The 47,513-nt window shown below is 45.9% G+C and carries 39 protein-coding genes; 25 read left to right on the top strand and 14 right to left on the bottom strand.

What is annotated here, in order from left to right; genetic code table 11:
• Nucleotides 1-174: 174 nt before the first annotated feature.
• Nucleotides 175-1,578, bottom strand: a complete 1,404-nt coding sequence (locus R7040_RS22435; RefSeq protein WP_042523712.1) for an SPFH domain-containing protein — start codon at nucleotides 1,576-1,578, stop codon at nucleotides 175-177.
• 267 nt (nucleotides 1,579-1,845) lie between these two features.
• On the bottom strand, nucleotides 1,846-2,412 hold the full coding sequence (gene efp / locus R7040_RS22440) for an elongation factor P (protein ID WP_005381500.1): 567 nt from the start codon (nucleotides 2,410-2,412) through the stop codon (nucleotides 1,846-1,848).
• Nucleotides 2,413-2,444: 32 nt separating this feature from the next.
• Here efp and epmB point away from each other — a divergent pair, with 32 nt between their 5' ends.
• Together epmB and R7040_RS22450 are read left to right on the top strand one after the other, a co-directional pair.
• Nucleotides 2,445-3,467 (top strand): EF-P beta-lysylation protein EpmB, encoded by a 1,023-nt coding sequence (epmB, locus tag R7040_RS22445; RefSeq protein WP_053307395.1) that lies wholly within the window; start codon nucleotides 2,445-2,447, stop codon nucleotides 3,465-3,467.
• A 95-nt stretch (nucleotides 3,468-3,562) separates the two neighbouring features.
• Nucleotides 3,563-4,060, top strand: a complete 498-nt coding sequence (locus tag R7040_RS22450) for an MgtC/SapB family protein (RefSeq protein ID WP_005381504.1) — start codon at nucleotides 3,563-3,565, stop codon at nucleotides 4,058-4,060.
• A gap of 100 nt (nucleotides 4,061-4,160) precedes the next feature.
• On the opposite strand, the gene R7040_RS22455 is transcribed toward R7040_RS22450, so the two are convergent.
• The 3 genes from R7040_RS22455 to R7040_RS22465 all read right to left on the bottom strand — a co-directional run bounded on the left by R7040_RS22455 (nucleotide 4,161) and on the right by R7040_RS22465 (nucleotide 7,045).
• Nucleotides 4,161-4,724, bottom strand: a complete 564-nt coding sequence (locus R7040_RS22455) for a VC2662 family protein (RefSeq protein WP_318097100.1) — start codon at nucleotides 4,722-4,724, stop codon at nucleotides 4,161-4,163.
• 315 nt (nucleotides 4,725-5,039) lie between these two features.
• Complete coding sequence (gene groL, locus R7040_RS22460) at nucleotides 5,040-6,677, bottom strand: chaperonin GroEL (protein WP_042523711.1); 1,638 nt, start codon at nucleotides 6,675-6,677, stop codon at nucleotides 5,040-5,042.
• 77 nt (nucleotides 6,678-6,754) lie between these two features.
• On the bottom strand, nucleotides 6,755-7,045 hold the full coding sequence (locus R7040_RS22465; protein WP_005381516.1) for a co-chaperone GroES: 291 nt from the start codon (nucleotides 7,043-7,045) through the stop codon (nucleotides 6,755-6,757).
• A 240-nt stretch (nucleotides 7,046-7,285) separates the two neighbouring features.
• On the opposite strand from R7040_RS22465, the gene R7040_RS22470 reads away from it, so the two are divergent.
• Nucleotides 7,286-8,668 (top strand): MATE family efflux transporter, encoded by a 1,383-nt coding sequence (locus R7040_RS22470; RefSeq protein WP_017821828.1) that lies wholly within the window; start codon nucleotides 7,286-7,288, stop codon nucleotides 8,666-8,668.
• A gap of 90 nt (nucleotides 8,669-8,758) precedes the next feature.
• Here the strand turns inward: R7040_RS22470 and pfkA are convergent, their stop codons facing one another.
• From pfkA to R7040_RS22485, 3 genes are all read right to left on the bottom strand, one after another.
• Nucleotides 8,759-9,721: a 6-phosphofructokinase gene (gene pfkA / locus R7040_RS22475; protein ID WP_005381521.1), complete on the bottom strand. Its 963-nt coding sequence runs from the start codon at nucleotides 9,719-9,721 to the stop codon at nucleotides 8,759-8,761.
• A gap of 283 nt (nucleotides 9,722-10,004) precedes the next feature.
• Complete coding sequence (gene fieF, locus R7040_RS22480; protein WP_025768809.1) at nucleotides 10,005-10,913, bottom strand: CDF family cation-efflux transporter FieF; 909 nt, start codon at nucleotides 10,911-10,913, stop codon at nucleotides 10,005-10,007.
• Between the two features lie 111 nt (nucleotides 10,914-11,024).
• A complete protein-coding gene (locus R7040_RS22485) occupies nucleotides 11,025-11,537 on the bottom strand; it encodes a CpxP family protein (RefSeq protein ID WP_047104268.1) in 513 nt (170 codons plus the stop codon).
• 190 nt (nucleotides 11,538-11,727) lie between these two features.
• On the opposite strand from R7040_RS22485, the gene R7040_RS22490 reads away from it, so the two are divergent.
• The 4 genes from R7040_RS22490 (at nucleotide 11,728) to trmL (ending at nucleotide 15,210) form a co-directional block, all read left to right on the top strand.
• The gene (locus tag R7040_RS22490; protein ID WP_005382384.1) at nucleotides 11,728-12,417 is read left to right on the top strand and encodes a response regulator; all 690 of its coding nucleotides are present in this window, start codon (nucleotides 11,728-11,730) and stop codon (nucleotides 12,415-12,417) included.
• On the top strand, nucleotides 12,417-13,811 hold the full coding sequence (gene cpxA / locus R7040_RS22495; protein ID WP_005382383.1) for an envelope stress sensor histidine kinase CpxA: 1,395 nt from the start codon (nucleotides 12,417-12,419) through the stop codon (nucleotides 13,809-13,811). Before R7040_RS22490 ends, cpxA begins: the two co-directional genes overlap by 1 nt.
• A gap of 174 nt (nucleotides 13,812-13,985) precedes the next feature.
• Entirely contained in the window at nucleotides 13,986-14,594 is a 609-nt protein-coding gene (locus tag R7040_RS22500; RefSeq protein ID WP_005382382.1) for a superoxide dismutase, read from the top strand.
• Between the two features lie 136 nt (nucleotides 14,595-14,730).
• Nucleotides 14,731-15,210: a tRNA (uridine(34)/cytosine(34)/5-carboxymethylaminomethyluridine(34)-2'-O)-methyltransferase TrmL gene (trmL, locus tag R7040_RS22505; RefSeq protein ID WP_170894116.1), complete on the top strand. Its 480-nt coding sequence runs from the start codon at nucleotides 14,731-14,733 to the stop codon at nucleotides 15,208-15,210.
• A gap of 70 nt (nucleotides 15,211-15,280) precedes the next feature.
• Here the strand turns inward: trmL and R7040_RS22510 are convergent, their stop codons facing one another.
• Nucleotides 15,281-15,799: an FxsA family protein gene (locus R7040_RS22510; RefSeq protein WP_033907286.1), complete on the bottom strand. Its 519-nt coding sequence runs from the start codon at nucleotides 15,797-15,799 to the stop codon at nucleotides 15,281-15,283.
• A gap of 431 nt (nucleotides 15,800-16,230) precedes the next feature.
• On the opposite strand from R7040_RS22510, the gene aspA reads away from it, so the two are divergent.
• From aspA to R7040_RS22530, 4 genes are all read left to right on the top strand, one after another.
• The gene (gene aspA / locus R7040_RS22515) at nucleotides 16,231-17,682 is read left to right on the top strand and encodes an aspartate ammonia-lyase (RefSeq protein WP_318081589.1); all 1,452 of its coding nucleotides are present in this window, start codon (nucleotides 16,231-16,233) and stop codon (nucleotides 17,680-17,682) included.
• 176 nt (nucleotides 17,683-17,858) lie between these two features.
• On the top strand, nucleotides 17,859-19,166 hold the full coding sequence (locus R7040_RS22520; protein ID WP_005382378.1) for an anaerobic C4-dicarboxylate transporter: 1,308 nt from the start codon (nucleotides 17,859-17,861) through the stop codon (nucleotides 19,164-19,166).
• Between the two features lie 161 nt (nucleotides 19,167-19,327).
• Nucleotides 19,328-21,160, top strand: coding sequence for a protein-disulfide reductase DsbD (locus R7040_RS22525; protein ID WP_258469694.1), 1,833 nt, complete (start codon nucleotides 19,328-19,330; stop codon nucleotides 21,158-21,160).
• A gap of 194 nt (nucleotides 21,161-21,354) precedes the next feature.
• Complete coding sequence (locus R7040_RS22530) at nucleotides 21,355-21,984, top strand: response regulator (RefSeq protein WP_005382375.1); 630 nt, start codon at nucleotides 21,355-21,357, stop codon at nucleotides 21,982-21,984.
• On the opposite strand, the gene R7040_RS22535 is transcribed toward R7040_RS22530, so the two are convergent.
• On the bottom strand, nucleotides 21,981-23,732 hold the full coding sequence (locus tag R7040_RS22535; RefSeq protein WP_005382374.1) for a potassium/proton antiporter: 1,752 nt from the start codon (nucleotides 23,730-23,732) through the stop codon (nucleotides 21,981-21,983). The two genes, R7040_RS22530 and R7040_RS22535, sit on opposite strands and share 4 nt — an antisense overlap.
• 520 nt (nucleotides 23,733-24,252) lie before the next feature.
• Between R7040_RS22535 and R7040_RS22540 the strand changes: the two genes are divergently transcribed.
• The 5 genes from R7040_RS22540 to R7040_RS22560 all read left to right on the top strand — a co-directional run bounded on the left by R7040_RS22540 (nucleotide 24,253) and on the right by R7040_RS22560 (nucleotide 28,827).
• The gene (locus tag R7040_RS22540) at nucleotides 24,253-24,516 is read left to right on the top strand and encodes a DUF4212 domain-containing protein (RefSeq protein WP_005382373.1); all 264 of its coding nucleotides are present in this window, start codon (nucleotides 24,253-24,255) and stop codon (nucleotides 24,514-24,516) included.
• 12 nt (nucleotides 24,517-24,528) lie between these two features.
• A complete protein-coding gene (locus R7040_RS22545; protein ID WP_005382372.1) occupies nucleotides 24,529-26,256 on the top strand; it encodes a sodium:solute symporter family protein in 1,728 nt (575 codons plus the stop codon).
• Between the two features lie 108 nt (nucleotides 26,257-26,364).
• Nucleotides 26,365-26,847 carry a hypothetical protein gene (locus tag R7040_RS22550; protein WP_005382371.1) on the top strand — a complete coding sequence of 161 codons (483 nt, stop codon included), beginning with the start codon at nucleotides 26,365-26,367 and terminating at the stop codon, nucleotides 26,845-26,847.
• A 199-nt stretch (nucleotides 26,848-27,046) separates the two neighbouring features.
• The gene (locus R7040_RS22555) at nucleotides 27,047-27,424 is read left to right on the top strand and encodes a hypothetical protein (protein WP_005382370.1); all 378 of its coding nucleotides are present in this window, start codon (nucleotides 27,047-27,049) and stop codon (nucleotides 27,422-27,424) included.
• Nucleotides 27,425-27,441: 17 nt separating this feature from the next.
• Nucleotides 27,442-28,827, top strand: coding sequence for a class II fumarate hydratase (locus R7040_RS22560; protein WP_258469696.1), 1,386 nt, complete (start codon nucleotides 27,442-27,444; stop codon nucleotides 28,825-28,827).
• Nucleotides 28,828-28,918: 91 nt separating this feature from the next.
• Here the strand turns inward: R7040_RS22560 and R7040_RS22565 are convergent, their stop codons facing one another.
• Together R7040_RS22565 and R7040_RS22570 are read right to left on the bottom strand one after the other, a co-directional pair.
• The gene (locus R7040_RS22565) at nucleotides 28,919-32,350 is read right to left on the bottom strand and encodes a PAS-domain containing protein (RefSeq protein WP_054575307.1); all 3,432 of its coding nucleotides are present in this window, start codon (nucleotides 32,348-32,350) and stop codon (nucleotides 28,919-28,921) included.
• Nucleotides 32,351-32,485: 135 nt separating this feature from the next.
• On the bottom strand, nucleotides 32,486-33,673 hold the full coding sequence (locus R7040_RS22570; protein ID WP_005382367.1) for a 3-phenylpropionate MFS transporter: 1,188 nt from the start codon (nucleotides 33,671-33,673) through the stop codon (nucleotides 32,486-32,488).
• Nucleotides 33,674-33,906: 233 nt separating this feature from the next.
• Between R7040_RS22570 and R7040_RS22575 the strand changes: the two genes are divergently transcribed.
• From R7040_RS22575 to fis, 9 genes are all read left to right on the top strand, one after another.
• A complete protein-coding gene (locus R7040_RS22575) occupies nucleotides 33,907-35,733 on the top strand; it encodes a DUF294 nucleotidyltransferase-like domain-containing protein (RefSeq protein WP_318081590.1) in 1,827 nt (608 codons plus the stop codon).
• A gap of 33 nt (nucleotides 35,734-35,766) precedes the next feature.
• Entirely contained in the window at nucleotides 35,767-36,396 is a 630-nt protein-coding gene (locus tag R7040_RS22580; protein WP_064354387.1) for a 3'-5' exonuclease, read from the top strand.
• Between the two features lie 237 nt (nucleotides 36,397-36,633).
• Nucleotides 36,634-38,586: an acetate--CoA ligase gene (gene acs / locus R7040_RS22585; protein ID WP_005386359.1), complete on the top strand. Its 1,953-nt coding sequence runs from the start codon at nucleotides 36,634-36,636 to the stop codon at nucleotides 38,584-38,586.
• A 303-nt stretch (nucleotides 38,587-38,889) separates the two neighbouring features.
• Nucleotides 38,890-39,339, top strand: a complete 450-nt coding sequence (gene aroQ / locus R7040_RS22590; RefSeq protein ID WP_005382360.1) for a type II 3-dehydroquinate dehydratase — start codon at nucleotides 38,890-38,892, stop codon at nucleotides 39,337-39,339.
• Between the two features lie 61 nt (nucleotides 39,340-39,400).
• Nucleotides 39,401-39,862, top strand: coding sequence for an acetyl-CoA carboxylase biotin carboxyl carrier protein (accB, locus tag R7040_RS22595; protein WP_064354388.1), 462 nt, complete (start codon nucleotides 39,401-39,403; stop codon nucleotides 39,860-39,862).
• 14 nt (nucleotides 39,863-39,876) lie between these two features.
• Nucleotides 39,877-41,220, top strand: coding sequence for an acetyl-CoA carboxylase biotin carboxylase subunit (gene accC / locus R7040_RS22600; RefSeq protein WP_005382509.1), 1,344 nt, complete (start codon nucleotides 39,877-39,879; stop codon nucleotides 41,218-41,220).
• Nucleotides 41,221-41,385: 165 nt separating this feature from the next.
• A complete protein-coding gene (gene prmA / locus R7040_RS22605; RefSeq protein ID WP_005382507.1) occupies nucleotides 41,386-42,273 on the top strand; it encodes a 50S ribosomal protein L11 methyltransferase in 888 nt (295 codons plus the stop codon).
• Nucleotides 42,274-42,412: 139 nt separating this feature from the next.
• Nucleotides 42,413-43,381, top strand: a complete 969-nt coding sequence (gene dusB, locus R7040_RS22610) for a tRNA dihydrouridine synthase DusB (protein ID WP_005382505.1) — start codon at nucleotides 42,413-42,415, stop codon at nucleotides 43,379-43,381.
• A 23-nt stretch (nucleotides 43,382-43,404) separates the two neighbouring features.
• Nucleotides 43,405-43,701 carry a DNA-binding transcriptional regulator Fis gene (gene fis / locus R7040_RS22615; RefSeq protein WP_000462885.1) on the top strand — a complete coding sequence of 99 codons (297 nt, stop codon included), beginning with the start codon at nucleotides 43,405-43,407 and terminating at the stop codon, nucleotides 43,699-43,701.
• A 74-nt stretch (nucleotides 43,702-43,775) separates the two neighbouring features.
• Here the strand turns inward: fis and R7040_RS22620 are convergent, their stop codons facing one another.
• A complete protein-coding gene (locus R7040_RS22620; RefSeq protein ID WP_213964563.1) occupies nucleotides 43,776-44,933 on the bottom strand; it encodes an MFS transporter in 1,158 nt (385 codons plus the stop codon).
• Complete coding sequence (locus R7040_RS22625; protein WP_213964564.1) at nucleotides 44,930-46,501, bottom strand: ABC-F family ATP-binding cassette domain-containing protein; 1,572 nt, start codon at nucleotides 46,499-46,501, stop codon at nucleotides 44,930-44,932. Before R7040_RS22625 ends, R7040_RS22620 begins: the two co-directional genes overlap by 4 nt.
• Nucleotides 46,502-47,513: the final 1,012 nt, after the last annotated feature.

Genomic DNA, 47,513 nt, shown 5'->3' on the forward strand with positions numbered 1-47,513 from the left:
TTCTTTTAGTTGTTGATTTCATAACACTCTCCAATTTTTTTGGGGGGAAAGTGTCAACCTTATTTAGGACGGCACACTGACCAAAAAAGAAAAAGCTGGCTAAATGCCAGCTTTTTTATTGCTTTGGGTTACCCATGATCTTTTTGCTTTTTAAGCTTTTGACCACCCATGATCTTATTGCTGTGCGACCTTCTTTGTCTGGTCCATAAGACCCAGAGCACCAAAGCCAGTAATCACATCTAGGTTTGTTTTCAAGCCCGTTTCGTCACTTCCACCAATGTAATTTTGTGGCATCTGAACTTGGAAGTTTTGCAAATTGTTGTACAGCGAGTTCGCTACGTCTCGATTCAATTCTGCCAAGTAAACTTCACGGTTTGCTCCTAACGCTGCATACTTACCTTTTAGGACTTCAGATTCTGCGCGACCTTTCGCTAATATCGCTTTCGCTTCAAACTCAGCAGAAAGTGCGTTCGCTTTTTGAATCGCTAAGTTAGCCTCTGCGATAGCTAGCTCTTTCTCCTTCTCGACTTCAGCAAGTCGTTTGGTTTTTTCCACTTCAACGATTTCACGCTCTGCAATCTGACGCGCCACTTCCACTTCTTTTTGTTGAGCAATAATTGCGAGTTCTTTACCACGCTGGGCGTCTTGCACCTCACGTGTTCGTTGAATCTCTTTGCGTAACTGCTCGGTCTCTGCCTGTGCTTTCGACGTTTCTTGTTCCTGAATCGCGCGAATACGATCCGCCACTAAACGCTTTTTATCTGCCAATAGCTGATCTAATTGCTTTTCTGGCTGCGGGTCACCAATGGTCACCTGCGTCACTTGAATACCGTATTGTTGTAACGGATTGTCTTGACGAATTGGTTGCCCGGTTTTGTCTACGACTGGCACAGTTTTCCATACCAGTTGATTGGTGCGCTGTAATTGGTTCGGATTAGCTTGATTCACCCCAACAGGCGCAAGATCCAACTCTTCCACTTCAACCTGACGTCGCTCTGTTAGATAAATCCCCTCTCGTAACTGATCGCCAAGTTTCGATTTGAACTGGTTCAAACCACCTTGGAAAAACTCTTCACCCGTGTATTGGGTTGCGGTAATCACCGTTACGTTACGTGCGTTCTTTACAAGCAGCGCATCGATCAAGTTACTGTTGTTGCGGAACTCTTTATGCATCTTCTTCACCGCTTCAGGGTCATTACTGAGCTTAAAGCGGAATGTTACGGGGATCTGACCAATATAGGTGTCGGCAAATCGAACCTGAATCGCATCAAGACGTTGATAAAAATCTTCGCCCTTGCTGTTACCGAATGACACGGTGATCACTTGGTCATACTTGGTGATTTTGGACAGAAATGGCATACGAAAATGAATGCCAGGTTCAGTAAACACATCCAACTCACCAGTAATATTATTCTGATGCACGTAGCTGTAACCCGCATCGGTCATCAGCACCGAGCTATTAATCGTTAAGCCTATTGCCAACAGCGGTACGCCAAATACGGCTGCTTTTAATCCTTTATGTAGTAACTGACGTCTTTCTTCCACCTTTAAACCCCTTCCTAAACCTCTGCTTTCCATTTTGTTCTCCTTTTTTGGATTGTTACTGAGTTAAATCGATAAAAATCAGATTGCTATGCAACTCAGCAACAAGTACTAATGTATCAAAATGTTACATTAAGGAATAATCGACAGATTCATGGAACAAATAAGATTTTTACGAATAATACAAAATCATCAAAAATTTGCGGAGGATATCGATGTTTTACGCAGAGGGATTAAAAGAGAAGAATCACAGGCAATAAAAAAGGCCGCCGAAGCGACCTTTCTAACAATCATATAAAGTGCTTACTTCACACGACCTACGTATTCAGCAGTACGAGTATCTACGCGAATCACTTCACCAATTGAGATGAACAGAGGAACACGAACAACAGCGCCAGTTGATAGCGTCGCTGGTTTACCGCCAGTACCTTGAGTATCACCTTTCAGGCCTGGATCTGTGTCTACAACTTCTAGCTCAACGAAGTTTGGTGGAGTAACAGTAATTGGGTTACCGTTCCAAAGAGTGATCATACAAGTGTTGTTTTCTACCAACCACTTAGCGTTTTCACCTACCGCTTTTGCATCCGCTGCGATCTGTTCAAACGTTTCACTGTTCATAAAGTGGTAGAATTCGCCGTCTGAATATAGATAATCTAGGTCGATATCCATTACGTCTGCCACTTCACAAGTGTCACCAGACTTGAATGTTTTCTCTAGCACTTTACCAGAAAGAAGTTTACGAATTTTAACACGGTTGAACGCTTGGCCTTTACCTGGTTTAACGTATTCGTTTTCCAGAATTACACAAGGCTCGTTATCAAGCATTAACTTAAGACCGCCTTTAAATTCATTGGTGCTAACTGTAGCCATTTTTTCCTCTTACATTCTTAGAGCTAAATTCAATGCCGCACATAATAACCCGAAAAGTCGAATCTGTTGAGCAAAACTGGCTCAAACAGTTGGCGAATGGGATCTCTGATCCTGCAAAATTGCTCGAAATACTGGAAATTGATCCTTCACCGTGGCAAGACGGGTTTGCCGCGCGCAAGCTGTTTGCACAGCGTGTACCGCAAAGTTTTGTCGATAGGATGGAGAAAGGCAACCCTAAAGACCCTCTTTTACGTCAGGTTTTACCACTGAGCGACGAATTTGAGGTGCATCCGGGTTACTCCAATGATCCATTGGAAGAGCAGGACAATGAAGTCCCTGGCCTGCTACACAAGTATCGCAACCGCGCCCTGATGATTGTCAAAGGTGGCTGCGCGGTAAATTGCCGTTACTGTTTTCGTCGTCACTTCCCTTATCAAGAGAACAAAAGCGGGAAACAAGCCTGGACCAAGTGCTTAGAGTACATGGCACAACAACCAGAGTTGAACGAAGTCATCTTCTCAGGTGGTGATCCATTAATGGCAAAAGACGATGAGATTCATTGGCTTTTAGAGCACATTGCTCACATTCCTCACATCAAACGTCTGCGTATTCATAGCCGTTTACCTGTGGTGATTCCAGCTCGAGTCACTGATGAACTATGCCAACTTCTGCAAGCATCAAGGTTACAAATCATCCTCGTCACTCACATCAACCATGCCAACGAAATCAATGACGAATTTGCTGAACAGATGTTCAAGCTCAAAAGAGCGGGCGTTACGCTTCTAAACCAAGGCGTTCTGCTGAAAGGCGTGAATGATTCGGTAGAAGCTCAAGTGGCGTTAAGTGAGGCCTTATTTGACGCGGGTATCTTGCCTTATTACCTCCACGTTCTTGATAAGGTGCAAGGCGCAGCGCACTACTTTATTTCGGACGAAGAAGCGAAAGCTATTATGCGCGGACTCATCACGCGTGTATCGGGTTATCTGGTACCAAAACTCACACGAGAAGTTGGTGGCAGGCCAAGTAAAACGCCGTTGGATTTGCATTTAGAATAAGCTCTGACACTCAATTAAATTTGTCGTCTAGATTGATTATTTTTGTTCGCTTTGCACGGTAAGTCTATGCATACTCCGCACTTTTGGAGGTCAAGATGCATACAGCATTCGAACAAATTTTCGATCTTGGCCCATTCAGTTGGCCTGCCCTACTATGCTGCGCCATTAATGGGCTCATGATCGGTATAGAGCGCCAAACTCGTGGTAAACCGGTTGGCATTCGCACAGCAATATTAATTATTTCAGGCACCTACCTGTTTATGTCGATGGCAGTGTCGTTATCGCCAAATACTCTTGATCAAGCACGAGTGCTTGGTCAGATCATTACTGGCGTCGGCTTCTTAGGCGCTGGCGTTATGATGACACTTGATGGAAAAATCCATGGCGTAACATCCGCGGCTGTAATATGGGTGCTAGCAGGTTTAGGTTTGATGATAGGTTTGGGTTATTTAACGCAGTCGGTGGTTATTACTCTCCTGACATTAACCGTGTTGTTAGGTGTGGATAAAGCAGAAAACCACATCAAAGCATTACGCCGCGGTGTTCATCAAAGAATTCAACAACGCAAAACTTCATCACGATTAATTAAATAGTTAACGATCCGAGAAACTCGCTTCATCCCATCTGTAATTAAAAAGCCCTCGACGAACATCGAGGGCTTTCTGTATATAAAGATTCTGACTTTCTCAGGGATTACTTAGAAAAGTTGATGAGTGGGAAACACTTGAAGAAACCGTTATCCGCACAGTTCAAAAGACCAATTTGCACGCCATCGATTTGATCGGTCATGTTGAAGAAACCAAACTGGAAATTAGACTTCTTAGAGATACTCGCTAAGCCCACATCCGCCATGGTGTAGCCTTCAGAATAGTTCACCGCGCTCCAGTTCAAGCCTTTTACGTTGTTCGTAATGTTAACAGCACCCAAGTTAACACCCGTCGTCTGACCTTGGTTCCAGTTAACTAAGCCTAAAGACGCGCCTTTCATTTCTTGATTTACTTTTGCTGCGCCAAAAAACAGACCGAAGTTCACACCTGTCGTACGATCCGTTTCTGACATACCAAGCAGTGAAAAGTCGACACCTTTAACCTCATTTACCTGCCCATGCAGCACAGCTAAACGAACGCCACCTACTGAAGAATTAGAGGGTGCGTTTGTGTTATCGATAGTAGAGAACATCACAGGTGTACTGTCGGCAAAAGCAACAGGTGATGCGATAGCGGCTGCAACCGCCAATGACGTCATAAGCTTTTTCATTTTCATCTCCATGATGGGAAGCAACAATTTACAACATAGTGTAATGTTCAGATTTTGCTCTGTCCCCGTTCAAAAAGTGTTAGCAATAGGTCAGATTTAACCATCTGACTCAAAAGAAAAAATATTTCTCTTCGATTTTTTGCTTCTGAAATGGCGCTTTTTACGCTCAAAAATCTCATGATAAGCCACTCCAGAACGTCATGTTTCTCAGGTGACACGCATAAAAAAAGTCGAGGCATCTGCCTCGACTTTTAAAGGTTTGGTCGGTTATCTTTCCGCTATAAGGGCTCCCTTAGAGCGATGAGATAAGCTGGCTTACATCATGCCGCCCATACCGCCCATGCCACCCATGTCAGGCATCGCTGGCGCGTCTTTTTGCGGTAGGTCAGTAACCATCGCTTCAGTAGTGATCATCAGACCTGCAACCGATGCTGCGAATTGTAGTGCAGAACGAGTAACTTTAGTTGGATCTAGGATACCCATTTCTAGCATGTCGCCGTATTCGCCTGTTGCCGCGTTGTAGCCGTAGCTACCTTCACCCGCTTTCACGTTGTTCGCAACAACTGAGTCTTCCTCACCTGCGTTCTTCGTGATTTGACGGATTGGCGCTTCCATTGCACGTAGTGCAACGCGGATACCAACGTTTTGTTCTTCGTTGTCACCCGTTAGGTGAGCAATCTTAGATGCCGCGCGGATAAGTGCAACACCACCACCAGCAACAACACCTTCTTCAACCGCTGCGCGAGTTGCGGCTAGCGCATCTTCTACACGGTCTTTCTTCTCTTTCATTTCAACTTCAGTCGCAGCACCAACTTTGATTACTGCAACACCGCCAGCCAGTTTAGCTACGCGCTCTTGTAGTTTCTCTTTGTCGTAGTCTGAAGTTGCGTCTTCGATTTGTTGACGAATCTGAGCAACACGGCCAGAGATCATCTCTTCTTCACCGATACCATCGATGATAGTCGTGTTTTCTTTCGTGATAGAAACACGCTTCGCTTGACCTAGATCTTCTAGTGCAACTTTTTCTAGCTCTAGACCGATCTCTTCAGAAATCACAGTACCGCCAGTTAGGATAGCGATGTCTTGTAGCATTGCTTTACGACGGTCACCGAAGCCAGGTGCTTTCACAGCTGCAACTTTTACGATGCCACGCATGTTGTTCACAACCAATGTTGCTAGCGCTTCGCCTTCTACATCTTCTGCAATGATAAGCAGTGGACGAGATGCTTTCGCGACAGCTTCTAGCGTTGGAAGAAGCTCACGAATGTTTGAGATCTTCTTGTCTACTAGAAGAATGAATGGGTTTTCTAGATCAACACTGCCTGATTCTTGGTTGTTGATGAAGTAAGGAGACAGGTAACCGCGGTCGAACTGCATACCTTCTACTACGTCTAACTCGTCTTGTAGCGCCTGACCTTCTTCAACCGTGATAACGCCATCACGACCCACACGCTCCATTGCTTCTGCAATAATATTACCTACGCTTGCGTCTGAGTTTGCAGAGATAGTACCAACCTGCGCGATCGCTTTTGTGTCGTTACATTCAACAGAAAGCTCTTTTAGTTGCTCAACTGCCGCGGCAACAGCTTTGTCGATACCACGCTTAAGATCCATTGGGTTCATGCCCGCTGCGACTGCTTTTAGACCTTCGTTAACGATAGATTGCGCTAGTACCGTTGCTGTTGTTGTACCGTCACCCGCTGCGTCGTTTGCTTTAGACGCAACTTCTTTAACCATTTGTGCGCCCATGTTCTGGAATTTATCTTCCAGCTCGATTTCACGCGCTACTGATACACCATCTTTCGTGATAGTTGGTGCACCAAAAGATTTGTCTAGAACGACATTACGTCCTTTAGGACCCAGTGTTACTTTTACTGCGTCAGCCAGAACGTTTACACCTTCCAGCATTTTAACTCGTGCGTCATTACCAAATTTAACGTCTTTAGCAGCCATCTTTGATTTCCTTTCTAAAATTCTTTGTGTGTAATTTCGTAATTGAATCTGAGCAAAAAATTACTCAATGATTGCTATTATTCAACGATCGCCATGATGTCGTTTTCAGACATGACAAGCACTTCTTTACCGTCGATTTTTTCAGTTTTTGTACCGTAACCTTCAGCGAAGATAACGGTATCACCGACTTTAACGTCTAGTGGCAGTACGGTGCCGTTTTCTAGGATGCGGCCTTTACCCACAGCTAGAACAACACCGCGAGTCGATTTTTCTGCAGCAGAACCAGTCAGAACGATGCCACCAGCAGACTTAGATTCAACTTCTTTACGTTCAACGATAACTCGGTCATGTAATGGACGAATGTTCATCGGTCGTCTCTCCTGAAAATTTCCATGTTTATTTGATAATTGTCCTTAGGGACTGTAGCCCCAGACACGTGATCCCTATATAAGGGGTCGAAGCAGCGATCCCAAGGGGGTGGCACAAAATTTTTGTGACTTAGTTAAAATAACGAACAACTAGGCAACGGTTTGCGTTAGAAATGCTCACTCGCTCGGCATCTCGCTTTCTTGTATCCTTGCAGTTTGCTCACCAGATAGTTGTCACACATGCAGGAAAATAACAAGCTGGAACCCCAAGCGACCGATAAGCATGGTTTGTTGACCGCACCCATTCCTGAAACGCTGCGGAAAATGACCGTACCCATGACCATGGGCATGATCGCAATTTTGATGTTTAACTTGGTGGACACGTTTTTTATCTCGTTGCTTGGCACTCAAGCGCTAGCGGCTATCAGCTATACCTTTCCTGTCACCTTTGCGGTTAATTGCATTACGATGGGGATTGGGATGGGACTATCGACCAATATTGGTCGCTTGCTTGGGCAAGGTCATGCACCACAAGCTGCTCGGTTCACCACCCACGGTTTGTTGTTAGCCGTGTTACTTGTGGCTATCGCGTCTTCTATTGGCTTTACCACCATTGCGCCATTGTTTCGTTTTCTTGGTGCGTCTGATGATCTCATCCCTCTTATTGAGCAATATATGCAGGTCTGGTATCTCACCATTCCTCTGCTAGTGATCCCAATGGCGGGCAACAGTGCTATCCGAGCTACTGGCGACACAAAAACACCAGCAAAAGTCATGATGTTGGCTGGTTTGATTAATGGCATGCTCGATCCATTGTTGATTTTCGGTTATGGCCCTTTTCCGGAACTTGGCATTCAAGGCGCAGCCATAGCAAGTGCCTTTAGCTGGTTAGGTGCTTTGTGTGGCTCATTCTATGTGCTAATTAAACGGGAAAAATTGCTTGCTCAACCCCAATGGGCTTTGCTGAAACAAGACTGGCAACAGACACTAAAAATTGGTACCCCTGCAGCGCTATCAAACGCGATGAATCCGTTGTCCGGTGCCATTCTGATGATGCTGTTATCCAACCACGGTACGGCGGCGGTTGCTGCTTACGGCGCAGCGCAGCGTATTGAGTCTATATTGATTTTAGTATTGATGTCGCTGACCTCTGCCCTCACACCGTTTATGGCACAAAATTTAGGAGCCAAACAACCGCAACGAGCCTTTTCCGGTTTATTTATTAGCATGCGTTTTGCAGTGGTATTCCAAGGGTTTATCTTCTTGATGATGGTGCCACTGAGCATTCCTCTGGCTGCGCTGTTTTCTCAGGAAGATGCGGTGAAAAACCTGCTTTGGCATTATTTACTGGTGGTGCCATTTAGTTATGGCTTCCAAGGCATCGTGATGATGTTAGTCAGTGGCTTGAATGCGATGCACAAGCCATTGCGTGCATTCCAGTGGAGCTTTATGCGGCTGTTCATTTTTACCTTGCCATCGGCGTGGATCGGGAGCCAAATCTACAGCATTGAAGGCTTGTTTATCGGTATCGCGGTTGGGAATACGTTGGGTGGGCTACTGGGCTACTTGTTTGCGCTGCGCGAGCGAAAATTAACGCTCATAGAGCAGAGCAGCGTGTCTTAACACTCGTCTATCGCTAGTTTCTTTTTGTTGATTCTCAAATACAAAAAAACCGCGGAAAGCCGCGGTTTTGTTTATCTATTTCAAGCTTGCTTAGAACAACTCTTCAGCAACTTTGTATAGATCGTTGCGTACTGGACGCTTCATGTTTTCGATTGCGTCGATGATATCGTGGTGAACAAGTTGCTCTTTCACGATACCTACACAACGACCACCATGACCTTCAATCAATAGGTGAACAGCGTAGTTACCCATACGAGATGCTAGTACGCGGTCAAATGCAGTTGGACGACCACCACGTTGGATGTGACCAAGTACTGTTGCACGAGTTTCACGACCTGTCGCGGCTTCGATGTCACGAGCTAGTTCATTAGCATCCATCATTAGCTCAGTAAGCGCGATGATCGCGTGTTTCTTACCTTTAGCGATACCATCTTGGATGTTGCTGATCAGCTTGTCTTTGTCTAGACCAGTTTCCGGAGTGATGATGTATTCACAACCGCCCGCAATTGCAGACATCAGAGTCAAATCACCACAGTGACGGCCCATGATTTCTACAATTGAAATGCGTTGGTGAGATGAAGAAGTATCACGTAGACGGTCGATTGCATCGATAACGGTGTTTAGTGCACTTAGGTAGCCCACAGTGTAATCCGTACCTGCGATATCGTTGTCGATTGTGCCCGGAAGACCGATACATGGGTAACCCATTTCAGTCAGTTTCTTCGCACCCATGTACGAACCATCACCACCGATTACCACTAGTGCATCGATACCATGTTTTTTCAGGTTCTCAATCGCTTTTTCACGAACTTCCACTTGTTTAAATTCAGGGAAACGTGCAGAACCTAGGAACGTACCACCTTTGTTGATCACATCTGAAACGCTAGAACGATCTAGCTTCTCGATGCGGCCTTCGTATAGGCCTAGGTAGCCGTCGTACACACCGAATACTTCCAATCCTTCGGATAGTGCTGTACGTACTACGCCGCGTATCGCAGCGTTCATACCAGGTGCGTCACCGCCACTTGTTAAAACACCGATCTTCTTAATCATGCTCACCCTCGATCTTTGGCAATCAATTATTTAATTTTCTTTTAGGCCCCTTGTTACCAAGCAACCTGCATAATCCAGAACTGTGCGTTATGTTACATTTCCTCTACAGGATTACCAATGAAAACGCACTTTTTTATGTAACTTTTCTACTTATGTAAGAGTATTACAGTTTCTCTATGAAACTTTGTTGATTCATATCAGGATCACGAATCTTAATAAGTATTGATGGAAAGATAGTCAATAAGTACCTGTTTGTCGTCGGGCACTGATGGATTTTTCAAGCCTACCAATCTTGCGCTTTCTGCTCTTTCTCTGGTCCGAAAACGACAGACAATGGATCTTGATGGATCAATACATCCGCATCAGGAAACAGAGCCAATAAATTATCTTCCACTTTATCAGCGATGTAATGCGCCTCAATTAATCGTAAGTTATCGTCTAGCTCTAAATGCAACTGTATAAAGCGCGTCGGTCCTGACATTCGCGTGCGTAACTGATGCACACCCAATACCCCTTTTACGCTCAAACAAGCTTGGTTAATTTGCTCAAGTTCTTCATCGGGCAACTTTCTATCAAGTAAGGTTTGAATCGCTTCGCTGACCATTTTGAAAGCGCTATAAAGAATGAAGACACCAATACCAATCGCAAACACAGCATCCGCTTGAGTCACTCCAAAATAACTGAGCCCCAGAGCCACCATGATCGCAGCATTCATATACAAGTCAGTCTGATAATGCAGAGAATCCGCCGCTATTGCTTGGCTCCCCGTCACGCGAACCACATGTTTTTGGAACATCACCAAGCCAAGTGTGACCACAATCGCAAACAGCGATACATACACACCTAACTCCGGTGCGTGTAAAGCATGTGGGCGGAAAAATCGGTCAATCCCGTTAAGAATCAAAAATACTGCCGAGCCCGAAATAAACATTGCTTGGGCTAGGGCCGCTAAGGACTCAGCTTTACCATGTCCAAACGTATGTTCGCGGTCTGCCGGTTGTAAGGCGTAACGAACCACCACAAGATTCACAACCGAAGCCGCGATATCTAACATGGAGTCAATCAATGACGCCAATAAGCTCACTGAGCCGGTTACCCACCACGTGATGACTTTTACTATCAGAAGAAGCGTCGCCACAATGGTTGCAGTCCAAGCGGCGGTCGTAACTAAACGTGCGTATTGCTGTTTCATAATCAAAGAGTTAACTAAAACCATACGTTGAGTATATTGAATGACCATGAAATAACCAGATCAAAAAGAGGCAACCAATGGCTGCCTCTTTATATAACATCAATTCATGACTTAATTATTGCGCGACTTTTCCATGCGCTTGTGCATTCTGTCGCCACACTCTTGCATACGTTCATTTTGTAGCTCAACAAATTTCGCTTTCTGCTCAGGTGTTAATACGCTAAGCATTTGGTGCTTTCTTTCTAGCATTTGCACGCGACGTTCCGTTTGGCGCTCAACCATCTCTTTTGCTAACTCGGTAGCTTGAGCTTCATCAAAATTATCCGCCAGCAAAAGCGATTGCACTTTTGCGTGATGCGCTTGACGCTCAGCCATACGTGCTTCTTTGCCATCAGCGAATTTTGCTTTCATTTCTGCTTTGTTTGCTTCACGCATTTCTTTTAGCTGATCTTTTTGTGCATCAGTCAGGTCTAGTTGACGCATGACACCTCGGTCCATACCCATGCCGCATTCGTCACGAGGACCTTTATGATGGTTTTTACCACCGTAAGCGAATGCGCTTGCGGCGCCAAGAGTAAGAGGTAGAACAACAGCAGCTAACACAAGTTTTTTTGCAGACTTCATAATACGATTCCTTACACAGGTGAGTGGTTCTTCTGAGCTGTTCTCACAGCGCTTGAGTATAGAATACGACCCGCTAGGTAAAGCGACGTATAGGGAGCGTAAAGAATCGTAAAGAGTGATTTTTCTCCTCTTCGTTGCGCATCATTCCAATGTAATATTAGGCTATCGGTAACTTACTATAGGTGCCCCCATGGCAAACATTCTTTTAATCGATGACGATATCGAGCTAACCAGCTTATTAAAAGAAGTACTCAGTTTCGAAGGGTTTGACGTCAGCGAAGCAAATGACGGTGAAGCCGGCTTAGCCGCGATCAATGATAAGATTGATTTGATTTTGTTGGATGTCATGATGCCAAAACTCAATGGCATGGAAACGCTGAAACGCTTACGTGAAAATTGGGAAACTCCCGTCTTGATGCTGACCGCTAAAGGGGAAGAAATTGATCGCGTGATCGGCTTGGAACTGGGCGCGGATGATTATTTACCAAAACCTTTTAGTGACCGAGAGCTGTTAGCGCGAATCCGCGCGATTTTACGCCGCACTAGCAGCACACAAAAAAATACCAAAAACAGCGATTGCATTGAGTATCAAGAAATCCGCCTCTATCCCGGTAAGCAAGAAGCGTATTGTGAGCAACAGTTACTCGATCTCACAGCAACCGAGTTTGCGCTACTCACCCACTTCGTACAAAACCCAGGACAAGTGCTGACCAAAGAGACACTGAGCTTAGATGTGCTTGGTAAACGACTCGCTGCTTTTGATCGCGCTATCGATATGCATGTCTCGAACTTACGTAAAAAATTACCAGATCAAAGCAATGGCAAGCCGCGAATTAAAACCCTGCGTGGTCGTGGCTACATGCTGCTTGAGGAGGATTAATGCGCCTATCACGCATCAAACTGCCAAACATCAATAGCCTGTATGGACGCATCTTTGCCATTTTTTGGTTCACCATGTTATTAGTATTGATAGCCGTGCTATCACTGCCACATTTGGACCCACGCAAAGCTCGCGATATTCCAGAAGAACACTACAAACGTATGGTAGAAACGCGTGACTCAATCCAACAAAAATACAGCCAGCAAACTGATTTAGGCCGCATACTTTTTCGTATCGAGGGCAACCGCCACGGCAAGCACGACCCTCGCCCACGAGTGTTTTTTTCTGACTACAGCGGTAATGTTCTTACGACAGAAAAACGCAGCAATTTTCAATTGCGTGCCATGCAAAACTTTGTCACCAGTATCGAAGATTACAATAATCCAAAGCAGAAGCTGTATGGTCGATACATGATTGCGGGCCCAATTCCTATCACTTTGGCAGGTTCCGATATCTTGATGTACGTGGGTTTCAAATGGAATGAGCCACCACCTCTACTCCTGCGTCTGTTTGATCACCCATTCCAGCTCTTGCTTGCGGTCATGTTGGTTAGTACACCATTGCTGTTATGGCTTGCTTGGGCTTTGAGTCAGCCTGCACGTCGTCTTGAAGCCGCTGCTCAACGTGTAGCGAAAGGTGAATTTGTCACAGACCCAAATTTAGAAAAAGGTACGGCGGAATTTCGTCAAGCAGGCAGCAGCTTCAACCAGATGGTCGAAGCGGTTAATCAAATGATTTCAGGACAACAACGTTTGCTATCCGATATCTCTCACGAGCTGCGCTCACCTTTAACTCGTCTGCGCATGGCAAGCGCATTAGCGACGCGTAAACAAGGCGAAAGCCCAGAACTGACTCGTATCGATACCGAAGCGCAGCGCTTGGAACAGATGATCAGCGAACTATTAGAGCTTTCTCGCATGCAGGCGAACAGTCATATGACTCGCGAAACACAGCCACTAGAAAGTTTATGGGAAGAAATCATTAAAGATGCGCAGTTTGAAGCAGAGCAAATGGGCAAACAGCTACACTATTCAGAATTACCTAAGCGCAATATTTCCGGTAACCCTAAACTGCTGATGAGTGCGGTGGAAAATATCGTTCGTAACGCCATTTACTACGGAAAAGATGAGGTACAAATCGACATCAAAGCCGATGACGATACGCTTCGTATCACGGTTGACGATAATGGAGAAGGTGTACCAGAAGAGGAACTGGCCGCGATTTTTCGCCCGTTCTATCGCGTTTCCACGGCACGCGATCGCCACTCTGGCGGCACAGGTCTCGGCCTAACCATTACCGAAAGTGCCATTCGCCAGCACAGTGGCACGATCGCAGCCAGCCGAAGTCCTTTAGGCGGATTGCGTATGAGTATCACCTTACCGATCAATTGTTAGTCTCAATTTGATGAACTAACAATAATTCGCACCATATTTCTAGAGTGAGTGATTAACAGCCCCACCCTCACTTTAGAAATTGGTGAGGCTTCTTAGAATACCCTTACAAAGATCAAAGTTGATAATAATTATCGTTAGCATTAAAGTAAATTTTCCAATTAAGGAGGATTTACTATGTCACATACATTTCCCGCTCTGCCTTACCCGTACGATTCACTAGAGCCGTACATCGACGCGAAAACCATGGAAGTGCATTACAGCAAACACCACAAGACGTACTTTGATAAGTTTGTAAATGCCGTTGAAGGGAGCGAGCTCGAAACTCAGTCATTAGACGAGATCTTTGACAATATCTCTAAGCTCAGTCCAGCAGTACGTAATAATGGTGGCGGCTATTACAACCACATCATTTATTGGAATTGCATGTCACCAAACGGTGGCGGAGAGCCTCAAGGCGCGCTTGCTCAAGCAATTAACGATAAATTTGGTAGCTTTGCGCAATTTAAAGAGGCGTTTGCCCAAGCTGCCATCAATACCTTTGGGTCTGGCTTTGCATGGCTGATCGTAAAAGATGGTGAGATTCACATTACGTCCACCAGTAATCAAGACAACCCTCTGATGGATGTAGTGGATGTGCGCGGTGAACCAATCCTCGCATTAGACGTGTGGGAGCACGCGTATTACATCAGTTACCAAAACCGTCGCCCAGAATATATTGATGCGTGGTGGAACGTCGTCAACTGGCGAGCAGTTGAAGAAAACTATGCTCACGCTCTCTTATAAAGAGCATCACTACTTACGGTATTAACATCCGCGCTAATGCCTGCTTTCATACCCAGGTCAATTTTGCTGAATCTCGCATCTCTCGGTGACTTGGGTATATACTGCCCCTCTCTTTGACCAACTCTATTTCAATACCATGTTTGATATCGCTTTATACGAACCAGAAATCGCGCCGAACACCGGCAACATCATTCGACTATGCGCCAACTGCGGTGCAAACCTTCACTTAATTGAACCTCTGGGTTTCGATCTTGAAGAGAAAAAAGTCCGCCGCGCTGGTTTGGATTACCATGATTTAGCTCGCGTAACGCGTCATAAAAACTATCAAGCGTTCTTAGAATATTTAGAGAAAGAGAAACAAGGTAACTACCGATTGTTTGCCTGCACCACCAAAACCACAGGTCACCACGTTGATGCACAATACCAAACGGGTGATGTTTTGATGTTTGGTCCAGAAACTCGTGGTTTGCCTGCTGAAATCATCGATAGCTTGCCAATGGATCAGCGTATTCGCATTCCAATGATGCCAGATGCGCGCAGCCTAAACCTTTCGAATGCCGTTGCGATCATTGCTTTTGAAGCATGGCGTCAAATGGGCTTTGAAGGCGCATTGTAAGCAGCACGAATTCCAAATACAGAAAAGGGCGCTTGGTGCGCCCTTTTGTTTTCTTTTCTGACTAACTCAATCAGTTGAGCTTGTTGCGATCATCATCGTCTTTACGCTCGTATTCCCCTTCGAAGGTATTGCCATTATCTGACTGGGAATCAAATGGGTCACGACGGAACGGGTCTTGCTCAAATGGCCCCTGGTTAGAGAAACCACCTTGGAAGCCACCGCCATGCATGGTTTTCACCACCATTTTGCTCATCAAGTATTTAGCTATCGCGGCGCGTGGCGCAGGAAGCAACACCAACATACCAAGGGCATCGGTCATAAAGCCCGGGGTTAACAGTAGCACGCCAGCCACCGCTAGCATTACGCCTTCAAAAATTTGCTGGGCTGGAATTTCACCTTGTTCAAGACGCCCCTGTACTGACATCAGTGTTTGTATACCTTGGCTACGAACCAACGATGCACCAACAAATGCCGTGATTAAGACTAGTGCAATGGTCGGCCATAAACCTAAAAAGCCGCCCACCTGAATAAATAAGCCGATTTCAATGATCGGAACAAAAATAAACGCTAATAATAAGATAGGAAACACACGCCCTCCTTTGTTTAATTCAGTGTAATGGTAAAAGCAGACTAAGCTCAAACGAATCGTTGTAAAAAAGCGTGTTCATACTGGTCTCCTTCTCTTTTAGACAAAGTAGCGGGAGCGCGTTTCATTCAATTGCATACCGATTTTTTCGTGCTTTTAAAGTGCTAATTTCGAACTCTAAAAACTCATGTTTGTCGAGGAAAATCGAGTACCCATAAAGGGTTATTAATAACCCGTTCATACTTTGCAAATTATTGACTCATGAAAAACGAAAAAGGTGATCTAGTTACTATTTTTATGCGCTAGGTGCAGTATCATGTGCCACATAAGTCAGGACGGATTTTCCAGCCAAAAATTCTGATGAATGGATTCTAGATTGCAGAAATGGCTAATAAATAACTTTATTATCAGAATTATTATCTAAGGATCCTGCTATGGCTACCCTATCTGATACTCCAAAAACAGCAAACCCAGCCACTCGTATTGAAGAAGATCTATTAGGTCAACGTCATGTCCCTGCAGATGCGTACTACGGTATTCATACGCTACGTGCGATCGAGAACTTCAACATCTCTAATATGACCATCTCTGACGTACCAGAATTTGTACGCGGCATGGTAATGACCAAAAAAGCAGCAGCGTTAGCAAACAAAGAACTTGGCGCTATTCCAAAAGACGTTGCAAACTACATCATCGAAGCGTGTGATTTGATCCTAGAAACTGGCAAGTGTATGGATCAGTTCCCATCAGACGTATTCCAAGGCGGTGCAGGCACTTCAGTTAACATGAACACGAACGAAGTGATCGCAAACGTCGCGCTTGAGTTGATGGGTAAAGAGAAAGGCCAATACGAATTTGTTAACCCAAATGACCATGTAAACAAGAGCCAATCAACCAACTGTGCGTACCCAACAGGTTTCCGTATTGCAGTATACAACAGCGTACACAAGCTAATGGAAGCAATTGAGTACCTAAAAGGCGCATTCGAACTTAAAGCCGTTGAGTTTAAAGATGTACTGAAAATGGGCCGTACTCAGCTTCAAGACGCAGTACCAATGACAGTAGGTCAAGAGTTCCATGCGTGGGCGGTAACACTAAACGAAGAGATTCGTGCTCTAGATTACACATCTAAACTCCTCCTAGAAATCAACCTAGGCGCAACCGCAATCGGTACTGGTCTAAATACACCAACTGGCTACCAAGCGCTTGCAGTAAAACACCTAGCGGAAGTAACAGGCCTTGACGTTGTTGCAGCAGAAGACCTTATCGAAGCAACGTCTGACTGTGGTGCATACGTAATGACTCACGGCGCGCTAAAACGCCTAGCAGTGAAACTATCGAAGATCTGTAACGACCTTCGTCTACTTTCTTCTGGTCCTCGTGCGGGTCTAAATGAATTGAACCTACCTGAAATGCAAGCAGGCTCTTCAATCATGCCAGCTAAAGTAAACCCAGTTATCCCAGAAGTAGTAAACCAAGTTTGCTTCAAAGTTCTCGGTAACGACAACACGGTTTCTTTCGCAGCAGAAGGCGGTCAGCTACAGCTAAACGTTATGGAACCTGTGATCGCACAAAGTGTGTTTGAGTCTATCTCTCTACTACACAACGCGTGTGTGAACCTACGTGATAAATGTATCGACGGCATCACTGTGAACAAAGAAGTTTGCGAAAACTACGTTTACAACTCTATCGGTATCGTCACTTACCTAAACCCATACATCGGCCACCACGAAGGTGACATCGTAGGTAAGATTTGTGCAGAAACTGGTAAGAGTGTTCGTGAAGTCGTGCTAGAGCGCGGTCTGCTTACAGCAGAGGAGCTTGATGAAATCTTGTCAGTAGAAAACTTCATGCATCCTACTTACAAAGCAAAACGTTACGAGTAATAACGAATCCGAAGGGGGCCACTCAGGCCCCTTTTTTAGGCTCTCATACGGTTAACCACATTTTTTATATGCTTTTATTGCCGCTAAACCACTAGGTTCTCATTCTCTGAGCATTTACTCCTGTTCCTGAGTGTTCAAAAAATCAGAATCAAATAAAAAACTAAAGAGGTATCAATATGGTCATGGTCGAACTCTTCGTGGTTCTGCTCTTCATCTATTTGGGGGCAAGAATCGGTGGTATCGGCATTGGTTTTGCCGGTGGTGCTGGGGTCATTGCGTTGTCTTTGATCTTGGGCGTACCAACAAGCCAAGCTTACATTCCCGTTGACGTAATTTTGATCATCATGTCTGTAATCACCGCTATCGCAGCAATGCAAGTCGCTGGTGGTTTAGACTGGATGGTGCAAGTTGCTGAAAACTTTTTGCGCAAGCATCCTGAGCGCATCACCTTTTATGCGCCTATCGTAACTTACCTAATGACATTAATGGCGGGTACTGGCCACACGGCATTCTCTACTTTGCCAGTGATTGCAGAAGTAGCGAAAGGCCAAGGCGTGCGCCCTTCTCGTCCACTGTCTATCGCGGTCGTAGCATCGCAAATCGCTATCACCGCATCACCAATCTCAGCGGCTGTTGTAGCGTTCGCGGCAATGCTGCATCCATTTGGCGTTGACTACCTAACACTACTAGCAATCTGTATCCCAACGACGTTCATCGCGTGCATGATCGGTGCGTTCGTGGCGAACTTCATGGGCTGTGAGCTAAAAGACGATGCTGAATACCAAGAGCGTCTAGAAAAAGGCTTAATCAAGCTAAATACAGAAGCAAAACGCGAAATCCTACCAACAGCGAAGAAAGCAACCTTCATCTTCCTAGGCGCAATCGCATTTGTCGTGTGTTACGCAGCAGCAATTTCTGGCTCTGTGGGTCTTATCGAGAACCCTGCTCTAGGCCGTAACGAAGCTATCATGACGGTAATGCTAGCAGCTGCGGCAGCTATCGTAATGAGCTGTAAAATCGATGCTGGCAAAATCCCAGCCGCAGCAACATTCCGCTCTGGTATGACAGCGTGTGTGTGTGTTCTTGGTGTGGCATGGCTAGGTTCTACGTTCGTTAACGCGCACGTTGACGGCATCAAAGAAGTGGCTGGTGCGCTACTAGCAGACTACCCATGGATGCTAGCACTTGTTCTATTCTTCGCTTCAATGCTGCTTTACTCACAAGGTGCAACCACTGTTGCGCTGATGCCAGCAGCACTAGCCATCGGTGTCGCACCACTTACCGCAGTTGCATCTTTCGCAGCAGTAAGTGCGCTATTCGTGCTGCCAACTTACCCAACGCTACTTGCCGCGGTTGAGATGGACGACACGGGTTCAACTCGTATCGGTAAGTACGTATTCAACCACCCATTCTTTGTACCTGGTGTGGTAACCATCGCTTCTGCGGTAGCACTTGGCTTCGCATTCGGTGGTCTACTGATCTAGTAGAAACAGAGTCTTACTCGGGGAGCTTCGGCTCCCTTTTTTATTCCCTGTTGTCTTGATTTATGCTCAATAAATCTTCATTTTCATGAAACTTATTGACTCGCCTCCGGGTCTGATTGAGTTACACTAACGGCAATTATCTAAGATGAATTGACTCTTTTATGCGCGCATTACTTTCCGTTTTACTCTTAGGGCTCATTACCTTTTCCACTCCGTCTTTAGCTTTATTTGGCAAAGACCAGTTTAACAGTAGCCAGAACAACAGTTTTGGTAGCAGCAGCGACAGCTTTGTTCCGGTTGATCAGGCGTTTCCATTTAACTTCTACCAGCAAGATGACAAATTGATGCTCGATTGGCAGGTACGTGACGGGTACTACCTATATCAAGAGCGCTTGTCTGTAGCTGGTGAGAAAGTATCGCTAGGCGAACTGCAAATGGAAGACGGCACACCGCATAAAGATGAATTCTTTGGTGACGTGCATATCTATACTCAACCTCTCTTCGTTAATGTACCAATGCATGATTGGCAAGACGGTGCGCGCGTGGTGGTGCAATACCAAGGTTGTGCGAAAGCAGGCTTCTGTTACCCGCCAGAAACTCGCGTGATTCCTATCAGCGCGTTTACTTCGTCGAACTCAGATTCAACAACGGCGACAACTGCATCAAAAGCAGAACAGGCACCAACTGCAACGCCACCAGCGGCGCAATCATCTACGTCTGGTGACACATCATCGGCGCCAGTAACACAGCAAGATAGCCTTGCAGCCAACCTTGCTGATAACTGGTGGACACCACTTCTGTTCTTAGCGCTTGGTGTGGGCTTGGCGTTTACACCTTGTGTGCTGCCGATGTACCCAATTCTGACCAGCATAGTACTTGGCAGTGGCAAACTAAGCCAACGCCGTGCGCTAGGCTTGTCATTCGTCTACGTGCAAGGCATGGCGCTGACTTACACCCTACTCGGCCTTGTGGTGGCATCTGCAGGTATGCAGTTCCAAGCGGCAATGCAACACCCTTATGTGCTGATTGGCTTGAGCGTACTGTTCATCGCACTCGCTTTGTCTATGTTTGGTCTGTACTCATTACAGCTACCAAGCAGCGTTCAAACGTGGTTAAACAACCTCAGCAACAAACAGCAAGGCGGCAGCAGTGCTGGCGTGTTTGCAATGGGGGCAATATCTGGCTTGGTGTGCTCACCATGTACCACGGCACCTCTATCTGGTGCGCTACTTTACGTAGCACAAAGTGGCGACTTACTCACCGGTGGGGTCGCCCTTTACGCGCTAGCGATGGGCATGGGTATTCCGCTGATCCTTGTAGCGGTATTTGGCAACAAGTTGCTACCAAAAGCAGGTGGTTGGATGGACCGTGTGAAAACACTCTTCGGCTTTATTCTGCTTGCCGCACCTATCTTCTTACTAGAACGCATCATGCCAGAAATGTGGTCAACGATTCTGTGGTCAGCACTGGGTATTGCTGCTTTTGGTTGGCTATACCACATCAAAAACAGTCTAGAGTTTGGTGGCTGGAAACAAAGTGCCGTGGGCATAATCGCCGTCTTAGGTTTGCTAGCCTCAGCACAACCTATCTTAAATTACTGGTTTGGCAACAGCACAACACAAACTCAGCAAGCCACTGTTAGCTTTACTCGCATTGCTAACGTGGCGGATCTTGAAGAACAACTGGCACTTGCGAAAGCGGCAGGTAAACCCGTCATGCTCGATTTCTACGCCGATTGGTGTGTAGCATGTAAAGAGTTTGAAAAGTACACCTTCCATGACCCAAGCGTCGAAGCCAAACTGCAAGACTTCATTCTTCTGCAAGCGGACGTGACCAAAAACCAAGTGCAAGACATCGAACTACTGAAGCACATGAGTGTGCTTGGTTTACCAACAATTGAGTTTTGGGATGCCAGTGGTGAACACGTTTCAAACGCTCGTTTGACGGGATTCATGCAAGCCGAGCCTTTCTTAGAGCATATCAAGCAGTTCTGATAACCAGATATTCAAACGCCAGTGATGTCCACTGGCGTTTTTTATTGCTCAGATTTGAATAAGAACATTGCGTTTATATGCAATTTTCCTAATAAAAGTCGATTTGGTTCAGACTTTTAGCGAATAAATATTGTCCACTCTCTCAAAGCTGGACAATAATAAATTTAACGAAATAGTCAAAAGTGTTTAACGTCATGGATTCGACCTACACCATCATTATTGCAGATGATCACCCACTCTTCCGGAATGCCTTGTTTCAATCTATCCACATGGCTATTAGTGGTGCAAATTTGCTGGAAGCGGACTCACTCGACGCACTTCTGGCTTTGTTAGAACGAGAGGAAGAGCCAGATTTAGTGCTATTGGACCTCAAAATGCCAGGAGCAAATGGTATGTCTGGCTTGATTCATTTGCGAGCAGAGCATCCAGATTTACCTATCGTCGTCGTTTCAGCGAGTGAAGAGCCGGCGATCGTGACGCAGGTGAAAAGCCATGGTGCATTTGGTTTTATTCCCAAGTCCAGCGACATGCGCGAATTAGTGAACGCGCTCAATCAAGTGCTGAATGGCGACCCATACTTCCCTGAAGGGTTGATCACCAATAACGCGGCATGTAATGACTTAGCGGAAAAGATTGCTGCGCTAACACCGCAGCAATATAAAGTGTTGGGAATGTTGTCCGATGGCTTGCTGAACAAGCAAATCGCTTACGAATTGAATGTTTCAGAAGCCACCATAAAAGCGCACATGACAGCGATTTTCCGTAAGCTCGGTGTAAAGAACCGCACGCAAGCCGTGATTATGCTGACGGAAATGAGCGACTAGATTGACGTCTTATCGTCAGACTTACTTTTTTCGTTTGGCAATCGGATACCGACTTTAGTGACCTGCTGATCAACAACATCAGCGACGATCCAATGCAAACCTTGCCACTCGAAATGGTCTCCCAATACTGGCGTGCTACCTAATTGCTCTTCGACAAGGTTTCTCAAACTTTTATCCAGCGGTTCATCCCCCAGATTCAAACCATACATCACGGCAATATCGGCAAGCTTCACTTCAATATCGAGGAAGAAGTCACCGAAGAATCGCGCTAGCGACGCTTTCTCTGGGGCTTCACTAAACAGTAAGCTCAGTGCATCTAAATCCTTTTCTTGTGCTAATACACACAAGGTATCATCTTCCTCAAGGCGCGTACTGCCGGATGGGTGCAATAGCTCTTTACTGCGAAATACAGCGGCGATACGCGTTCCTTCCGGCATCGAAAGACTACGTAATGGCTCACCAATGCACCATTTATCTGCTTTAAGTCTATAGATAAACAGCTCCCACTCACTGGTCGGGTAAATCTCCACCCCCGTACGCGAAATTGGCTCAGGCTTAGAAGGTAGCTCGACCTTTGCAAGAGACATCGCCTTGGTCAACGTGCCCCCTTGTACTATCAAAGACACCATTACTACAAAGAATGCCAAATTGAAGTACAGTTGAGCATCTGGCAACCCTGCCATCATCGGAAATACCGCGAGGATGATAGGTACAGCGCCACGCAATCCTACCCAAGAGACAAACCACTTTTCACGTGGCGTGAAACTCTTGAATGGCAGTAAACCAATCCAAACTGAGATTGGTCGGGCAAACAAAATCATCCCGAAGGCAAGCGCAAGACCTGGCAACGCAATAGAGAGTAAATTGGATGGTGTAACCAACAAGCCAAGCACCAAGAACATACCAATTTGAGCTAGCCACGTCATACCATCTAAAACATGAAGAATAGAGTGGCGGCTGCGTGTTGGACGGTTACCTAATAAAAGACCAACGAGGTAAATCGACAAAATACCACTGCCACCCAAAGTGTTAGATAAAGCAAAAATAAGCAAGCCACCACTGACCGTTAAAATAGAATACAGCCCATCTGGTAATTGATTGCGATTGATAACTTTCCATAAGATCCAGCCACCAGCGAAGCCAAGTAACGCGCCGATACCAAACTGCTTAAGAAAACTGAACGCCAAAAAGCCCGCACTTAAGTCAGCGCCAGGGTTCGCTAAAATAGCAATCAGAGTTACGGTCAGAAACACCGCCATTGGGTCATTGGTGCCGGATTCAATTTCCAGCGTAGAACCAACACGTTCGTTCAGGCTACGACCTTTGAGTAGAGAGAAGACCGCGGCAGCATCGGTGGAACCAACAATCGCACCAACCAATATGCCTTGCAATAAATCTAAGTCGAATAACCACGTTGCCATCAGCCCGGTCAAAATGGTGGTGATCGCAACGCCAAATGTCGCCAAAGAGACCGAGGGCCATAACGCAACCCTAAAGCTGGCGACCCGCGTTCTCATCCCACCATCAAGCAAAATGATCGCTAATGCGAGGTTACTAACCAAATAAGCGATGGAAAAGTTATCGAATAAAATGCCGCCTAAGCCGTCTTCCCCCGCTAGCATTCCAACGGCTAAAAATACCAAAAGAATTGGGATTCCCAACTTAGAAGACACTGGGCTTAAAAGAACGCTAAGTGCGATTAACAACGCACCTATTAGAAAAAAACTGTTAATGGTGTCTGCGTCCATTCTCACCCTCCCTTAATGAAAAACGATAATAATTGTGATGAGCAAGGCTACTTCGTTAATGAGGTAATGCCCTAATCTGCCTCCCCTTTACACCGTCTCAAAATGCGAGGTTGTACGAGAATGACTCAGTTATATTACTTTATTGTGCGTTAAAACGGTGATTTGATGCGAAAACTTTATGTAAATAAATTACTTGTGAGCTTTACTATCTACGCCTTCTCTCTTTAAGAGCCACAAGATCACCACCAATACTTACACAGCATCCCCAAGTTCAATGAAGAAAAGATTAATGGCCAGTCTTAATCATGCTTGTTTATCCAATCAACCTTTAGACCTTTGGCTAACTTAACAGTTTATTAACATAGAATTTTACCCCTTTGTTCGCTGCAAAAGCCCATAGCATGGGGATTCTTCATTTTTAACACCCCGACTAAAGTTGAAAAGAGTTATTGCCAACACCTTGCTAATGTACATGTTGAAACATTTCATTAACAACAATACCAATCGTAAGGAGACGGCAATGGCATTTGAAAGCGAAGAAAGAGCCAAAGCCTATTGGGACAAAAACGTGAAGCTCATGATCGGCCTAATGGTCATCTGGTTCGTCGTGTCTTTCGGCTGCGGCATTTTATTTGTCGACGTACTAAATCAATTTCAACTAGGCGGTTACAAACTCGGTTTCTGGTTTGCTCAACAAGGCTCCATCTATGCCTTCCTAGGAATTATTTTCTATTACGCATGGAAGATGCGCCAAATTGACCGTGAATTCGGCGTGGACGAATAAGGAGTCACTCAGATGGATTTGAAAACTATTACCTACCTGGTCGTTGGCGCCACGTTCATCCTGTACATCGGGATTGCTATTTGGGCTCGCGCCGGCTCAACCAAAGAGTTTTATGTTGCTGGTGGCGGTGTAAACCCGATTGCAAACGGTATGGCAACCGCAGCCGATTGGATGTCCGCAGCGTCGTTTATCTCAATGGCAGGCTTAATTGCCTTCATGGGCTATGGCGGCTCAGTATTTCTAATGGGTTGGACTGGTGGTTACGTTCTGCTTGCGCTGTTGCTAGCGCCTTACCTACGCAAATTTGGTAAGTTTACGGTGCCAGAGTTCGTTGGTGAACGCTTTTACTCCAACACGGCACGTATCGTAGCGGTTGTTTGTCTTATCATCGCATCAGTGACTTATGTTATCGGTCAGATGAAAGGCGTGGGCGTTGCGTTTGGTCGCTTCTTAGAAGTGGATTACTCCACCGGCCTATTAATTGGTATGTGTATCGTTTTCATGTACGCGGTTCTTGGCGGCATGAAAGGCATCACTTACACGCAGATTGCTCAATATTGCGTACTCATTCTTGCTTACACTATCCCTGCAATCTTTATCTCTCTGCAACTCACTGGTAACCCAATCCCACAAATTGGTCTGGGGAGTACCATGGCTGGTACCGATGTCTATCTACTCGATCGGCTTGACCAAGTGGTGACCGAACTCGGATTCAGTGAATACACGACCCAAGTACGTGGCGACACACTTAATATGTTTGTCTACACCATGTCACTGATGATTGGTACAGCCGGTCTACCACACGTAATTATCCGTTTCTTTACCGTGCCGAAGGTTCGCGACGCACGTACATCAGCAGGCTGGGCTCTGATCTTCATCGCAATCCTTTACACTACTGCACCAGCGGTATCAGCGATGGCTCGCCTCAACCTAATGAATACGGTAAATCCAGCTCCGGGTCAGCACCTAGCGTATGACGAGCGTCCTGCGTGGTTCAAAAACTGGGAAACAACTGGACTACTCGGTTTTGACGATAAAAATGGCGATGGCAATATCCAATACACTTCAGATGCGTCCACCAACGAACTGCGCGTTGATAACGACATCATGGTATTGGCTAACCCAGAGATCGCTAAACTGCCAAACTGGGTGATTGCACTTGTGGCAGCAGGTGGTCTTGCAGCTGCACTATCTACCGCAGCAGGTTTACTACTCGCCATTTCTTCAGCTATTTCCCATGACTTAATCAAAGGGGTTATCAATCCGAACATATCCGAGAAAAAAGAGCTACTTGCTAGTCGAATATCAATGGCAGTAGCGATAGCAGCCGCAGGCTATCTCGGTTTAAATCCGCCTGGATTTGCCGCAGGTACGGTAGCACTCGCCTTTGGTCTTGCCGCTTCATCCATCTTCCCTGCATTGATGATGGGCATCTTCAGCAAGAGCATCAACAAAGAAGGCGCAATCGCCGGTATGATTGCAGGTATCAGTATTACGCTGTTCTACGTATTCCAACACAAAGGCATTCTTTTCGTCGCTGATTGGAAATATCTAGAAAGCTGGGGAACAAACTGGTTCCTGGGTATTGAGCCAAACGCGTTTGGTGCTATCGGCGCACTATTTAACTTCATTGTTGCATTCGCTGTATCCAAAGTAACAGCAGAAACGCCACAAGAAGTAAAAGACCTAGTCGAACACGTTCGCGTACCAGTAGGTGCTGGTAGTGCAGTGGATCACTAAAAACTAATCAAAACCACAAAAGCCCCGTTTGGAACCAGCCGTCCGGGGCTTTTTTATTCTCACTTTTCAGTTACCATATTCGCAGTATGTCGTTGCAAGGAAGCCAAGATGTTCAAAAACAAGCACTTTATTCTCGCTCTACTGATTGCGCCAGTTCTCTCTTTGATCGCTTACTTCGGTACCGATATGGCCCTCAGCGAGAAACCCCACGCGGCGCAAGAAGGGGAAACTTACAAACTCGCGAGTAAGTCTAATTGTCGTTACACCAGTGGTCTGTGTGATATGGAAAATGGCGATTTTAAAGTGAAATTTCGCTCTGAAAAACTCACTAAAAATAACTTAGAATTGTCACTCAACGCCGCTTACCCACTTGAAGGGGTTAAAGTTTCTATTGTGAGTGACAAAGAGAAAAACGCTCAACCGATTGATATGAAGCCCGCCGATCAAGCAGGCCAAAGCTGGTACATCACCTTACCAAAGCCTGCATCTGCAGAAAGCTGGTTAAGAGTCGTCATTCAATCAGGCGGCACACTATATTATGGTGAAACACAAACCGCATTTGTGAAGTACGAAACCTTATTTACTGAATAACGGCGACAAGCTAATTCACCGGTATTCAAACGACAGTGACTTAGTTTCACTCAGCATAAATGAATTCCTACTCAGCCGACGCCTTTGCGTCGGCTTTTGTTTCCGTAAGTCTTTCTTCAACAACCTCTTACTCTAAAAAGGGTTGCCAACTCACAATTTAATTGATAATAATTATCATTACATTTAATGAGAGGTGGTTATGGACAACAAACGGGACATCTTTAACGCATTTTTTAAAGCCCAAGATAGATTCCTTCTCGCCGCACCACATGGCTTTGAGCCAGACGTGATTCATGACTATATTCATTGGGGAATGGTGTTGTCTTCCTGTTATGAACACGATGCCGATGAAGAAAATCTATTGTTGTGTGAGCTGTTTTTACGTCAGGTTTATTTCCATTTACTAGACGCAATTCAAGACTCAACTCGCAGTCGTATCTTCCGTCGTGTCTGTCTCGATTCTATCCATACGCCATTATTTTGCCTCAAACGCTATTACTACCAGTTTGAACAAGGCGACGTGAAATTTCTCGCACTACAACAACAATTACGCCTGATTCAAATCTCACTCGATTAACCAAAAGGATCCCTACCATGAGCACCGAATTCCGCATAGAAACTGACAGTATGGGCGAAGTAACGGTCCCTGCAGATGCTCTCTACCAAGCCCAGACTCAACGCGCCGTCGATAACTTCTCATTCAGTCAACATAAAATGCCATCTGGTTTTATCAAAGCGTTAGCACACATCAAGCAGACTGCGGCACTCACCAACGCACAGCTAGGGCTGCTTGAAGGAGATATTGCCAACGCGATTGCTGACGCAGCTCAAGCAATTATCGAAGGCAATCATATTGAGCAATTCCCAATTGACGTGTTCCAAACAGGATCAGGCACTAGCTCAAATATGAATGCGAATGAAGTAATTGCAACACTGGCCTCCCAGCATCTAGGCGGCACTGTCAGCCCTAATGATCACGTCAACATGGGACAAAGCAGCAACGATGTGGTACCGACGGCCATTCAAGTTAGCGCAGCATTAGCCATTGAAAAACAGCTCTTCCCGGCCCTGTCACACCTAAGCCAAACACTAGAGTCTAAGCAACAAGCATTGAAAGATGTTGTAAAAACCGGTCGCACCCACTTAATGGATGCGATGCCAATTACCTTTGCTCAAGAACTTGGCGGTTGGCAGTTCCAAATCGAGCACGCAAAACAAGCGATTGAACAAGCACTTCCTGCTGTAAAAGCCTTAGCCCAAGGTGGTACGGCAGTTGGAACGGGGATCAATGCCGATCCACGCTTTGCAGACTTATTCGCTAGCAACCTAACCCAGTCAACTCGTATTCAGTTCATGGCCAGTGATAACTTCTTTTTCAATTTAAGCAGTCAAGATGCGATCGTCGCTCTGTCGGGACAGCTCAAAACAGCAGCAGTTGCGATCATGAAGATCGCAAATGATCTTCGTTGGATGAATTCAGGTCCATTGGCTGGTTTAGGTGAGATTGAATTACAAGGCTTGCAACCGGGTTCTTCCATCATGCCTGGCAAAGTAAATCCTGTGATCCCAGAAGCCGCAGCTATGGCATCAGCGCAAGTCATTGGTAATGACACCACCATTACCGTCGCAGGCCAAGCGGGCAACTTCCAGCTTAACGTCATGCTGCCAGTTATTGCTCATAACGTATTGGAGAGCATCGAGTTACTCTCTAACAGCGCAACCGCTTTAGCTGACAAAGCCATTGCGACGTTTGAAGTTCGCCAAGATAACTTGGATGTAGCACTCGCCAAAAACCCTATTTTGGTCACGGCTCTCAACCCGGTCATTGGTTACCTAAAAGCGGCAGAAGTCGCGAAAAAAGCCTACAAACAGGGACGCGCGATTATTGATGTCGCGGAAGAAGAAACTGATTTGGATAGAGCCACACTAGAGCGATTGCTTAATCCAGCCAAACTGACTCAAGGCGGCGTCGCAGAATAAGCGGCAAACTCAGCCTATCAACTAAGATTACAAACATCGAGACCTCCATTCGGAGGTCTCTTTTTATAGCGATTTTTCAAACACTCCAATCCTAAGCGACTCGATTGAGCACCGAACGCAGCTTAAGCGGCTTAACTGGCTTAGCAATAAAGCTGAACCCATTTGCTTTGATGCCATCAAGCATATCATCGGTACGATCTGCACTGATGATGACGCCTTCAAAGCTGTGGCCTAATCTTAGGCGGCATTGCTGTAGCACTTCTAAACCAGTACGACCATCATCAAGTCGGTAATCGGAGAAAATTACATCCGGAATCCAACCATCCTCAAGCGCTTGTAGACTTTCAACTAAATCAATCGCAACTCGTGTATCGCAGCCCCATCGGGAAAGTAAGTTTTCCATGCCGACTAGAATGTCAGGCTCATTATCGACACATAGGATTCTCAGATGACCAAGTTCAGATTGCTTACTCATTGCCACGTGAACTGGATGAGGCTGAACATGATCAGCTTTATCTAGGGTGATGGAAAAAACACTGCCTTTTCCAACCCAAGAGCGCATCGAAATTTCATGCCCAAGTACCTGAGCAATTCCTTTCGAAATCGCCAAACCAAGTCCGAGGCCTTGGTCGGAACGAACTTGAGTTCCGCGATTAAACTCTTCAAAAATCTCTTGCTGCTTCTCTTCTTCAATCCCCACTCCATTATCCCATACATCAATACGCACTCGCCCTTTCACGCGGCGAACACCGAGTGCGACTTTGCCATTCGGGTTATAACGAAACGCATTGGTCAGGAAGTTTTGCACCACACGGCGCAGCAGTTTGGGATCCGACTTAACCATGAGTGAGGACGGAATCATCGTGAACTCTATACCTTGCTGTTTGGCTAACGCACTAAACTCAGCATTCAAATTCGATAACACATCATTTAACGCAAAGCCATGCACGTTGACTTCCAACTTGCCCGATTCCAAACGCGAGATATCCAGCAAATCTCCAATTAAGTCTTCGGCAGCCTCTAAAGCACTTTCAATGTGTGCTGACAGCTTTTTGGCTTCGCTGTCTTTGGCGACTTCCGATAGTGAAGAAGCGAATAGACGCGCCGCGTTGAGCGGTTGCATCAAGTCATGGCTTACTGCCGCCAAGAACCGTGATTTGGACTTCGATTCCAAATCCGAGCGCTGCGTCGCTTCCACCAGTTGCTTGTTAAGTTGTTCTAATTCTCGAGTCCGCAGACGTACCCTTTCTTCCAATGTCTCGTTGGCGTCTTTCAGTGCTTGCTCTGCATCACGGAATACGGTGATGTCGGTAAAGCTCATCACAAAGCCACCACCTGGCATTGGGTTACCTTGCACCTCTATCACGCGACCATCGGGACGAACCCGAGAAGAGGTGTGCCGAGTCCCTTGCTCAAGGTGATAAACACGGCGACGGACGTGGTCATCAGGGTCACCAGGGCCACACAACCCCTGCTCTGCATTGTGCCGAATCACATCCGCAATCGGTCGACCTACTTGAATCAGGCCTGGCGGAAATTCAAAGAGTTCTAAATAGCGTTGGTTCCACGCTACCAAGCGTAGTTGCTTATCGACGACCGCAATACCTTGTCCAATATGCTCAATCGCGCCTTGGAGTAAACCCCGACTAAAATCGTACAGTTCAGAGGCTTCATCAACGATAGTCGCCACCTCTTCAAGCTGCATGTTTCTTCCTTGCAGAGCGGAAGTAAGCACTAACTTAGCAGAAGATGCACCAAATACCCCTGCCAGCACACGCTCCGTATGCCGAATCAGAGAAGATGGCGCTTGCTGATTCGGCATTAACTCTTCTCGTTGTTGGCTCCAGTAGGCTTGAAACGCCGCTTTAACTCGCGTTCGTCCTACAAATCTGGACGCTAGCATTTCCAGTTCTGCAACCGTAACGCGGCTCTGGTACAGACTCATATTTTCGCTTTCAGGCAACGGTGTACCAACGAATGATGCCGATTGTAAGCGCTCACTTAGGCTTGGTCGGGTAGCCATAGAAACCACAACAAAACACACTGCATTAGCGACCACGCTGAGGATCATCCCCCAATCTGAAATCGCGATATCAAAGCTAGCCAATACCTCTGGTGGCGTAATCAACCAGATCAGGAAGTTATTACTGGCGTCTCCGGCAAGCATGTCTGTTTGGCTCATTAACGTAATCAACCAGGTAGCAAAACCCACCGCGAGGCCAACATACACACCTTTCTTATTCCCTTGACGCCAATACATACCGCCAACCAGCGCAGGAGCGAATTGCGTGATAGCCGCGAACGAGAGAAAGCCGATAGCAGAAAGTGAATGAATAGTGTCCAACGCTTGATAGAAACACCACGCGCCAATCAACAAAACTAATATCAAACCACGGCGGATCCGCAGTAATAATTCAGAAAAATGGTGATGGTTACGCTGCGTCAGTCGCATGCGACGCAATAGCAATGGCATAACCAAGTCATTCGAGACCATGATCGCTAAGGCAATCGTCGATACGATAACCATGCCACTTGCCGCTGAAGTACCGCCTAAAAACGCAAGCAAGGCGATTTCACTCGCCCCTACCGACATCGGCACACTGATGACATAAGTATCAGGCGAAGCGCCACTCAAGAGACCTTGCCCTACCCACGCAATAGGTAAGACAAAAATCCCCATTAAGATCAGATAAATGGGGAACAACCAACGAGCCACATGCAAATCTTGAGCACGTTCATTTTCTACCACCATCGTATGGAATTGTCGCGGAAGGCAAACTATCGCCAGCATGGTCAGTACAGTATGAATCAATATAGTCGGGATATTTGGTGACTGATACGTCTGTGCGGCAACATCAATTAAGCTCAAATTCTCGGAGTTCATCGCCAACCAAACAATGAAGACACCAACCACTAAAAAAGCCAGCAGTTTGATAATGGATTCGAAGGCAATTGCCATCATCATCCCACGATGGTGTTCCGTGTTATCAATGTGGCGGGTACCGAATAGCATCGTAAAAATCGCCAATGCGACCACAACAAACCACGACACGCTATCGTTTTGATAACCAAAATCAGTAGCCAGCTCCGGAGCAATAATTTCAAGCCCCATAGTGATACCACGCAGCTGTAAAGCGATGTACGGCAAAATTCCCGCAACCGCTATGAGCGTAACAACCACGGCCAAACCTTGGGATTTACCGTAGCGTGCTCCGATAAAGTCAGCAATCGACGTGATGTGTTCCCGTTTAGCAATCAAAATAAGCCGAGCTAAAACGCGCCATCCGATGGTAAACACTAAAATGGGGGCAATATAGATGGGCAAGAAAGACCAAGGATTACTGCTGGCCTGCCCGACCGTGCCGTAGAAGGTCCATGATGTACAGTACACCGCAATGGAAAGACTATAAATCCAAGGCCGCCAGCGCGCTAGCCACCTTTTCTGAATGTCGCCGTACCACGCGATGATAAATAAAGCTCCCAAATACGCTAAAGAAACGGGAACCACCAGCCATCCTTGCATCCGATATCCTTTCTTGCCTTTCTTGCTACTTTTAAAGCAAGAGAATAAAAAAACCTCTCCATGAGGGAGAGGTTTCATTTAACACCGCTTTGATAACGGAGACAAAGCTTAGTTTTTAACCTTTGTTACATAAGTCTAATTCTGTGTTTCAAGTGGCTTGTCTGATACATCAACCACCTGATGTGGGTCTTGTGAATCAAGCTTGATGAACAGAGCCAATAACCCCATCGCGGCCATGCCCCAGAACACAAGCGGTCCCCAGTGCTCATAACCCCAACCACTCAATACGGTCATTAACGCGATAAATGCGCCCAACGGAATCGCGTTATACAACGCTTGCAACGCTACGATCTTATTTTCTTCGGAGTTTTGGATATATTGGATCGCGGCAATGTGTGCGGTAGCGAAAGTCACACCATGTAGTAGTTGAACAATCACCAAAGCAATAATCGATGTTGTCGACGCCGTAATACCCCAACGCATCATTACACCAACGGCAGCAGCAATAAACAGCGCGCGTATTGACCAACCTACGAATAAGCGCTTACTCAGTGCAAACACTGCCACTTCTGCGGCCACTCCTAAGCTCCACAAGTAGCCAATGACATCTTCCGAGTGACCAGCGGCCTTCCAGTGAATCGCACTAAAGCCGTAGTAAGCCGCATGACTGCCCTGAATTAGTGACACCAACACTAAGAATTTTAGTATCGGCTTGTCGGTCAAAAGAGCGGTCAGCTTTGGACGTTCTGCGCTTTGCCCACCGTGCGTTACAGGCATTGGGTTAGTCGGTCGCATAGCAAACAGCAACGAGATAAACACGCCGAACATCGCAGTATACAAGATCATATCGGAGCCAAATTCAGCCACCAGGTAGCCCACTGCCGTCGAGCCTGCGATAAAGGCGATCGAACCCCATAGCCGCGTGCGGCCATAATCGAGCATTTTCAGGCGAGCGTAGTAATTTGCCATCGCGTCCGACAACGGAATAATCGGTCCACAACAAAGATTGAACAACACTGTCGCTAGTGCCATTAACCAAAAGCTACCACCCGTAAAAAAGTGAAATCCAACAAAAAGGAGGGCAGCGAAACTCAACCAACGTAAAGCAGGCATAAGATGTTCGACTTTGTGTACTCGTGGGGTGATCACGATATTGGCAACACAACGTGTCGCAAGGCCTAACCCGACCAGCAAACCGATATCTGTCGAAGATACGCCCTGATCCTTAAACCAAAGTGACCAAAATGGCAGATACACGCCATACGCAAAGAAGAATCCGAGAAAGTACTGGGAAATCCAGCCATACGGAGAAGGTTTCAACATTACTAATATCCTAAAACGGGAACACCAACGTTCGAGCCGGGAATTATGGATCGCCATGCGTATTATAAAAAGGGAAGAATAAGAAACTTATCGTTTCCTCGATGGAATACTAACTTTGCGACATTTGGCATCTTCAAGCGAAAACATCGTAATTTAGACCAAAGTCGTCTGGCTTCCGGTAAGAAATTTGTCAGACTTAGAGAGTGTTCCTTCCATCATTATTGGGTGTTCTCATGCCTGACAAATTTAACATGCAGTCTCCACCGTTCGATCGCTTAACTGAAGCACAACAAACGCGACTGCGATCCTCTCTGGACGTCGCCTACTATCGAGCTCGAGATGTTATTTTATCCTGCGGACAGAAGAACCCCCACTTACATATTCTGATCAAAGGCGCGGTAGAAGAGCGCTCCAACGATCAACAGGAAGTGTTCGCACATTATGCCAACGACGATATGTTCGATGTACGCTCGTTACTTGAAGACAAGGTACGTCATCACTACATCGCGCTTGAGGACACGCTCTCTTACCTACTGCCGAAAGAAATTTTCCTTGCCCTTTACAACGAAAATGGCCAGTTTGCAGCCTATTTCGATAACAATTTATCGAAACGGCAAGAGCTCATCGAAGCGGCCCATCAACAGCAAAACTTAGCGGAGTTTATTCTCACTAAAGTTGACCGCAGCATTTATCACCCACCGATGATCCTTGAACCAAATACACCAATTAACGAGGTAACACGTTCCTTAAAAGAAAATGGGATTGACGCTGCATTGGTTCAACTCCATGGCGATGATCCACGATTGGAAAAATGGCCATCAGCCCACCCGTACGCAATAGTGACTCGTACTAATATGCTGCATTCTGTGATGATAGATGGTTGCGCGCTCGACACACCAGTGGGTGAGATCGCGAGCTTTCCTGTTTATCACGTTGATGATGGAGACTTTCTATTCAACGCCATGATCACAATGACCAGAAATAGAATGAAACGCCTCATGGTATGTGAAGGCAACAGAGCTGTCGGCATGCTGGATATGACCCAAATTCTCAGCGCATTCTCAACCCACTCTCACGTGTTAACGCTCAGTATTGCTCGAGCAAGCAGCGTGGAAGAGCTCGCTTTGGCCTCAAACCGCCAACGTCAATTGGTCGAGAGCTTATTGAAAAACGGCATCCGCACTCGCTTCATCATGGAGCTTATCTCAGCCGTAAACGAACAAATTATCGAGAAAGCGTTCGAGTTAGTGATACCACCAGCCTTGCACGACCATTGTTGCTTGATCGTACTCGGCTCTGAAGGCCGAGGAGAGCAAATTCTCAAAACTGATCAAGACAATGCCCTGATTATTCAAGATGGTCTGGAATGGCCTCATTGCGAACAAGTGATGCAATCCTTCACACACACCCTACAACAGCTCGGTTATCCACTTTGCCTTGGCAAAGTGATGGTTAACAACCCGAAGTGGGTCAAAACACAGCAAGAATGGATAAGCACCCTAAACCACTGGATAGCTAAAGCCGAACCAGAACAAATCATGGACTTAGCCATTTTCAGTGACGCCCATGCTGTTGCTGGGAATTGCGAGCTGCTGGCTCCAATTGCGGCGCATCTTCGTGACACAATGAAAGATCGCATGTTGATATTGTCTGATTTTACTCGCCCTGCCTTGCAGTTTTCTGTGCCCCTAACTCTATTTGGCAACGTAAAAAGTGCTAAAGACGGATTGGACATTAAACGCGGCGGTATTTTCCCAATTGTACACGGCATTCGCACCTTGTCTTTGGAATATGCCATTGAGAAGAAGAACACGTTTGAGCGCATTGAAGCTCTGAGAAATAAGCGCATCTTAGAATCCGAAACGGCAGATAATCTCAACGAAGCACTGAAATTGTTCTTTAAACTTCGCCTCAATCAGCAACTCAAAAAGCAAGAAGCGTTGAATAACATTGATATTAAACAACTGGATAGAACTGAGCGTGATTTGCTTCGCCACAGCTTACATGTGGTGAAGAAATTTAAGCAATTTTTAGGCTTCCATTATCAAATTCGTGATTAACCCTGATTTTCATAAATCACAGAGGCGTAAGCAATGAACTGGTTACAACGCAAATACTGGCATTACAAATTGAAAGGCTCGCCTTATCAGTCGCTGTTTTGCACGCCAGATAAAACAGAATACGTCTCTCTTGACTGCGAAACCACCAGCCTTGACCCAAATCGCGCCGAGCTGGTGACTATTGCAGCCACCAAGATCATCGACAACCGCATCATCACCAGTCAACCATTTGAAGTCCGCTTACGCGCGCCGCAATCGCTCGACTCTGGCTCGGTCAAGATCCATCGAATTCGCCACCAAGACTTAGTCGATGGCATCAGTGAAAAAGAGGCGCTGCTCGAGCTGCTCGAATTTATCGGCAACCGACCACTTGTGGGCTATCACATTCGTTACGATAAAAAGATCTTAGACCTTGCTTGTCTGAGGCAACTTGGCTTCCCACTTCCTAACCCACTCATCGAGGTCAGTCAGATTTATCACGATAAGTTGGAACGACATTTGCCGAATGCCTATTTCGACTTAAGTCTGGATGCCATTTGTAAACACCTCGAACTTCCTATCCAAGACAAACACGACGCCTTGCAAGACGCGATTTCTGCCGCTTTGGTCTTTGTCCGCTTAACGAAAGGCGATTTACCCAACCTAACCGCACCGTATACATAAAAATCAGTTGACCTAGCTCCCAGAAATACTTTTGTTTCAGCGATTTCCCGGCGCTTCTATCACTCTCATCCTAAAGTCTAATTGTGGAAATACGCGCGGTGACTGACAGTTATAAGCACAACGTCGTCATTACCACGACCAAGTTATTTAGAACCAAAAAACAGCCCTACAAAAATATATTCAAAATCTTATCTAGATTGGTGTAAGGCCGAGAAATAAGGCACAAGGAGAGAAGCCATGAGCGAAGCCCACGTTTATCCGGTAAAAGAAAATATTAAAACTCATACACACGCGGATAATGATACTTACTTAGCCATGTATCAGCAGTCGGTAACCGATCCAGAGGGCTTCTGGAACGAACACGGCAAAATCGTTGATTGGATCAAACCTTTCACCAAAGTAAAAAGCACTTCTTTCGACACTGGCCATGTTGATATTCGCTGGTTTGAAGATGGCACACTGAACGTCTCGGCTAACTGTATTGACCGTCATCTTGCAGAACACGGGGATGACGTCGCCATCATTTGGGAAGGCGATGATCCAGCCGACGACAAAACACTCACTTTCAACGAACTGCACAAAGAAGTGTGTAAATTCTCCAACGCATTGAAAGAGCAAGGCGTACGCAAGGGCGACGTGGTGTGTCTATACATGCCAATGGTGCCAGAAGCTGCAGTGGCTATGCTCGCTTGTACCCGTATTGGTGCGGTTCACACCGTAGTATTTGGCGGTTTCTCACCAGAAGCGCTATCCGGCCGTATCATCGACTCTGACGCTAAAGTCGTGATCACCGCAGACGAAGGCGTACGTGGCGGACGCGCTGTTCCACTGAAAAAGAACGTGGATGAAGCACTAACCAACCCAGACGTAAAAACCATCAATAAAGTCGTCGTGCTTAAACGTACAGGTGGTGATGTTGAATGGCATGAACACCGTGATGTTTGGTGGCACGAAGCAACAGCCAACGTTTCTGACGTTTGCCCACCAGAAGAGATGAAAGCCGAAGACCCGCTGTTCATCCTCTACACATCTGGCTCGACAGGTAAACCTAAAGGCGTACTACATACTACAGGCGGTTACCTCGTCTACGCGGCAATGACCTTTAAATATGTCTTCGATTATCAACCAGGAGAAACCTTCTGGTGTACCGCGGATGTGGGCTGGATTACAGGCCATACTTACCTAATTTATGGTCCACTAGCGAACGGGGCCAAAACCATTCTGTTTGAAGGTGTTCCAAACTACCCAAGCACGGCTCGTATGAGTGAAGTGGTTGATAAGCACCAAGTGAACATTCTCTACACTGCGCCAACCGCTATTCGTGCACTAATGGCAAAAGGTAACGAAGCGGTAGCAGGGACATCTCGTTCAAGCTTACGTGTGATGGGTTCAGTAGGTGAGCCTATCAACCCTGAAGCGTGGGAGTGGTACTACAAAACGATTGGTAACGAGAGCTCGCCTATCGTTGATACTTGGTGGCAAACAGAGACCGGCGGTATCTTAATTGCACCACTACCAGGCGCAACAGATTTAAAACCAGGCTCAGCAACTCGACCATTCTTCGGAGTCCAACCTGCACTGGTTGATAACATGGGCAACATCATTGAAGAAACCGCAGCAGAAGGTAACTTGGTGATCCTTGATTCATGGCCAGGTCAGATGCGTACTGTTTATGGCGACCACGAGCGCTTTGAACAGACCTACTTCTCAACCTTTAAGGGAATGTACTTTACTAGTGATGGGGCTCGTCGTGACGAAGACGGTTACTACTGGATCACGGGCCGTGTTGATGACGTACTAAACGTGTCGGGTCACCGCATGGGTACCGCTGAAATAGAATCGGCTCTTGTCGCACATCATAAAATTGCTGAGGCCGCTATTGTGGGCATTCCGCATGATATCAAAGGCCAAGCTATCTACGCTTACATTACCTTGAACGATGGTGAATTCCCGTCAGCAGAGCTACACAAAGAAGTGAAAGATTGGGTGCGTAAAGAAATTGGTCCAATTGCAACACCAGATGTACTGCACTGGACGGATTCCTTACCGAAGACTCGTTCTGGTAAGATCATGCGTCGAATCCTGCGTAAAATTGCAACGGGTGATACTAGCAACCTCGGAGACACATCAACGCTTGCCGATCCGAGCGTTGTAGATAAACTTATCGCAGAGAAAGCAGAATTGGCATAAATTCAACCAACTGTTTTAAAAGCACTTTAAAAACCGCCATCACTCATGGCGGTTTTTTGCTTTAGTGCACAAATTGGCCACACAAAAAATATGGCAATTATGTTGTTTTTGTTAACTTGGTTACAGAAACGAGAGTGGCTATTAGGAGATTAGACCAGTAAATTGCTGCTAATTGCTATGAATTAGCTATAATCTTGGTCGATTTTTTAAAATTTGCTCGGTTTTAACAAAAAAATCGTGCTGAACTATCGTATATTTGGGAATATAAACGTTCCACTCACGATAAGGGAAGATAGCAACACAATGTCTGCAAAGTCACGGATTCTTGTTCTAAACGGACCAAATCTTAATCTATTGGGTCTGCGCGAACCGACACACTATGGTCACAGTACCTTAGCTCAAGTTGTGGATACTCTTACAGAGCAAGCCCATAACGCTGGGGTAGAACTGGAACACCTACAATCAAATCGTGAGTACGAACTGATTGAAGCCATTCACGCTGCCTATGGCAAGATTGACTTCATCATCATCAATCCAGCGGCTTTCACTCATACTAGTGTGGCGCTGCGAGATGCATTACTTGGCGTCGCCATCCCATTTATTGAGGTGCACTTATCAAATGTGCACGCACGTGAACCATTCCGTCATCACTCTTACCTGTCAGATAAAGCAGAGGGTGTGATTTGCGGTTTAGGCGCACAAGGTTATGAATTTGCTCTGTCTGCAGCGATCAATAAGCTACAGGCAAAGTAACCCTAACACTCTGCAACCCTACGAGGGTTGTCTTAATCACAAGATAAAAGAGAAAGAAAAGATGGATATTCGTAAAATCAAGAAGCTAATTGAGTTAGTTGAAGAGTCTGGCATTGCTGAGCTAGAGATCTCTGAAGGTGAAGAGTCAGTGCGCATCAGCCGTCATGGCACTGCAGCCCCTCAAGCACCAATTCACTACGCAGCAGCTCCAGCGGCGGCACCTGCTCCAGTAGCAGCGGCACCAGTAGCGGAAGCGCCAGCAGCAGAAGTTCCAGCAGCAACACCTGCAGGTCACCAAGTTCTTTCTCCAATGGTTGGTACTTTCTACCGCTCTCCAAGCCCAGACTCTAAAGCATTCGTAGAAGTGGGTCAGAAAGTAAATGCTGGCGATACTCTATGTATTGTTGAAGCAATGAAAATGATGAACCAAATCGAAGCGGACAAATCTGGCGTTGTTACAGCAATCCTAGCTGAAGACGGCCAACCAGTTGAATTCGACCAACCTCTTGTTGTAATCGAATAAGCGGGGCTTGCCTTATGCTAGACAAAGTAGTCATCGCGAACCGAGGTGAAATTGCACTTCGTATTCTTCGCGCTTGTAAAGAATTAGGTATTAAGACCGTCGCTGTTCACTCGACAGCTGACCGCGATCTTAAGCACGTACTGCTCGCAGACGAAACCGTATGTATCGGCCCTGCTCGTGGTATCGACAGCTACCTAAACATTCCACGCATCATTTCTGCAGCAGAAGTGACTGGTGCTGTTGCTATCCACCCAGGTTACGGCTTCCTGTCTGAGAACGCAGACTTCGCAGAGCAAGTTGAGCGCAGTGGTTTCATCTTCGTTGGCCCAAAGGCAGACACTATCCGCCTAATGGGCGATAAAGTATCTGCTATCAATGCAATGAAGAAAGCAGGCGTTCCTTGTGTACCGGGTTCTGACGGCCCTCTAGACAATGACGAAGAGAAAAACAAAGCATTTGCTAAGCGCATTGGTTACCCAGTAATCATCAAAGCATCTGGCGGCGGCGGCGGTCGTGGTATGCGTGTTGTTCGCGCAGAGAAAGACCTTATCCAAGCTATTGCAATGACACGTGCTGAAGCAAAAGCGGCGTTCAACAATGACATGGTTTACATGGAGAAATTCCTAGAAAACCCTCGTCACGTTGAAGTTCAGGTTATTGCTGACGGTCAAGGCGGCGCAATCCACCTTGGTGAGCGTGACTGTTCAATGCAACGTCGTCACCAAAAAGTAGTGGAAGAAGCTCCAGCACCTGGTATCACCGAAGAAATGCGTAAGTACATCGGTGAACGCTGTACTCGTGCATGTATCGAGATCGGTTACCGCGGCGCAGGTACGTTTGAATTCCTATACGAGAACGGTGAGTTCTACTTCATCGAAATGAACACTCGTATTCAGGTAGAGCACCCAGTAACAGAGATGGTTACTGGCATCGACCTAATCAAAGAACAGCTTCGCGTTGCAGCGGGTCAGCCTCTGTCATTCACTCAAGATGATATTAAGATCCGTGGCCATGCGATTGAGTGTCGTATCAACGCAGAAGACCCTGAGCGCTTCCTACCATCTCCGGGTAAGATCGAGCGTTTCCACGCTCCTGGCGGTATGGGTGTACGTTGGGAATCTCATATCTACACAGGCTACACAGTACCACCTCATTACGATTCAATGATTGGTAAACTGATCACTTACGGTGAGAACCGTGATGTAGCGATTGCACGTATGAAGAACGCACTGGGTGAGATGATCATCGAAGGCATCAAAACTAACGTGCCACTGCAATTCTCCATTATGAATGACGAAAACTTCCAACACGGTGGTGCAAACATCCACTACCTAGAGAAGAAGCTTGGCTTACAATAAACCTAAGCAAACGTCTTAAAAAATGCCCACTCCCGTGGGCATTTTTGTTTTATATGTACGCGAACGGCTCAACATATAAATCGGCTTATTTGGGTATATACTCAAACAAATCGTAGAGTTCTGGTAAACTCTGCGCCACTTCATTCACTTTAAGAGCAAAAACCAATGCCTTGGATTCAAATCAAACTCAACGCGACCAATGAAAACGCTGAGCAAATCGGCGATATGCTAATGGAAGAGACTGGCGCGCTGTCTGTTACATTCTTAGACGCGCAGGATACACCTGTATTCGAACCTCTACCTGGCGAAACTCGCTTATGGGGCGATACTGATATTCTGGCACTGTATGATGCAGAAGCAGACACTAACTTCATCATCGACCAAATTAAAGCGAGCAATATGCTGGCTGACAATTTTGCTTACAAAGTAGAACAGCTTGAAGATAAAGACTGGGAACGCGAATGGATGGAAAACTTCCACCCAATGAAATTTGGTGAACGCTTATGGATTTGTCCAAGCTGGCGCGACATTCCAGATCCTGACGCTGTTAATGTTATGTTGGATCCAGGCCTTGCATTCGGTACGGGTACTCACCCTACAACAGCACTTTGTCTTGAGTGGCTAGAAAGCATGGACTTAAGCGGTAAGACCGTTATCGACTTCGGTTGTGGCTCAGGTATTCTTGCGATCGCAGCGATCAAACTGGGCGCTGAAAAAGTGATAGGGATCGACATTGATCCTCAAGCCCTGCTTGCTTCAAAAGACAATGCTGAGCGTAATGGCGTTGCAGACAAACTAGAAGTTTACTTACCGCAAAATCAACCTGAAGGTCTCGTCGCTGACGTCGTTGTGGCCAACATCCTTGCGGGACCTTTACGTGAACTTGCACCTATCATCAAAGGACTAGTTAAGCCAAATGGCGACCTCGCTATGTCCGGCGTATTAGACACTCAAGCTGAAGATGTTGCGAACTATTACCGTGACGAGCTTCACATTGACCCGATTGTTGAGCAAAGTGAATGGTGTCGCATCTCTGGTCGTAAGCAAGGCTAGACAAGGTTTTCAGAGCTAATTGTTTGAAATTCATACAATTTACAAAAACAATTTGTAAATGCTCAAATATTAGTCTTTTCACGCAGTGAAAAAATGCGTAAAATGCGCGCCCTTGCTGGTACAGAACTGTGATGACGTTTTGAAAATCGGAAACTATCAACTTAAGAACAATCTAATCGTAGCCCCTATGGCTGGTGTAACGGATAGACCGTTTCGCGAGTTGTGTCTTCGCTATGGTGCGGGAATGGCCGTCAGTGAAATGATGTCTGCTAACCCAAAACTATGGGGAACGTCAAAGTCGAAACAGCGCATGGTACACGAGGGCGAATCGGGCATTCGCTCTGTACAGATTGCGGGTTCCGATCCACAGCTTATGGCGGACGCAGCTCAATTCAGTGTTGAGAACGGTGCACAAATCATCGACATCAACATGGGCTGCCCGGCAAAAAAAGTGAATAAGAAGCTAGCGGGCTCTGCTCTGCTTCAATACCCAAACATTATCGAAGAGATTTTGAAAGCGGTCGTGAATGCAGTGGACGTTCCTGTAACGTTAAAGACTCGAACTGGCTGGGATACAGACAACAAGAACTGTGTCCAGATCGCTAAATTAGCCGAAAACTGCGGCATACAAGCTCTTGCTCTGCATGGCAGAACGAAAGCATGTATGTACAAAGGTGAGGCCGAATATGACAGCATTAAAGCGGTAAAAGAGGCGATTTCAATTCCGGTTATCGCGAACGGTGATATCGATAGCCCGGAGAAAGCCAAATTTGTACTGGAGTACACCGGTGCGGACGCTTTAATGATTGGACGCCCTGCCCAGGGTCGTCCTTGGATTTTCCAGGAAATCCATCACTATTTGGAAAACGGCACCACAATGGAGGAGCTTCCAACTGAGGAAGTGAAAACCATTATGCTTGGTCATGTAAATGCTCTGCATGAGTTTTATGGGGAGTTCTTAGGTCCACGTATCGCGCGCAAGCACGTTGGGTGGTACCTGAAAGAGCATGAACAGGCAAGTGAGTTTCGCCGTACCTTCAACGCTATCGACGCAGCTCCGCTGCAAATTGAGGCGTTAGAAGGTTATTTTGATAACGTTGCATCATAATTAAGAGAAGAGCTAGACCGAATATGTTCGAACAAAATCTGACTTCAGAAGCATTAACAGTAACTACAGTAACGTCACAAGACCAGATTACTCAGAAGCCTTTACGTGACTCTGTTAAAGCGTCTCTTAAAAACTACCTTGCTCAACTAAACGGCCAGGAAGTAACAGAACTATACGAATTAGTTCTAGCTGAAGTTGAACAGCCACTACTAGATACTATCATGCAGTACACTCGCGGTAACCAAACTCGCGCAGCAACTATGATGGGTATCAACCGCGGTACTCTTCGCAAGAAACTTAAGAAATACGGCATGAACTAAGACCGTTTTTCAAAAAGTATTTGGAACAAGCCGTTACCTTTTTAGGTAACGGCTTTTCTTTATCTACTAAAACACTACGAATAACGCTCACTTTGTGCAGTATTACCAACTGGCTTTAAGATAACCACTGCTGAGCCAAACAATAGGAAAGCCACGAAAGCGACCCATTCATTGCCTACAGAATACGCGAAGCCCGCCAAGGCAGACCAAATCGCGACACCAAAGTGCATCATACTCATTCCAAAAGACATTAACACACCTCGATATTCATCAGATAAGCTTGCGATATGTGCTTGTAATGCCGGAGAACCAACCCCTCCAGCAAGAGACCAGAGCACTAGAGCTGGAAGATAAGCGGTCACCGTACTCATCTCATTTGAGAACACCCATGCACTGCAAGGTATGCACACCATTAAAGCCACTCGCATAACGGCTCGAGAGCTACCAAGCCAGCGAGAAGCTCTCGCCACGCACATATTTCCAACCACACTCACGATCCCTAGAGCTGCATAAATAGCGCCCACCCAACCGAGCGCCAAATCGCTGGTATCTCGAATATGGAGGCCTATCAGGTTAAATACACCAATACCTCCCCCTAGGCCTAAACACATCGCTAGAATCGCTCTCAACGCGCCTGGAAGATGAATGACGTCTGCGATAGGTGGCAGAGTATCTGACTTCTTGGACTCATTATGCTTGTTGTTCATGAACACTACGCTCATGGCACTGACAAGAAGAGCCGCAACGCCCAAAATAATAAAAGCGGCACGCCATGATAAAAGCTGGGTCAACAATGCTCCGATCGCCGGGCTGGTTATCATACCTAGCGTTAATCCCGCCTGAACCATCACAATTTGACGCATCGCTCTATTACCCTTCGCGTCTCCCGCTAACGCGAATGCAATTGGCAACATGCCTGCACTTGCAATACCAGTGATCACTCGAGTTGCAATAGCAAGTTCAAAATCATGAACTATGCCCGTCGTAATAGACGCAACCCCAAATACAAAGCAAGCAGGCACCATGATACGAATACGCCCAACTCGGTCTGATAAACGGCCCAAGTAAGGAGCGCAAATTGCTATGGCTAAACTATATGCCGTAATAAATAAGGTAACCTGACTCGGTTGAACACTTAAATCATTTCCGATGGGTTCAAGAATAGATCCAAGCATCAACTCATCAGCACCAACAAGAAAAGCAACGAGAAATAGGATCATGGACCGCATCATAGCTCCACCTCCTGTTCTGTCTCCGATTCAGCACAAGTGAGCAACGAAATATCTAAAACTCTATCAGGCCAAGATTGCAAAAATGCCTTCTCATGAGATACCACAATCACGCTACCGGAAAAGCGCTGGAGAGCCTCTTTAAGCGCATTTTTACTGCTGCTATCCAAATGTGTTGTTGGTTCGTCCAACAGCAAAACATTGCATTTCTGAACCGATAAACAACACAGTTTCACCCGAGTTTGCTCACCACCGCTCAATGTATCTAAGTGGCGCTGCGTCTTATCCCCCGAGATCCCAAAGCGAGCTAATAGCTTGCGTGACTCTTTGCTTGAGATTGTTGGCGCACAAGAGCACAGCTCCTGTTCAGGCGTGTTCTGAGGATGGCGCCAAGACAAATCTTGAGAAAAATAACCAATCATTGCACCTTTTGCCAATACCACCTCACCAGAGAGTGGCTCGATCTCCCCCATCAGGGTTTTAAGTAAGGTCGACTTACCTACGCCGTTAAAGCCAGCAACAACCAACTTTTCCCCGCGCGCTAACGTGATATCAAATACTGGAAGCAGAGGCTGCTGATAACCGATCATCAACGCTTTTGCGTCAATCACATTCGGTTGCCCAATGGGCTGGTAAGCAAAGTCAAACATCGATACTTTCTCTACATTATTCAGTTGAATACGTTCGATTTTATCCAGTTTTTTCTTACGCCCTTTAGCAAGACTCGCGTTAACTCCAGCGCCATTTTTGGCAATAAATTGCTCTAACTTTCGAATTTCATTTTGCTGAGCCTTATATTGCTTTTCTATCAAAGCACCATCGTGATGCTTTTGCTGCATTGCTTTGACATAAGTGCCGCTGTATTTTCGAACCGTTTGATAATCAATATCACAAATACTGGTCGCTACTTGATTAAGGAAATCAACATCATGAGAAACCAGTAAAACTGTGCCAATGTAATCATTGAGAAACGTGACTAGCCATTCAATGTGCGGAGCATCAAGATAGTTTGTCGGCTCATCAAGAATTAACACATCGGGGTTGCGAAGTAACAACCTGCCTAAAAGGACTTTGTGTCTTTGACCGCCACTTAGCGAGACAAGCGGTGTATCTAAGCCAAATTGATAAATGCCAAGACCTACAGCAACTTGTTCAATTTTGGTATTAATTGCATAGAAGTTTTCATCTTCTAAATATGCCTGTAGCCGAGCGACTTGGCTTAAAAGAGATGTAGAGTGAGACTCGGTCATCGCATGATACAAAGTCCAAAGCTTTTGCTCTGCAGCGTATAAACTCTCAAAAGAGCCCTTTAAACACTCATGAACTGTCAGCACATTATCGATCTTAAAATGTTGTTCTAAATACCCCACCTCAAGGTTTGGTAACCATTCAATGCAGCCCTTATCTGCAGATAATTCACCGAAAAGCAGTTTCAATAAGGTGCTTTTTCCAACACCATTCGCTCCGGTGATACCTATTTTCTCTCCCACGTTAATACGAAAGGTCACGTTGTTGTATAACGTCTTATCAGCTATCTGATAAGACAAATTTTTAACTTGTAAAATACTCATGTTTTCAACCAAATAAAAAAGGGCCGGTGATCAATACCGGCCCTTATTTCAATACTGGGTAATGCTTTGTAGCTGCTTAACAGATACAAAAAGGCCGATGATGAAATATCACCAGCCATCTCTTCTCTTTTATCAGGTGTACAAGCTCCTGCGTATAACTTCAGCGAAGCTACCCACACATAAAACACCTGATGAAGATTAATTTAAGACTCCGAGCAACACTTCATCGCGTTTTTTGCACGGAGTTCAGCCTTCTTACAAAGCTTTTAAACAAGAGATATAACATGATTTACTGTCGAAAAAATATTCGATGTGAAGCGTACACCTTTAGAATAAAAAGTACCAGATAATTGTTAAAACTATCGTAACTTACACGAAGGTCCACAAAAAGAAGACTTTTCCTCAGTCAATGTGCCAGGTGAACTGCTTACTCAGCAAACACAGCTATGAAAGCACCTATACCGCTCACGTTATACGTACGTAGTGGTGGCTTTGAAGGTTGGAGAGGGTTAGAGGGAGGAAGTAGCGAATATACTTTAAGACACTGGCTTAAATAGGTCGACAAAACAAAATCCATGTTTGGAAAGTTTTAAATGCGCTGAGTTTATATTAATAAGCGCCTATGGCTAAATCAAAACATCTAAAGCAGAGAAATCTCCCCCGAAAATAACATAACCTAGTGAATAAATTTTCCAGGTAATAATAAAGGAAGCTTTGGTAAGTAAGCACAAGGGCTGAGAACTAGCGCTCGATACTAGGACCCGGTTCAGTAGAAACCACACAAAACTGAGTTCCACTTCACTCATAACAGGGCTTAGAAAGCATCGCCAGAGGGAAGCCGGCCTCTCGATGCAAGGTTTCAATATGAAAGTGGGTTTAAGGTAAGTCGGGGAACCAAAACGAAAAAAGCCTCAGTCTTTCGACTGAGGCTTAATATAAGTGGCGGAGTGGACGGGACTCGAACCCGCGACCCCCGGCGTGACAGGCCGGTATTCTAACCAACTGAACTACC

The sequence above is a fragment of the Vibrio sp. 1069 genome, from assembly GCF_033340555.1.

Bases quoted from the DNA above. Each gene is read 5' to 3' on its own strand.
- R7040_RS22435 (WP_042523712.1), bottom strand. From the start codon at position 1,578: ATGGAAAGCAGAGGTTTAGGAAGGGGTTTAAAGGTGGAAGAAAGACGT.
- efp (WP_005381500.1), bottom strand. From the start codon at position 2,412: ATGGCTACAGTTAGCACCAATGAATTTAAAGGCGGTCTTAAGTTAATG.
- epmB (WP_053307395.1), top strand. From the start codon at position 2,445: ATGCCGCACATAATAACCCGAAAAGTCGAATCTGTTGAGCAAAACTGG.
- R7040_RS22450 (WP_005381504.1), top strand. From the start codon at position 3,563: ATGCATACAGCATTCGAACAAATTTTCGATCTTGGCCCATTCAGTTGG.
- R7040_RS22455 (WP_318097100.1), bottom strand. From the start codon at position 4,724: ATGAAAAAGCTTATGACGTCATTGGCGGTTGCAGCCGCTATCGCATCA.
- groL (WP_042523711.1), bottom strand. From the start codon at position 6,677: ATGGCTGCTAAAGACGTTAAATTTGGTAATGACGCACGAGTTAAAATG.
- R7040_RS22465 (WP_005381516.1), bottom strand. From the start codon at position 7,045: ATGAACATTCGTCCATTACATGACCGAGTTATCGTTGAACGTAAAGAA.
- R7040_RS22470 (WP_017821828.1), top strand. From the start codon at position 7,286: ATGCAGGAAAATAACAAGCTGGAACCCCAAGCGACCGATAAGCATGGT.
- pfkA (WP_005381521.1), bottom strand. From the start codon at position 9,721: ATGATTAAGAAGATCGGTGTTTTAACAAGTGGCGGTGACGCACCTGGT.
- fieF (WP_025768809.1), bottom strand. From the start codon at position 10,913: ATGAAACAGCAATACGCACGTTTAGTTACGACCGCCGCTTGGACTGCA.
- R7040_RS22485 (WP_047104268.1), bottom strand. From the start codon at position 11,537: ATGAAGTCTGCAAAAAAACTTGTGTTAGCTGCTGTTGTTCTACCTCTT.
- R7040_RS22490 (WP_005382384.1), top strand. From the start codon at position 11,728: ATGGCAAACATTCTTTTAATCGATGACGATATCGAGCTAACCAGCTTA.
- cpxA (WP_005382383.1), top strand. From the start codon at position 12,417: ATGCGCCTATCACGCATCAAACTGCCAAACATCAATAGCCTGTATGGA.
- R7040_RS22500 (WP_005382382.1), top strand. From the start codon at position 13,986: ATGTCACATACATTTCCCGCTCTGCCTTACCCGTACGATTCACTAGAG.
- trmL (WP_170894116.1), top strand. From the start codon at position 14,731: ATGTTTGATATCGCTTTATACGAACCAGAAATCGCGCCGAACACCGGC.
- aspA (WP_318081589.1), top strand. From the start codon at position 16,231: ATGGCTACCCTATCTGATACTCCAAAAACAGCAAACCCAGCCACTCGT.
- R7040_RS22520 (WP_005382378.1), top strand. From the start codon at position 17,859: ATGGTCATGGTCGAACTCTTCGTGGTTCTGCTCTTCATCTATTTGGGG.
- R7040_RS22525 (WP_258469694.1), top strand. From the start codon at position 19,328: ATGCGCGCATTACTTTCCGTTTTACTCTTAGGGCTCATTACCTTTTCC.
- R7040_RS22530 (WP_005382375.1), top strand. From the start codon at position 21,355: ATGGATTCGACCTACACCATCATTATTGCAGATGATCACCCACTCTTC.
- R7040_RS22535 (WP_005382374.1), bottom strand. From the start codon at position 23,732: ATGGACGCAGACACCATTAACAGTTTTTTTCTAATAGGTGCGTTGTTA.
- R7040_RS22540 (WP_005382373.1), top strand. From the start codon at position 24,253: ATGGCATTTGAAAGCGAAGAAAGAGCCAAAGCCTATTGGGACAAAAAC.
- R7040_RS22545 (WP_005382372.1), top strand. From the start codon at position 24,529: ATGGATTTGAAAACTATTACCTACCTGGTCGTTGGCGCCACGTTCATC.
- R7040_RS22550 (WP_005382371.1), top strand. From the start codon at position 26,365: ATGTTCAAAAACAAGCACTTTATTCTCGCTCTACTGATTGCGCCAGTT.
- R7040_RS22555 (WP_005382370.1), top strand. From the start codon at position 27,047: ATGGACAACAAACGGGACATCTTTAACGCATTTTTTAAAGCCCAAGAT.
- R7040_RS22560 (WP_258469696.1), top strand. From the start codon at position 27,442: ATGAGCACCGAATTCCGCATAGAAACTGACAGTATGGGCGAAGTAACG.
- R7040_RS22565 (WP_054575307.1), bottom strand. From the start codon at position 32,350: ATGCAAGGATGGCTGGTGGTTCCCGTTTCTTTAGCGTATTTGGGAGCT.
- R7040_RS22570 (WP_005382367.1), bottom strand. From the start codon at position 33,673: ATGTTGAAACCTTCTCCGTATGGCTGGATTTCCCAGTACTTTCTCGGA.
- R7040_RS22575 (WP_318081590.1), top strand. From the start codon at position 33,907: ATGCCTGACAAATTTAACATGCAGTCTCCACCGTTCGATCGCTTAACT.
- R7040_RS22580 (WP_064354387.1), top strand. From the start codon at position 35,767: ATGAACTGGTTACAACGCAAATACTGGCATTACAAATTGAAAGGCTCG.
- acs (WP_005386359.1), top strand. From the start codon at position 36,634: ATGAGCGAAGCCCACGTTTATCCGGTAAAAGAAAATATTAAAACTCAT.
- aroQ (WP_005382360.1), top strand. From the start codon at position 38,890: ATGTCTGCAAAGTCACGGATTCTTGTTCTAAACGGACCAAATCTTAAT.
- accB (WP_064354388.1), top strand. From the start codon at position 39,401: ATGGATATTCGTAAAATCAAGAAGCTAATTGAGTTAGTTGAAGAGTCT.
- accC (WP_005382509.1), top strand. From the start codon at position 39,877: ATGCTAGACAAAGTAGTCATCGCGAACCGAGGTGAAATTGCACTTCGT.
- prmA (WP_005382507.1), top strand. From the start codon at position 41,386: ATGCCTTGGATTCAAATCAAACTCAACGCGACCAATGAAAACGCTGAG.
- fis (WP_000462885.1), top strand. From the start codon at position 43,405: ATGTTCGAACAAAATCTGACTTCAGAAGCATTAACAGTAACTACAGTA.
- R7040_RS22620 (WP_213964563.1), bottom strand. From the start codon at position 44,933: ATGATGCGGTCCATGATCCTATTTCTCGTTGCTTTTCTTGTTGGTGCT.
- R7040_RS22625 (WP_213964564.1), bottom strand. From the start codon at position 46,501: ATGAGTATTTTACAAGTTAAAAATTTGTCTTATCAGATAGCTGATAAG.